This is a genomic window from Klebsiella sp. KE9456 (assembly GCF_043832615.1).
Taxonomy (GTDB): Bacteria; Pseudomonadota; Gammaproteobacteria; order Enterobacterales; family Enterobacteriaceae; genus Klebsiella; species Klebsiella indica.
The window spans coordinates 1-57,671 of sequence record NZ_JBDYQK010000004.1; the positions used below are offsets into that span (position 1 = coordinate 1).

General features: G+C 55.5%; 51 protein-coding genes and 1 pseudogene (1 of these 52 running past the window's edge). 28 read left to right on the plus strand and 24 right to left on the minus strand.

The features are described from left to right. Positions 1-305: 305 nt before the first annotated feature. The 3 genes and pseudogenes from ABK821_RS05035 to ABK821_RS05045 all read right to left on the minus strand — a co-directional run. Positions 306-497: pseudogene (locus ABK821_RS05035) on the minus strand (hypothetical protein); the annotation flags it as partial. A 15-nt stretch (positions 498-512) separates the two neighbouring features. Beyond that, positions 513-935 carry a type III secretion system chaperone gene (locus ABK821_RS05040; RefSeq protein WP_138362291.1) on the minus strand — a complete coding sequence of 141 codons (423 nt, stop codon included), beginning with the start codon at positions 933-935 and terminating at the stop codon, positions 513-515. A gap of 48 nt (positions 936-983) precedes the next feature. After that, positions 984-6,506 carry an AvrE-family type 3 secretion system effector gene (locus ABK821_RS05045; protein ID WP_138362292.1) on the minus strand — a complete coding sequence of 1,841 codons (5,523 nt, stop codon included), beginning with the start codon at positions 6,504-6,506 and terminating at the stop codon, positions 984-986. A 193-nt stretch (positions 6,507-6,699) separates the two neighbouring features. Here ABK821_RS05045 and ABK821_RS05050 point away from each other — a divergent pair, with 193 nt between their 5' ends. Together ABK821_RS05050 and ABK821_RS05055 are read left to right on the plus strand one after the other, a co-directional pair. Further along, positions 6,700-7,962, plus strand: a complete 1,263-nt coding sequence (locus ABK821_RS05050) for a pectate lyase (RefSeq protein ID WP_138362293.1) — start codon at positions 6,700-6,702, stop codon at positions 7,960-7,962. After that, positions 7,959-8,282, plus strand: coding sequence for a DNA-binding protein (locus tag ABK821_RS05055; protein WP_138362294.1), 324 nt, complete (start codon positions 7,959-7,961; stop codon positions 8,280-8,282). Before ABK821_RS05050 ends, ABK821_RS05055 begins: the two co-directional genes overlap by 4 nt. Before the next feature lie 61 nt (positions 8,283-8,343). On the opposite strand, the gene ABK821_RS05060 is transcribed toward ABK821_RS05055, so the two are convergent. From ABK821_RS05060 to ABK821_RS05135, 16 genes are all read right to left on the minus strand, one after another. Then, positions 8,344-9,771: a membrane-targeted effector domain-containing toxin gene (locus ABK821_RS05060; protein WP_343178735.1), complete on the minus strand. Its 1,428-nt coding sequence runs from the start codon at positions 9,769-9,771 to the stop codon at positions 8,344-8,346. Positions 9,772-9,849: 78 nt separating this feature from the next. After that, the gene (locus ABK821_RS05065) at positions 9,850-11,064 is read right to left on the minus strand and encodes a harpin HrpZ family protein (RefSeq protein WP_138362296.1); all 1,215 of its coding nucleotides are present in this window, start codon (positions 11,062-11,064) and stop codon (positions 9,850-9,852) included. A 153-nt stretch (positions 11,065-11,217) separates the two neighbouring features. Then, positions 11,218-11,571: an HrpV family type III secretion system protein gene (gene hrpV, locus ABK821_RS05070; protein ID WP_138362297.1), complete on the minus strand. Its 354-nt coding sequence runs from the start codon at positions 11,569-11,571 to the stop codon at positions 11,218-11,220. Continuing rightward, positions 11,564-11,761 carry an HrpT family type III secretion system protein gene (hrpT, locus tag ABK821_RS05075; RefSeq protein WP_138362298.1) on the minus strand — a complete coding sequence of 66 codons (198 nt, stop codon included), beginning with the start codon at positions 11,759-11,761 and terminating at the stop codon, positions 11,564-11,566. Before hrpT ends, hrpV begins: the two co-directional genes overlap by 8 nt. A gap of 16 nt (positions 11,762-11,777) precedes the next feature. Further along, complete coding sequence (gene sctC, locus ABK821_RS05080; RefSeq protein ID WP_343178734.1) at positions 11,778-13,802, minus strand: type III secretion system outer membrane ring subunit SctC; 2,025 nt, start codon at positions 13,800-13,802, stop codon at positions 11,778-11,780. Then, positions 13,795-14,226, minus strand: coding sequence for a type III secretion system chaperone (locus tag ABK821_RS05085; RefSeq protein ID WP_138362300.1), 432 nt, complete (start codon positions 14,224-14,226; stop codon positions 13,795-13,797). The genes sctC and ABK821_RS05085 overlap by 8 nt, the downstream gene beginning before the upstream one ends. Then, the gene (locus ABK821_RS05090; protein WP_343178733.1) at positions 14,213-14,437 is read right to left on the minus strand and encodes a serine kinase; all 225 of its coding nucleotides are present in this window, start codon (positions 14,435-14,437) and stop codon (positions 14,213-14,215) included. Before ABK821_RS05090 ends, ABK821_RS05085 begins: the two co-directional genes overlap by 14 nt. A gap of 77 nt (positions 14,438-14,514) precedes the next feature. Next, the gene (sctL, locus tag ABK821_RS05095) at positions 14,515-15,123 is read right to left on the minus strand and encodes a type III secretion system stator protein SctL (RefSeq protein ID WP_138362302.1); all 609 of its coding nucleotides are present in this window, start codon (positions 15,121-15,123) and stop codon (positions 14,515-14,517) included. Then, positions 15,117-15,713, minus strand: coding sequence for a type III secretion system protein (locus tag ABK821_RS05100; protein ID WP_171034915.1), 597 nt, complete (start codon positions 15,711-15,713; stop codon positions 15,117-15,119). The genes sctL and ABK821_RS05100 overlap by 7 nt, the downstream gene beginning before the upstream one ends. Next, entirely contained in the window at positions 15,706-16,485 is a 780-nt protein-coding gene (sctJ, locus tag ABK821_RS05105) for a type III secretion system inner membrane ring lipoprotein SctJ (protein ID WP_138362303.1), read from the minus strand. The genes ABK821_RS05100 and sctJ overlap by 8 nt, the downstream gene beginning before the upstream one ends. Before the next feature lie 6 nt (positions 16,486-16,491). After that, a complete protein-coding gene (locus ABK821_RS05110) occupies positions 16,492-16,851 on the minus strand; it encodes an EscI/YscI/HrpB family type III secretion system inner rod protein (RefSeq protein WP_343178732.1) in 360 nt (119 codons plus the stop codon). A gap of 60 nt (positions 16,852-16,911) precedes the next feature. After that, entirely contained in the window at positions 16,912-17,124 is a 213-nt protein-coding gene (locus tag ABK821_RS05115; protein WP_138362305.1) for a hypothetical protein, read from the minus strand. A 111-nt stretch (positions 17,125-17,235) separates the two neighbouring features. After that, positions 17,236-18,138, minus strand: a complete 903-nt coding sequence (locus ABK821_RS05120) for a sigma 54-interacting transcriptional regulator (RefSeq protein WP_241675649.1) — start codon at positions 18,136-18,138, stop codon at positions 17,236-17,238. Positions 18,139-18,556: 418 nt separating this feature from the next. Beyond that, positions 18,557-19,198 carry a response regulator transcription factor gene (locus ABK821_RS05125; RefSeq protein ID WP_138362307.1) on the minus strand — a complete coding sequence of 214 codons (642 nt, stop codon included), beginning with the start codon at positions 19,196-19,198 and terminating at the stop codon, positions 18,557-18,559. Positions 19,199-19,202: 4 nt separating this feature from the next. After that, positions 19,203-20,675, minus strand: a complete 1,473-nt coding sequence (locus ABK821_RS05130; RefSeq protein ID WP_343178731.1) for a PAS domain S-box protein — start codon at positions 20,673-20,675, stop codon at positions 19,203-19,205. A gap of 261 nt (positions 20,676-20,936) precedes the next feature. Further along, positions 20,937-21,479, minus strand: a complete 543-nt coding sequence (locus ABK821_RS05135) for an RNA polymerase sigma factor (RefSeq protein WP_138362309.1) — start codon at positions 21,477-21,479, stop codon at positions 20,937-20,939. Between the two features lie 259 nt (positions 21,480-21,738). Between ABK821_RS05135 and sctW the strand changes: the two genes are divergently transcribed. From sctW to ABK821_RS05195, 12 genes are all read left to right on the plus strand, one after another. Next, positions 21,739-22,926, plus strand: coding sequence for a type III secretion system gatekeeper subunit SctW (gene sctW, locus ABK821_RS05140; RefSeq protein ID WP_343178730.1), 1,188 nt, complete (start codon positions 21,739-21,741; stop codon positions 22,924-22,926). Next, positions 22,927-25,059 (plus strand): type III secretion system export apparatus subunit SctV, encoded by a 2,133-nt coding sequence (gene sctV / locus ABK821_RS05145; RefSeq protein WP_308562923.1) that lies wholly within the window; start codon positions 22,927-22,929, stop codon positions 25,057-25,059. Further along, complete coding sequence (sctD, locus tag ABK821_RS05150) at positions 25,038-25,964, plus strand: type III secretion system inner membrane ring subunit SctD (RefSeq protein WP_308562926.1); 927 nt, start codon at positions 25,038-25,040, stop codon at positions 25,962-25,964. Before sctV ends, sctD begins: the two co-directional genes overlap by 22 nt. Further along, positions 25,964-27,325, plus strand: coding sequence for a type III secretion system ATPase SctN (gene sctN, locus ABK821_RS05155; RefSeq protein WP_395033833.1), 1,362 nt, complete (start codon positions 25,964-25,966; stop codon positions 27,323-27,325). Before sctD ends, sctN begins: the two co-directional genes overlap by 1 nt. Further along, positions 27,312-27,761: a type III secretion system protein gene (locus tag ABK821_RS05160; RefSeq protein ID WP_343178729.1), complete on the plus strand. Its 450-nt coding sequence runs from the start codon at positions 27,312-27,314 to the stop codon at positions 27,759-27,761. The genes sctN and ABK821_RS05160 overlap by 14 nt, the downstream gene beginning before the upstream one ends. After that, positions 27,758-28,240: a type III secretion system HrpP C-terminal domain-containing protein gene (locus tag ABK821_RS05165; RefSeq protein WP_138362314.1), complete on the plus strand. Its 483-nt coding sequence runs from the start codon at positions 27,758-27,760 to the stop codon at positions 28,238-28,240. The genes ABK821_RS05160 and ABK821_RS05165 overlap by 4 nt, the downstream gene beginning before the upstream one ends. Further along, complete coding sequence (locus tag ABK821_RS05170; RefSeq protein WP_138362315.1) at positions 28,237-29,253, plus strand: FliM/FliN family flagellar motor switch protein; 1,017 nt, start codon at positions 28,237-28,239, stop codon at positions 29,251-29,253. Before ABK821_RS05165 ends, ABK821_RS05170 begins: the two co-directional genes overlap by 4 nt. Next, positions 29,250-29,903, plus strand: coding sequence for a type III secretion system export apparatus subunit SctR (gene sctR / locus ABK821_RS05175; RefSeq protein ID WP_308562934.1), 654 nt, complete (start codon positions 29,250-29,252; stop codon positions 29,901-29,903). The genes ABK821_RS05170 and sctR overlap by 4 nt, the downstream gene beginning before the upstream one ends. A 7-nt stretch (positions 29,904-29,910) precedes the next feature. Beyond that, the gene (sctS, locus tag ABK821_RS05180) at positions 29,911-30,171 is read left to right on the plus strand and encodes a type III secretion system export apparatus subunit SctS (RefSeq protein WP_138362317.1); all 261 of its coding nucleotides are present in this window, start codon (positions 29,911-29,913) and stop codon (positions 30,169-30,171) included. A gap of 1 nt (position 30,172) precedes the next feature. Continuing rightward, positions 30,173-30,970 carry a type III secretion system export apparatus subunit SctT gene (gene sctT, locus ABK821_RS05185; protein WP_138362318.1) on the plus strand — a complete coding sequence of 266 codons (798 nt, stop codon included), beginning with the start codon at positions 30,173-30,175 and terminating at the stop codon, positions 30,968-30,970. Positions 30,971-30,972: 2 nt separating this feature from the next. Then, positions 30,973-32,055 carry a type III secretion system export apparatus subunit SctU gene (gene sctU, locus ABK821_RS05190; RefSeq protein ID WP_138362319.1) on the plus strand — a complete coding sequence of 361 codons (1,083 nt, stop codon included), beginning with the start codon at positions 30,973-30,975 and terminating at the stop codon, positions 32,053-32,055. Positions 32,056-32,119: 64 nt separating this feature from the next. Beyond that, positions 32,120-32,542, plus strand: coding sequence for a GNAT family N-acetyltransferase (locus ABK821_RS05195; RefSeq protein ID WP_308562942.1), 423 nt, complete (start codon positions 32,120-32,122; stop codon positions 32,540-32,542). Between the two features lie 198 nt (positions 32,543-32,740). On the opposite strand, the gene yjjJ is transcribed toward ABK821_RS05195, so the two are convergent. Beyond that, entirely contained in the window at positions 32,741-34,045 is a 1,305-nt protein-coding gene (yjjJ, locus tag ABK821_RS05200) for a type II toxin-antitoxin system HipA family toxin YjjJ (protein WP_308562945.1), read from the minus strand. Positions 34,046-34,338: 293 nt separating this feature from the next. Here yjjJ and ABK821_RS05205 point away from each other — a divergent pair, with 293 nt between their 5' ends. Further along, positions 34,339-35,007, plus strand: coding sequence for an epoxyqueuosine reductase QueH (locus ABK821_RS05205; protein WP_138362322.1), 669 nt, complete (start codon positions 34,339-34,341; stop codon positions 35,005-35,007). A 76-nt stretch (positions 35,008-35,083) separates the two neighbouring features. Here ABK821_RS05205 and ABK821_RS05210 read toward each other — a convergent pair whose 3' ends face one another. From ABK821_RS05210 to ABK821_RS05220, 3 genes are all read right to left on the minus strand, one after another. After that, positions 35,084-36,049, minus strand: coding sequence for an ornithine cyclodeaminase family protein (locus ABK821_RS05210; protein ID WP_142501962.1), 966 nt, complete (start codon positions 36,047-36,049; stop codon positions 35,084-35,086). Between the two features lie 37 nt (positions 36,050-36,086). Continuing rightward, complete coding sequence (locus ABK821_RS05215; protein WP_142501963.1) at positions 36,087-37,604, minus strand: amino acid ABC transporter permease/ATP-binding protein; 1,518 nt, start codon at positions 37,602-37,604, stop codon at positions 36,087-36,089. Between the two features lie 87 nt (positions 37,605-37,691). Beyond that, positions 37,692-38,483, minus strand: a complete 792-nt coding sequence (locus tag ABK821_RS05220) for an ABC transporter substrate-binding protein (protein ID WP_138362325.1) — start codon at positions 38,481-38,483, stop codon at positions 37,692-37,694. Positions 38,484-38,872: 389 nt separating this feature from the next. On the opposite strand from ABK821_RS05220, the gene ABK821_RS05225 reads away from it, so the two are divergent. The 13 genes from ABK821_RS05225 to ABK821_RS05285 all read left to right on the plus strand — a co-directional run bounded on the left by ABK821_RS05225 (position 38,873) and on the right by ABK821_RS05285 (position 57,250). Next, positions 38,873-40,213, plus strand: coding sequence for an alanine racemase (locus ABK821_RS05225; RefSeq protein ID WP_142501965.1), 1,341 nt, complete (start codon positions 38,873-38,875; stop codon positions 40,211-40,213). 16 nt (positions 40,214-40,229) lie between these two features. After that, positions 40,230-41,024, plus strand: coding sequence for an Asp/Glu racemase (locus ABK821_RS05230; RefSeq protein WP_171034916.1), 795 nt, complete (start codon positions 40,230-40,232; stop codon positions 41,022-41,024). Beyond that, positions 41,017-42,150, plus strand: coding sequence for a M20 family metallopeptidase (locus tag ABK821_RS05235; protein ID WP_343178728.1), 1,134 nt, complete (start codon positions 41,017-41,019; stop codon positions 42,148-42,150). The genes ABK821_RS05230 and ABK821_RS05235 overlap by 8 nt, the downstream gene beginning before the upstream one ends. Before the next feature lie 106 nt (positions 42,151-42,256). Beyond that, positions 42,257-43,138: a LysR family transcriptional regulator gene (locus tag ABK821_RS05240; protein WP_343178727.1), complete on the plus strand. Its 882-nt coding sequence runs from the start codon at positions 42,257-42,259 to the stop codon at positions 43,136-43,138. A 391-nt stretch (positions 43,139-43,529) separates the two neighbouring features. Next, a complete protein-coding gene (locus ABK821_RS05245) occupies positions 43,530-44,747 on the plus strand; it encodes an efflux RND transporter periplasmic adaptor subunit (RefSeq protein ID WP_138362329.1) in 1,218 nt (405 codons plus the stop codon). Next, positions 44,744-47,965, plus strand: coding sequence for an efflux RND transporter permease subunit (locus tag ABK821_RS05250; protein WP_343178726.1), 3,222 nt, complete (start codon positions 44,744-44,746; stop codon positions 47,963-47,965). Before ABK821_RS05245 ends, ABK821_RS05250 begins: the two co-directional genes overlap by 4 nt. Then, the gene (locus ABK821_RS05255) at positions 47,962-51,063 is read left to right on the plus strand and encodes a multidrug efflux RND transporter permease subunit (RefSeq protein WP_343178725.1); all 3,102 of its coding nucleotides are present in this window, start codon (positions 47,962-47,964) and stop codon (positions 51,061-51,063) included. Before ABK821_RS05250 ends, ABK821_RS05255 begins: the two co-directional genes overlap by 4 nt. 3 nt (positions 51,064-51,066) lie before the next feature. Further along, positions 51,067-52,467: an efflux transporter outer membrane subunit gene (locus ABK821_RS05260; protein ID WP_395033836.1), complete on the plus strand. Its 1,401-nt coding sequence runs from the start codon at positions 51,067-51,069 to the stop codon at positions 52,465-52,467. Between the two features lie 199 nt (positions 52,468-52,666). After that, the gene (locus ABK821_RS05265; protein WP_374043510.1) at positions 52,667-53,992 is read left to right on the plus strand and encodes a glycoside hydrolase family 10 protein; all 1,326 of its coding nucleotides are present in this window, start codon (positions 52,667-52,669) and stop codon (positions 53,990-53,992) included. A 250-nt stretch (positions 53,993-54,242) separates the two neighbouring features. Then, a complete protein-coding gene (locus ABK821_RS05270) occupies positions 54,243-54,809 on the plus strand; it encodes a peroxiredoxin (RefSeq protein WP_138362333.1) in 567 nt (188 codons plus the stop codon). A gap of 15 nt (positions 54,810-54,824) precedes the next feature. Continuing rightward, positions 54,825-56,048, plus strand: coding sequence for a thioredoxin family protein (locus ABK821_RS05275; RefSeq protein WP_343178724.1), 1,224 nt, complete (start codon positions 54,825-54,827; stop codon positions 56,046-56,048). A gap of 13 nt (positions 56,049-56,061) precedes the next feature. Then, positions 56,062-56,622, plus strand: a complete 561-nt coding sequence (locus tag ABK821_RS05280; RefSeq protein WP_138362335.1) for an RNA polymerase sigma factor — start codon at positions 56,062-56,064, stop codon at positions 56,620-56,622. Continuing rightward, positions 56,609-57,250: an NrsF family protein gene (locus ABK821_RS05285; RefSeq protein ID WP_138362336.1), complete on the plus strand. Its 642-nt coding sequence runs from the start codon at positions 56,609-56,611 to the stop codon at positions 57,248-57,250. The genes ABK821_RS05280 and ABK821_RS05285 overlap by 14 nt, the downstream gene beginning before the upstream one ends. A 73-nt stretch (positions 57,251-57,323) precedes the next feature. Here the strand turns inward: ABK821_RS05285 and ABK821_RS05290 are convergent, their stop codons facing one another. After that, positions 57,324-57,671 carry the 3' end of an N-acetyltransferase gene (locus tag ABK821_RS05290; RefSeq protein ID WP_138362337.1) on the minus strand. 777 nt of this gene lie beyond the right edge of the window, so only the last 348 of its 1,125 coding nucleotides appear in the window; its start codon lies off the right edge, out of view; it ends in the stop codon at positions 57,324-57,326.

The following is a 57,671-nucleotide window of genomic DNA, read 5'->3' on the forward strand; positions in this document are numbered from 1 at the left end:
CGGACGCCAATAGAAACGTTACTTGATGGAAAACGCATCTGGGCTGAGAAAAATTTAAGCCAGATGTAATCTGACAGATACCTGTATAAATAACCGGTAACTGTCAGATCAGGTCTGAGCTAATACAACTTACTGCTGACAGACATTTGATTCTGATTCGTTTGGAGAAACGGATGATTTTGAATCATTGTCGATAGTAGCCAGTTGACGCCGCCCAGTGTCAACGATTCCAGCCAGATTCTGCCATCCTTACCATTGGTGCGCATAATGTATATTATGTTAAATTAACCATTTTAGTGTTTATCTCATACATCAGATAAGATCATCAGATTGCCCCTTCCCTTGGCCTTATGTGGAAACCTGAGAAACAGTGTCCGTTCATGGGTCTGCGATGCTTGAAAGCCATGACGAATATAGAAAGCGTTGGCTTCCTCAGCGAGTGCGTGAACCATGAACGCCCGGACACCGATTTCTCTGGCTACCTGATAACAGCGCAATGCCGTTTGCGTAAATCACGCTTCTGCTTTCAGGGTCGCATGTCGATTTAACAAATCACTGATAAACTCTCGTACTTCCACCGTCTGCGTAATAAAACCGTTCAGCATATGACTGAAGACAGATTCGTCCAATTGACGTAACGGCTGCTGATAACAGAGCCGTATCGCATTATGTTCATCCAACGCCAGCCAGCAGCCGCGCATCGCGCCCATCTCAAAATTCAATTGCAGCAGCAACGGATAAATCTGCTCGTCTGCCTCAAACAGATGACAATGCAGCAACAGACTATCGCTGTGTTCCGGCACCTCCAGCACCGCCGCCTCTTGCCCCTGTTCATGACACAAGGCGCAGACGCCCTCTTTCAGATGCAGCGGCTCCGTGCTGCCGGCTGCAAAATGTTGCAGCAGTTTTTCCACCTGCAGTTGTGATTCGGTCATTATCTCGTTCCTTTACCTGTAATGATGTGACAGAAGCGTCAGCCCGCCTTAGCTCTTCATCTCCATACCTTCTTTTTTCAACTCATACAAAGCCGACGCAATGTCAGGGTTGGCTTTGGCGATTTCCCCTTCCAGCGAGAAACGGCGTGGAATAGTCTGATCCTGACCATACTTAAAATTAATGGTGCCAATATTCCGCTCCATGCTAACGCCAGCGCTGTTATTGGCGCCCAACAGCAGGCTCGGCATAGAAAAACCTTCACTTTTGCTGACGCTCTGGCTGACGCTGACGGACTGAATACGCAGGTTGTTGCGGTCCTGAAACAAGATCCCCACTTCTTCGCGTCCCACCTTGCCATCATGCATTGCCCGTTCGGTCTGCTCGCGCAAATCGTCCTTCAGTTCTAGCGACACCCTGGCGCTGCTGAACGGCGTGGCCTGCAGTTGTTTGATTAACCCCTTCAGTACCGGGTCGCTCTCCATAAAACTGCTCAACCGCTGGGCGTTGCTCGGTGGCAAAGCGGCATTAAAATGCTGGCGCAGCAAATGCAAGATGCCGTCGCTATCCAGTTTACTCAGATTGTTATAGGCAGTGGTATGGCTGGCAGAGCTCAGCTCCATGCCGTTGCCTTCCGCTATCTGTTGGCGCAGTACCATTTTGTTCAGGCTGCGCAGCGCTTCATAACGTTCATCGCCGCTTACTGTCTGCCCAGAGAAATGGCGATGCAAAATGCCCAATTGTTCCGGCAGATTGTCATCCCCTTGCTCTTTGAGCGCCGCCAGCAACTGACTGCTGGCAGTATCAGTGAAATGTTTTCCCAGCGTTGACATCAGTTCGCTGATATCGTTACCCGTTACCGGCTCTGCTCTCTTCAGCTCCACGCTGATACTCTGTGAAGTCCGGTTATCCAGTGCCAGCGCGACCGAGACGTTGGTGGAAGCAAATGCCGGGAAAGTACCGATCGATTTCCCATCATTTGTGGACGCATGCGCCACCCCCATGGTGGCAGTCAGGTTAGCCCCGACGCTGGCAGAATTAAGGAAGGTCGGACGGTTGTCGCTGGAGGAGTGCGCGTTGCCAAACTGGCTGGCTGTGGTGCTGCGCTCACGCGTCGCCGACAGCAGGTTCATTGATGCGCTCAGCCCGGTGGAAACGCGCGCTGTCACGGTATTGGGCTTGCTGCCGTCTTCCGTCAGGTTAATACCGGCACGCAGATCCAGCGCTGCGCTGGTATCGACGTTAAATACCAGTTTGCTTCCCTGCTTCGTCTGATGTTCGATCCCTTTTCTGATCAGTTCGACCGGCGTCAGCGTCCCCTGCATCAGTCCACGCAGAAAGTCGGGCAGTTCATCCTCGGTCAGTTTGAATTTCAGACTGTTTTGCAGCGTGCCCTGCACGCTGCCGCTAACGCCGCCGCCAATGCGAAAATCCGGGCTGATTTTGTGTTTTTTGCTCAACCAGTCGCTGGCATTATCGGCGGTGGCTTTTTTACCGGTCATATACGGCATCAGATCGTAGCCGGTGGACACCGAGATGTTTCCGCTCATTCCGCCGTCGCGGCCAAAACTGACGTTCAGCCCCCGCGACGCACGACTAAAGCTGAGGTTATAGGCGCGATCCAGAGTCACCCCGGCTCCCGGCACAATCGGTACCGGCACTTTCTTCAGCGTCGGAACAAAAGCGGTGCTGACCCCGCCGCTATAGGAGCGACTGAAACTGATGCTTTCGCCGTTATCAAGCGATAACAGCGTCTGTTTCAACTTCTGTTCCAGCTCCGCGTTGCCATGCGTTTCCAGTACGGTACGAGCGGCCAGATTAACGCCGTGGTGCTCTTTCTTAAAGGCATTGATAAAAGCCTTCACCGCATCATAATCCGCCTCCAGCGCACTGTGATGGCTAAAGCCCATATCGCTATATTCTTTGACTGGGTTAGCGCCATACTGTTTTTCGCGCAGCGTATCGAACTGCTGGCGTAATTGCTGCAGCTGTTCGGCATCAGGCTTATGGCCTGAAAGCAGTGACGCCTTATCAACCAGTTGATGCAGTTCACCCAGCGTCACGGTATCCAGAATCAGCCGCGATTTGGTGATGGCGGTCTTATCATTCGGGTCCCGTTGCCGCCCTAGCGGAACATCCCCCTTCTGGTGGCTCATATTGACCCCGGCACTAATAAAATGCGCCAGCAGTTTTTCCAGCTTGCTGTCCGCCGACGGCGGCGCTGCGCGCACTGCAGTCAACAGCGACGCGCTGAGATCGCGCCCGGAGCGGTTTATATTGAAGCTCTGCACCAATGCTTTGCTGCGCGAAGGCTGGTATTTCGGGTTAATTTCACCATTGCTCTTCACCACCCCTTGATGCTGCCCAAGCTGGGTCGCCGCACGAGTCGCACTGCGTTCCAGTTCATCGCAAAAACGCTGTAAATCTTCATGTAGCGTTTTGCCGTGTTCACCCAGATCCAGCACCGCCAGTTTACTGCCGAGGTTTGGTTGCGTGTCCTTATGGCGAACATTATGCGCTTCCAGTTGTTTAATCAGCGCTCCCTGCATCTCGTACAGCGGTTTCAGCCCCTGTCGCCCCTGCCATTGATGCTGAGTCGCATAGGCGGCGTTTTTCAGCGGACGCGGCGTCGCCATCGTCGGATTGAAAATATAGGCCCGCACCCGATCGGCAAATTTGCTGCTGACTTTGCGGTTTTCCATACCGCTCTGTCCCGCCACCTGCGCCGTCATTTTCACCGTGACGCCGGTGCCGGGAAGCACGCGCCCCTTTACGCCCTGATTCAGTCGGTTGAACACGGTTTGCGCCTCGCGTCCGGCCTGATGCAACGGCGAGATCTCAGAGGTCTGATGCGCCTGCCAGCCACGGGCAGTCAGCAGGTGCTGGCTACCGTCCTCTAAAGTGGCCACCGGCTGATGCGTCGCATTCATATCCAGCCGTTTCAGCGCGCATTCTCCCTGCGGCGCCGACACTTTCTGCCAACCGCTTCCAGCGCCATTGTTTTGCCAGTCGGCTCGGGGTTGATAAAACAGCTCGCCACGGTGATTTAACGCATACAGATTCTGCTGATGGTCGACGTGAATATCTTTCAGCGTGCCTTCAATCCCTTCATGACTCAGCGTCTGCGGTAAACGCGCCAGTTGCTGCGTCCCAGGGACCAGCTGGAAGGCGCGAATGTCGCCTTTTTCCGTCAGCGCCAGATAATGATTCATACCGATCACCGCCATCGCCTGCGCTTTATCCGCTTTATCCAGCCCCGGCAGCGCACTGCCCGGTTCCGGCTTGTTACGGACATGCGGCAGGGTAAACAGGTTATCCGCTCCTTGCTTGATCGACGCGCTGCTCTGGTTAATATCCAGTCGTTTAACTTCACCGTCTTTCAGTATATAGGCCGCGCCGTCCAGCCCTTTCTTCAACTGCTGACAGTCCGCCTCTGCTCCGGTCCATGATTTGGTTAATTGATCGAAATAATGAACTTTGCCTTCCTGTAACGTCAGGCTACCCTGGTGCCGCATATCCAGTATCTCGTGCGGCTCAGGGTTGAGCTGATGTAACCCCAGTTGATTATCAATCACCAGGGAATCGCTCAGATTCCAGCCAGGATGGAACTGATGATCGTTCGCCAGTGGGCAGGCATGCTGCTGTTTAAAATTATCCTTTACCACGGCGTTAAGCTGTCCGTGATCGTCGGTAAAGAAACTGGCTATTTTATGATCCTCGCCAAAATGGCGCGTAAGCGCTTCCTGCGGCATCGCTTTCATCGCCAGTTCCGTTTCACCCTGTTGCGGCAAGGGGCCAGTGAACAATTTCCCTTCGCTGTCAGCGACAAATAGCCGTCCGTGGCTGATGGCGACGGATTGCGCCTCCAGATGGGCCTGCCCGTGCTGTAACGCCAGTTTGCTGTCAGCAAACTGCAGCCTGACCGAAATACGGCTCTCTGGCGCGGCATTCAGCGCAGGCAGCAAACTCATTTGATGACGACTGGGGGTATCGGTCAGGATCGCTACCTGCCCCTTCTCGCTGACGGCAAAGGATTTAATCTTGTCGACAAATTTTTCTGAACCAACGTTGTCGGAGAGATTACGCAGCGTGCGGCTGTCCTGCAGGGTATACAGCTTGCCGTCTGCCTGGCGCGATAGTTGACTATGTGGCGTGTTATCCGCCGCCTGCCAAACATCCAGTTCTGGATGCAGAAGATGAAGCTTGCCATCGTGCAAACGGAACTGTTCCGTTTGCGGGCGATCGGCGGTCGGTGGCCGGGAGTAGATACCAGTCATCAGCGCACGGTGCATTTCCCCCGGCTGTCGTAGCAATGCGTGACGCTCCGTACCGATATTGAGCGTCACTCTTCCGCTGCCTTTCTCCATCGCCAGCGCGATTTCCTGCGTTCCCGCCTGTGCCAGGCGAGCTTTCAGATCAACAGGCTGACTGTTGTGCAGTACGCTGTAGCTGGTGCCGTTGCTATTGATATCAAACAGCCGTCCCTTATTATCAAGTAGCAGATGCTGGTTGCCGTCACTGCTGGCATGGTGCGCCAGATAGCGTTGTTCTTCTTTGCCCAGCGTTTGCTGCAACAGGGTATTGATCGCAGGGGGATTACTGGCGGCCAGATGCAGCTTACCGTTGTCCAGCGTCATCGCCAGCGGTACGGTAGCCCTCCCCTGGGTCTGCAATGCCGGCTGTCCGCGCAGCGGAAGCGGCAGCGAACTTTCACCTTCCAGCGGGCTTTCCGTGATGGTCGCCAGCTTAGGCTGGAATTTCGCGGTTAGCGGGGTTTCTACACCCAGCGCCGGGGCTTTATACGGATTAGCCCGTTCACGCGCCAGCATCTGCTGATGCAATTGCTGAAACTCGCTATCATCATCGTCGCTCTCCACCGCCGCGCTCTCGTCATGGCTGGCCGCGGCACGCCCGACGGTTGAAGAAGACTCCGTATCTTCTTTAATTTCATGGTGGCTGCCGGGAATATTTACCGTGTTCACCGCCTGAAACGGGCTGGATGACGTTGACGCCAGTTTGTTCAGTGTCGCCAGACGCATCTGGCTGAAATTATTCAGTTGCTGTTGCCGCTGATGGCCGCTGACCGGGGCTTCCTGCTGGTCGTCATCGACTTTCGTCATCGGCCGACCCGCCATATCGCCAAGACTTTCGCGTCTCACCGCGCCGGAGCGGGTCAGACGGGCTGACTCTTTCACCGTCGGTGATGATGATTCGGCACTTTCCTGTGCCAGTAAATCACGTAACGAAACCTTGGGGCTGGACGCCTTCGTCGTCCGGTTCGAGGCAGACATGGCAGGGGTTGGGGGGGCTGATTTCTTCAGCCCAAGCAGGCTTTTCAGACTGAATGATTTTTTTTGCTGACGGGCTGGCGTCCCCCCATCCGTCGCCGTCGATTGTTGGCGTATCTGCGGCTTAGCGCCGCTACGCTTGCCTTCCTCCGCCAGCGACAACGCCATATTTTGCGGGCTGCTGCTATTGCTGCCCTGTTGCAGGGTCATCCCGGACGCGGCATGGCTGGTCGACGCGACGTGCTGTATTGCCGCCTTCTGTTCTGTTCCATGGATCCTGAGCATGGTGCTTCTCCCGTCTCGGCTATAAATCGTGAGTTGCTGTTATGTGTCCATTGCGACGTTCAGGTTCCATCCGGCCGAAAATATTATCGTCCTCGCCGTTGTCGGCAGGGAACCGCCCGTGCACAAAACACACTCACTTCAGGTAACACCCCCCCCCACTTCCGGGACAATTCAACTATGCGAGGGCTCAGCCATGTCAGCACTGACATTTACCATCTCCCTTCCTCCTCTGTCAGAAGGGGTAGCGCAAACGGGCAATATGCCCGAGCAATCCCAATCCACTGCGGGACAATCGAACCCAGAAACCATTGAACAACTGGCGCAAATGCTGGGGCAACTGCTACAGCCGTTAGCCGGGTCACAGGCAAACAATGGCTCATCTGCGCCATTCGGCAACAACAGCGATCCGCTGGGCGGCATTGGCTCGCAGGGGCAAAACGGCGTCTCGCCGCAAAATGCCAGCAGTAATCAGCTTGGCACGATGGGCAGCAACGGTCTGGATCAAAGCCTGATGTCCGACGACCAGGGCGGTGGTCACATCAGCGATAATCAGTTGTTGAAGGCCTTGCTGAAACTGATCGCACAAATGATGGATGGGCAAAACGGGCAGTTCGGCCAGCCGAATACCGCCAGCCAGAACGCTGGCGGAGGAAGCAATAATTCGACGACAGACGGTGGCTCACCAACGAATGCCCTGTCGTCACCCTCCTCCACCGGATTACCTGCCTCCGGATCAGTTCTTCCCTCTTCTCCTGTCGGGGGGACAGCTGAACCTTCACTGATGAGCAATCTGTCCGATCCGCTGGGTAGCAGCGGCACAGGCGCCTCGTCGGCCGTGGGCTTTCCTGACGCCAGCGACAATCCAACGGTGCTGAATAACACCATTATCGTAAAGGCAGGCCAGGAGTTTGATGGTAAAGGGCAAACCTTCACAGCCGGACCTGCCCTGGGCGATGGCGGTCAGTCGGAAAGCCAGAAACCACTGTTCAAACTGGAGGATGGCGCCAGCCTGAAAAACGTCATCATTGGCAATAATGGCGCAGATGGCATCCATCTTTACGGTGACGCTAAGATAGATAACGTGCATTTCACCGATGTAGGAGAAGATGCCATCACCGTGAAGCCGAACAGCGATGGCAAGAAATCTAACGTTGAAATCACCAACAGTAGTTTCGCCAACGCCACCGATAAAATCCTGCAACTGAACGCAGATACCAGCCTGACCGTTGACAACGTGAAGGCCAAAGATTTCGGTACCTTTCTCCGCACCAATGGCGGTCAACAGGGCGACTGGGATCTGAACCTGAATAATATCAGCGCACAAAACGGCAAGTACTCATTTGTCAAAAGCGACAGTGAAGGATTGAACGTCAATGCCAGCAATATCTCGCTGGATAACGTCAACAATCACTATAAGGTGCCGGATTCAGCCAGGCTACAGGTAGCTGAATCATGATCGGTTCACCCGTTACTCTGGTATCAGAAAGTTGGGTGGATGTCGTCGAGCGAGGAGAACGCCTTTCACCACAGCAGTATCAGGCATTTCAGTTGGCGATCGCTCAGGTCAAGCAGCATTTACAACAGGTGCTGTGCAACCCGATGTCGCAACGGCAGGGTCAGTTTGAGCTGGATGGTTTTGTCGATAGCCTGCATGAGGATTTTCTGGCTGTAGACGCCGCGACAGGGAGTCGCGCAGGCCAGACGGCTTTTCTGATCACCCGCCTGCTGGCCGATAATCTATTGGAATTGCAGCGGTTGCAGAAGCGCTCCGTCTAAAAAGCAACAGGCATCGGGAAGGATACCGATGCCTGCACTGTCAGCAATCTGAAAAATATATTCATCCGCCTGGTTTTTTATAAGACAGTACGATATCCGGGTTCAGTTGACCATCGGCGTAACCTTTTACATTGATATCAATATATGGTCGTGATTTGCGGCCATGATCATCGATAATCATCGAACGCACGCCTTTTAGTTCGGCCAGTCCGGGAACGCCATTATAAGTGCTGGCATGAGCCGAGCCCACAAAGACCAGCCACTTACCCGGCGGTTCGCTAAGACGTATTTTTTCTGCGGCATAATAATTCATCAATTTGATACGGCTGTTATCCGGTGATTTTGAGGCCGAGTAAGTTTCGGCAGTGTCTATCGGGATGACAGCGATCCCGGCTTCTTTCGCTGCGCGGATGATCTGCTTAAAATTGTATTTTGGCGAGGGTCCACTAAGACCTGATTGCCCTCGATCCTGCATATCCAGGTAGGCTGACAGACGGGTCGGCATCGCGCTGTTTTTTGGTGCGCTTAAATATTCGGCCAGTGCCTTACCGTGCGAATCTGCGCACAAGTGCTCCATAAACAACGTGCTGACCCCCGCTGCCTTCAGCCCTGCCATGTTCTTGATCAGCTCACGCTTGCTGCTCACCGTATGATGCGCCTCACCAATTACCAGACCGGGGGAATCATGTAAGAGTTCGCGCATCACGCTGATACTGTCCTTGCCGCGCGGCGCAGTCAGAGGTGCCAGAGGGCGATTACCCTGGGCGTGGAAGTGGGCGAAATAATTGTCAGCCTTTTTCACCAGCTCATTTGCCATATGCCCGCCGCTATTATCTCCCCACACCCCTTTTGACGTGAGAAATGATTTTATTTCCAGGTAATTGAGATTGATCCCCAACGATTTTTTGCCCTGATGCGTCAAAACCGCCTCCAGTGGAATGCCGGCTCTGACCATATCTTTCGCCAGCATCGCCAGCTCACGCTTCAGCATCTCTTCAACCAGGTTGGGGGCGATTCCGCTCATGCCAAACATATGTTGCGGTGCCAATGACGCCGTCGCCTTTTTCTCGCTCCACTGGGCCAGTTCCTGCAGGCTGTCAGCAAAACCATGTGCGTCGCGGTGACGTGTAAAAACAGTACGCGACGTTGAGGATGATGCCTCAGCGCTGGATGATGCCGTATGGGCAGCAGAGCGCCCCCCGTCGCCGCTGACTTTTTCACCGAGCGCCTGGTCGATTTTCATCCTGGCGACAATATCCCCAAGATGTTCATAATGCCCGGCTGGAAGCGGTTTAAGTTTACTCGAATCCGGAGACGCATTTGATTCTGCGGGATGAGGCTGCGCAACATCGTCGTACTGGTATCTTTTCGCCAGTGAACGCTCAAGACGTTTTGTCGGCGCAGCGCGGGAAGAAGACTCCGGCTGTGCGGCCTCGTCGTCTGTTGTCGGAGGATGAGAGGAATGAAAAGACAAGCCGACGGGGCGCATAGTGACTCCTTAGAACAAGAGATGCTTACCGGATTGCAAAAAAGGCGGGCAAGTCTGGCTTACCCGCCACACAACGCCTTAGGCCGCCAGTTTGCCGAGCGCCATATTGCTGATAGCGTCGCCTGTCAGGGCGGCGTCAATGCCCAATGATGAACCGCCCGCACCGTGAGCCTGGAGATTGCTGTTACTGAAATCGCCAGCCATAGCGCTTTTGATCATCCCTTTGGCCTTGTTGAACTGATCCATGCTGCCCGGCGTCATGCCGTCATCATCTGGATCGCTCAACGCAGTTGCCCATGACTTGTCATCGGTTTTCGCCGTTGTCCAGTCATCTTTCTGATATTGGGGTTTACCGAACACTTCCGGATATTGATCCATAAACTGACCAATCTCTTTCGCCATCGGCCGATCTTCCTTGTTGATAAACGAACGCGTCGCACTGTCGCTGTGAGTACCGATGGCGTTCAACGCCTCAATCCCGGCCTTCTGTCCAATACCCAGACCAACCGCATTACCCAGTTGACCGAAATCCCCTGCGCCGCTCAGACCTTGCAGACCGCCATTACCCAATTGCAACGGCGCCCCGCCCAGTCCGCCTTTGCCAAGACTCTGGCTCAGGCCATTGCTCAACAGGGCGCTCAGCGCATCGCTGACACCCTGAGTGTAGGCCTGCTGCTCGCCTGCCGTCGGTTGTCTCCCTGTACCGCTGTTGCCCTGTGCACCGCTATCCTGTCCGCCGCCCAGAATATCTTTCAACACCTCGCTGAACAGCATGGACAATTGCTGTAGAGGATCGCTGGCCGCGGAGTCTGTACCGCCACCAGAGCCAGAGTTGGGCAGATAGCTGGAAGTCGGTTTGGAACCCAGGGCCTGATCCAGCGATGAACCTACGCCAGATCCCATGGCATCACCCAGGCTGGAGCCCAGTGAGTTGCCCAGCGCCGCACCTAACGGACCACCCAGCGCACCGCCTAATGCGCCACCCGCTCCGCCTCCCAGCGAACTCCCCAGCCCGCTGCCAAAGCCCCCCAGGCCGCCTCCACCGAACAAGTTGCCCAAACCACCGCCGCCCAGCAATCCGCCTCCGAGCAAACCGCCGCCCATCATGCTCATCATCATCATGCTAGTAAGCATACCAGCCAGTTTATTGATGGCATCCGTGCCTCCCTGAGCACCGAGGCCATTATATTGATTGCCTGCGCCAAATCCCCCTGCACCGCGCGAGCCAGCGGTGATTGTAATATTGAGTGTTGTCGGCTGCGTTGCCGACCCGATGATTGATCCCAGACTCATAGGCTGTTCCTTAATAGTGGAAGTAAGAATGTAAGCTTGGGCCACCCGCACTGAACGCTGTCCGATGAATACGCCAAGCCTTTATTGAGTGCCCGGGAAAAGGTTCCGGTTCCACCACATGGGGAAAAAACCGTGCCGCCCGGCACCACTAACTCAGAGACCGGGATAAGTGATGCCAGCCAGGGAGAGCAGACGCGCGATCTGCTGCGCGTCATCTTCGTGTTCATCTGGCAACTGGCACCAGATCGACAGACGGCGCGCACCGTCGAGAAAAAGGTAACAACCGTCATAGCGATCCAGTTGTTGCGCGCGCTTGCGCAATATATGACGGTAAAAACCGGTCGGCAGGCTGTCGGGCTGCAAATTGATCATCAACTCTCGCCCGCGCTCGCCGCTCAAGGCCAGCAGTTCCACGCCCGGTTGTACTGACCAGCGACAACGCTGCCGCGCTTGCAGCAGATGCAACAGCGCCTCCAGGGAAGTTACCTGCGGACAAGACTTATTCATTTACCGTCACCCGGGTATAATCCGCCGGGCCATTGCGCAGCTCGGGCTGCCACCAGATCACTAACTGATGAGGCGCAGACTGCGGGCGGCACGCCGCCGAAGTGCACTCCAGGCTGTTATCATGCTGACCGGCACAGGCCGTGAGCAGCATGGATGCGCCCAGCAACCACCCTAATTGCCCCCTTTTCATCTTTTCTCCTCGCCTGTTACGGGTTTAATAACGATACGCGGGATGCCTGTAGTGCCCGATTTGAATCCAGCGCCAGATACACCTCGGCCGACTCACCCGGCGCCAGCATGGCATGCGGCCAGGCGGCCACCGCCAGCGTGCGTTTGCTTGCACAACTGGCTTCATCAAAACGCAGCGGTTTAGTGCCGGTATTGCGTACCACGCCAATGATCAATTGCACACTGCCATTGCTGTACCACTGTCCCCGGTTGCCGTCGAAACGCAGCCACGGCGTATTTCGGCATACTTCACTCAGACGTGAACCTGATGTCTGCATTCGGAAACCAGCGGGCAGTTCTCCTTCAGCCAGATCTCGCAGCGCGTTTTCCACCACATCATGCTGGTTGACATTGCTGTGCCGTCGGTTCACCCGTCCCATCGCATCATTCAGTTGCTGGCGGTTGTCTGCCGCAACGTAGCGGGTTGGGTCGGTTTGATCGCCAATCAAACGAGGTGTGAGGATAAACAGTCGTTGCCGCTGCGAAATCTCATGACGCGTTGAGGTGAACAGTTTGCCAATCCACGGAATATCGCCCAGCAAAGGGATACGTCGATCGCGATCGCCGCTCTCTTCCACATGGAAACCTCCCAGCACCAACGCCCTGTTTTCGCCGATCAACGCCTGGGTACTGACCGTGCCACGTTTGACGCCAGTCGCCTGACCGTCGCTGTCCGTCTGGACATGACCATCTTCAATATCAATGGTTAACTGAATACTGGTATGGCCTTGATAGCCTACTGCGCGCGGCGTTACCTGCAGGCTGGTACCTGCGGTTATCGGTTGAATATCCGCAACGCGTTCGCCGGTCGCGGTAATAAAGGCTGTCTGGCTAAAGTCGATCACCGCTGGCTGATTCTCCAGCGTCAACACCGAGGGGTTGGCAATAATCGAGGCGGTCCCCTCGCCTTCCAGCGCCTGAATATCAGCGAAAAAGCGTTTGAAATCACTAACAAACAACGTGCCACTACCGGACATCAGCGAACTGCCGCCGCTGACTCCGCCCAGCGTCGCCTGCCAGTTGGCCTCCAGACGACTGAGTGCCGTACGATCGATATCAAGGATCACCGCATCGATCTCCACCAGGTTCTGCGGTACATCAATTTTGGCAATCAACTGGCGGTACTCTTCCCGTCGTTTTTCGTCATCGCGGATCAGTAGCGCATTGTTGCGCACATCAGCGGAGATACGTCCCCCTGGCTCGCCCATATCGTCGTTGTTGCCACCACCGTGAGCAGCGGTTTTATCGCGATGACTCAACCGTGCCAGCAGCGTCTCGGTATTCTGTTGCATCGCGGTCATGTCAGGGCCGCCCACTGTGTCGGTGCCACCGTTGGCGCTCAGCGGCGCCGGACGTTTACCGTTCAACAGCTCGTTGAGCATCGTTGCTACGCCGGGGATAACCAGTGTCTGATCGCGATAATGGATGGTACGATCGGCCACCGAGGCATAGCGTAGCGGAAAAATCATTACTTTGCGCCGATCGTCTTTTTCCTCTCGTTGCTGGCTGAAGCGCTTGATCAGCGCGACGTACTCCGGCGGCCCGGTCACCAGTACCACGCCGTCATCCGGCAGTTCGCCCCAGCCAAAACGCGGGTCCAGCAAACCGATACCGCTCAGCGCCTGTTTAATGTCCGGCGCAGCATCAGGCGAGATCTCCAGCCGTTCGGAAGTTTGCTCATCCTGTGGGCTGACATACAGCGTGTTGTTGTAAACAAACCACTGAAAATGGTGCTCCAGCGCCAGCCGATCCAGAAACGCGCTGGCGCTGTCTGCGCGTATCTTCGCGTTCACCTCTCCGTCCTCAATGTTGCCCAGTCGGAGTTCGACCCCGTGACCGTCGGCAAAATCCTGCAGCACGGTAGACAACGGCGTATGATCCGCGGAATAGGCGTATGACTGCTCTTTCCAGTCGGATGGCGTCTGCCCCAACACCGCAGGCGCGGCACACAACATCAATAACGCGCAGAGTAAACGACCGCAGGAATAACGTTTCTCAGCCATGATTTCCCCCTGGTAAAAATGCCAGGCTGTGTAAAGGCATTGCGGACTGAGCGCCCGCTTTTTTGATCGGCTGCTGTAACAAGGATTGCCAGACGTCACGCTGATTGAGCAAGGAGGTCAATTGGTCGCAAATGGCGTCCACGTCCTCCTGATGCAAACGCAGCGCCAAACGCAGGGTATCGCCTTCCAGCAACAACGCGCCGGTATCGCGCCCAAAATGACGCAAAGCCGGCGCGCTTAGCTGTAATGCCCGACCTAATAACTGTTCGTCTGGTACGACAGCGAGCGTCAGCGACGCCAGCGCAAAAAACTGTCCGCCACGGCGTTGTAAAGAGAGCGCGCCGCCATCCACCAGCAATTGCAGGTCTTCGGCGCTGTTGTCCAGCCAGCGCGCTACCCAGGTCTGCAATTCAGTTGATCGCATTAATAATGGCTTTCGCCAGCCCATGCTTTACCGTCAGTTCCTGGTTGGCGGCCCAACTGGCGCTAGATAACCCTATGCTGGCCTCAAAAAACGCGAAGCTGTCGGCCTGGCTGTAACCTTCACTGGCATTTAATGTGGCATCGTCCAACTGTTCTTGTGCACGGTTGAATTGCGTGTCGAGGCGACGCTGGAGCGCGCTGAGTGATGACATAATCAAGTCCTCTGCTGAATGGAATACTATGAAGTAAGTGGTTATCAGCCGGACACAGTTCCGCCGCGAGTGGAATTTTACGTCGGTGGATCGGCGGTTTCATCGCCACAGACTGGCAACAGCCGTTGCACCGCCTGCCGCCAGTCAAGATGCAATTCGCCCTGAGTAGTGGTGAGCTTTAGTTTGTCGATCGGCAGCGCGTTATCCGTCTGTAATCGCCAGCACAAATGCGGCTGACTGGCTAACCAGTCAGCAACCACCTGTCTCTGATCGGGGTGACAATACAGTTCCCCCTGTGCGTCAACGGTTTGCGCCCGTAATAATTGGCGTAACAGCGCCGTCATGCGCGCATGCTCCGGAACCTGCTCCAGCAACTGGCCGATCGCCTGAGAGACCACCACCTCCATTACTACCAATGCCTGACTTTCCAGTTGCTGATACTGTTGTTGCAAAGCATGCAGCATCGCATCTGCCTGCTGCCAGAAATCCCGTTCGACCTGTTGACGTACCGCCTCCCGCTGCTGTTCGCGCTCCTGTTCAGCCGTCATCAGTAACGCCTGAGCCTGCTGCTGCGCCTGCACCAGAAGCGTCTGCCCTTGTTGCTGTAGCCGTAACTGCGCCCTGGTTATGATCGGCGCCAGATCGGTGTCGCCATTGAGTAACGTAATACGTTTTTGCGTCAACATAACGGCTCCTGCGCAGCCTGCCAGATCGCCGCTTGCCAAAGAGGCAGCAAGCGTGAGGGAAAATCACTCAGCGGGGGTAGCCGCTCCACTGCCTGGACCCGGTCAGGAGAGAAATGTAGCCGGACGCGCGGCCAACATAATGGCCCACAGCGCAGGTTTAACAGCCATAACCCGTCGATTGCGCCATCACCCGTTGGTATTCCCGGTGGCGGCGTTAGCCATAATCCCGGACGCATCGCCTGAGCGATACGTCGGCACCAGCGTTGCTGATCTGCCGTCAGAGTGTGTCTGCTGCTGTCACGCCAGCACACTTCCGCCACCAACCGTAATACCCGTAACCGCAAAGGAGATGACAACTGCATCAGTTGCAACAGGGTATCGTCAACCGCCGCGATCGACGCGGGTAACTGAAGCCGGGCGCATAACTGCTGATGATGCGTACGCGCCAGTTGTCGTAATGTCGCCTCGTCAAGCTGGTAGAAGTCGGCCTGCCGCCAGGCGGGCTCCGCCGTCAACCAGCAGTCGATACACCACCAGCGAAGCCAGCTTAGCGCCAAATCCACCTGCGCGTCGGCCGTTAACTCATTCACTCTTCTGCTCCGCCACGGGTACTGCCTGACGATGATAGCGCTGCCAGTACATCCAACTTATCGCGCCGCCCACCACCAGCAGAATCAGCAAACCGATTAGCCCGCACCACCAGTTCAACTGCTGCGCGCGCTGCTGTGTCACCACCCAGGGGCCGAAATTAACCATCGTCGGTTTGTCCTGGTAGCTTTCCGCCGGAACGAACACAATCGCCAGATCCTTGTCTGAACGACCTGCCAGCCCAGGCAGGCTACTGGCCACCATGCGGCGAATACGCGGTTCAATGGCGTCCGGATCCAGATCGGGGCGATATTTGATAAAGACCGCCGCGCTGGCAGGTTGGACCGGCTCCCCGGGCGCAACCCGTTCAGGCAGTACAACATGGACCCGAGCGACGATAACCCCGTCTATCTGGCTCAGCGTGGATTCTACTTCCTGGGAGAGGGCATAAATGTAGCGCGCCCGCTCCTCCAGCGGCGTTGAGATCACACCGTTCTTCTGAAACACTTCTCCCAGATTGGTGCGGGCCGGGCGTGGCAAACCCGCCGCATCGAGAATATGTACGGCCCGATTCAGGTTCGGAGCATCAATCAGTACGGTGATCCCTTCTTTGTCATAACGTTTTTCCGTTTGGATATGATAGCGTCCCAGCTCCGCCGACACTTCATTGGCATCGTTTTCCGACAGGCCATGATTGAGCTCTATCTGATCATTACAGCCAGCGAGTAGCATGATGATCAATGCCAACAGCGCCTTTAACGATAATTTATCCATAGTGGGCTACTGCAAGTTAGTGAGTTTTTCCAGACTTTGTACGCCTTTCGCCACCAGTTTGGCGTTGAGCAGACTTTCCAGATAATACGAGGATAGCGTGCGGTTGGCGTCCATAACGCTTTGCGGATCGAGGCTACGCGATGCTTTCACCAGGGCTCTGTCCGCCTGGTTTGACTGGCTGCTGCCCGCAGCGGACAGGCTGGATAATTTGTCAATCCATGACTGATTGTCGATACTGGCCGTTCTGGTCTGGGAACGCAGCGCGGCGCTGAACCAGACCGCATCACCGCTGCTGGATGCGATACTTCCGGTATCAGTAATGTCCATACTGGTCAGCGAGGGAGCATTTGCAGCATTGATTTTCATGATTGCCCCTTACAGCAAGGTAAAATCCGGGCGCCGAACGGCCGCACGCCCGGTCATCACTTAGAACTGAATCGCTTTCGCCGCGTTGTGGCCGGAGTTCAGCGCTTTGGAAGCTGAATCCATTTTTCCATCGAGGATGGAGTTCTGCGTGTCCAGCTTTATTTTATCTGCCTGCGCACCGGCAGACATCGTCAATGCATCCCCCATTGCTGATTCCAGGGTTTTGGACGCAGTTTGGCTCGCGCCTGAAAGACTTGACATAAAACCGCTCATAGTTATCTCTCCAGTGGTTGAGGTTGTGTTTTCTGAACATCACATAATGTTCGTAGATTAAGTGGCTGGCTCTCCGCCCCGGTTCCCGGCTACAGCAACTTTTTTATTGCACTAACAAACGGCGCTCTCGCCTTTGCTCAACACTTTTATGCGGTGATACAGCGTACGAGCGGGAATGCCCAGCTCCCGTGCCGCGTTATCAATTTTGTGTCCATGGCGTCTCAGACAGTCGTGGATCAGGATATTTTCAATACGTCGCATTCGCTCCTTTAACTGCGACGGCTCTTGTTCGCAACGAAAAGGAATGCTTAACGGTGGCAGACCTAACGCAAAACGTTCGGCTGCGGTCTTGAGTTCGCGAATATTTCCCGGCCAATTGTAGCTCAGCAGACATTCACAGTGTTCCTGGGTAAGTTCGGGCGCGGTACGCTGTAAACGCAACGTGGCTTGCTGGGTAAAATAGTGGAATAGCGGGATGATCATCTCCAGCCGGGCGCGTAAGGGCTGAAGCTGAAGGCTGATGGTATTCAGGCGAAAATAGAGATCTCGCCTGAAGCTACCGCGTTCAACCAGTGTCAACAATGGCGTTTGCGTTGCCACAATCACGCGCATATCTACCGGCGTAAAGCGGGTGCTACCCAGTCGTTTCACCCCACGATTTTCCAGCACACGCAGCATTTTTGCCTGTAATGTTAAAGGCATACTGTCAATTTCATCCAGGAACAGTATGCCTTTATGTGCTTCTTCCACATAGCCAGCGCGCGACTCACTCGCCCCGGTATACGCGCCACGATTAATGCCGAATAACTCGCTTTCAGCCAGCGTTTCCGGGATCGCCGCACAGTTAACCGCTACCAGCTTCCCCTGGCATCCAGAAAGCTGATGAATGCGTCGCGCCAGCGTGTCTTTGCCTGTGCCCGTTTCACCTTCCAGAACCAAATCGATATTTAAGGGTGCGACGGTATTGATCATATCCACCAATGTGTCGTGGAAATCCAGGCACACAGATGCCATATTGGCCGTCGAAATCGTATTACTGTATTGATATAGCTTGATATTATTTTCCCCAGCAATCATAAAACCCCCCTCTTACTGTCTGTTATTATGAAGCTGCTATTTGCTATACACGGCAATGTTATTGCTGCGCCAAAAGACACAATTGGTTACACTTATTCAATAAAACTCCCGTTTATCTCCATTTTTTCTAACAAATACACATATTTATATGAATAAACTATCGTCATCTGCTGAATATTCAGTCAGGAAAAGCAGGGGGTGAGGGGTAAGGAAAGGCTTACAACAAACGCGTGAATTGTAAGCGGTTACATCAAAACCGTTTATATATCCACTTCTTGTATCAAAAGAATTAACAGATTGCGGTAAGGAAAGGTGCAAGGCAGCCGGTCAGCTGCCTTCAGATATAAGAATATTCTTAGGTTATCAGTTGGTGGCCGATGGCGTATTTCACGATATCGGCATTCGTGGAGAACATCATTTTTTCCATTAAACGGGATTTATGGGTGCTCACGGTTTTGTTGCTGATGGCCAGCGCCTGCGCAATGTTGTTGATGCCATCGCCACGCGCCAGCATCAGCATAATTTGCATTTCCCTTGCGCTGAGTCGCTCATGCAACAATTCGCCATCAGTGCCGCATTCGGAAAATACAATTTTCTCTGCCAGCGCATGGTCAATAAAACGTTGCCCCTGAGCAACACGATGAATCGCCGCCAGCAACGCCTCAGGCTCATTGTCTTTAGTAATATAGCCCAGCGCGCCGCACTTCAGCGCCCGTCTCGCAATCTGTGGTTCACTGAACATGGTAAGAATCAGAATCGGTAGTTTGGGGTACTGCAGCCTGATACGCATGATCAGATCTTCGCCACTGACCCCCGGCATACACATGTCCAGCAACAGCAGATCGATATCTTCCACCCGAAGACCTTCCATGACCTGGGCACCATTGCCCGCCTCCGCCACAACAACCAACCGCTCATCCAGCGAAAAAATCTGCTTTAAGCCTTCACGCATAATCACATGATCGTCTGCAATCATCAGGCGAATATTCTTTTCCATGTGTTTATTTATTCTCCTCAATATTTTCCAATGGAATGGTTAGTGACACACAGGTGCCAATAGTCGGTTTACTTTCTATTTCTACGCTCCCGCCCAGCATGCGACCGCGCTCGCGCATCCCCATCAGACCAAACGCATTGTCGCTACGCTGTCGACTATCAAAACCCTTGCCATTGTCTTTCACACTTAGTACCACCACCCCAGGACGACGCTGAAGAGTGATGATGACCTCCGTGGCATCAGCATGTCGTGTGACATTGGTTAATGATTCCTGCACGACACGAAACGCCGCCGTGGACTGTTCATCATCCAGAAGAATCTCATTCACAGGCGTTATCAGCTGGCAGCAACAATCGGGATGACGGCTGGTAAACTCATCGCGCAGCCATTCCAGCGCGGTACTCAGCCCCATATCCAGTACATTGGGGCGCAGGCGGGTCGCGACATTACGTACCACCTGTATGGTTTTGTCAGCCAGACTCATCAGGTTCAGGACGCGTTCATGCAATAGCGGGTTATCCTTGCTAAATTGCAATCGCAACAATGAAATGCCCATCCGCAGAGACGTCAGATGCTGCCCCAGTTCATCATGCACCTCACGCGCAATTCGCTTTCTCTCTGCTTCGCGTGACGCCTCCCGTTGACGCGCCAGCAGCCGCAAGCGCATATGGGAATCTTCCAGTTTTTTTTCCGCATACCGAATGGCGGTAATATCACGGCCTATTGTCAGTACCGAAACCAGCGCGCCATAGCGGTCAAACTCCGGCACACAACGGAGATGGTGAATAATGATTCCCTGTGAAGAGAGATTGTCCGACTCGACCAGTTCGCCTTCAGCCTCACGCAGATGGGCAATCACCTCACTTACCCGTTGCTCCACGTAACTCACACAGGTCAGATTCCCCAGCAAATCCCGCAACCGTCGTCCACGCAATTGTTCCGCAGAGACGTTCAGGTGGCGTAAGGCAGCCTGGTTCGCATACAGACACTGCAGTCGGATATTAAAACGCACCACAACATCCGGAGAATTTCCTGCTAACGCCTGAAATTCCTGTTCACGGGCGTAAGCAAGCTGTTCCAGAGACTGGCGTTCTCTCAGATCTCTGACCACACACATACTGTAGTTTTCCCCTTTATAGACAAACGGGTTTGAGCTGACATCAACCGGGATCATCAGGCCATACTTACTTTTATGTTGCGTTTCAAACGATGAAGAACCGCTCAGTTTTTCCTTGATAAGGCGGTTCCAGTGCGCATTGATATTTTCCTTGCTCCAGTCGGGATCGATATCCGACACGCACATGGTGAGAAATTCTTCGTTACTGTAGTCCAACATGCGGCAAGCCTCATTGTTGACATAAAAGAAACGCGTCTCGTAGTCGATCAGATAGACAGCATCTTTCATGTTACTCAAGGCAAATTCGACCAGCCGTAGCGGTTCGCTATCGGCGGCATTCTGTGGACTGGAAAAATGCATTTCTTCTCCTCGGTAAACATCCTTTGCTTGCCTGATACCAACCATCCTCTGTTCTGACCTATTCCCGGAAATAAAAATCAGGCCGACTATCCCCTCTTCCCACAGTAAGAAAAAAAGTAGTCCTCCATGGTTTTTATTACATAACAATGTATTAGAATTTTTAAAACAAAATAATTTCCTGAATGTTCCTCAGTGGCATCTCTGCCGACGCCCCAACCTGCTCCGGGGCGCCGCAATTTACAGACATTGCGTCGTGGAGCGCTAAAACACCGACTGTTTTAACGCTCCACGGGCCCGAGACAAACGCGAGCGCACCGTACCGATGGGAATGTTCAAATGCAGCGCAATGGCCTGATAGCTGCCATCCTGCTCTATCAAAATACGCAACAGATGGCGCGTCTCTTCTGGCAGGGAGGCAATAGAACTCAGCGTCGACGTCAACAAACGCTGATGTTCAATAATATGGCTGGGGTCGTCGCCGGTCAGCGCGATATCCTCCTCCAGTTCATCGCAGCGAGGCCGGCCAGATTGCAGGCGAAAATGATTACGAACCAGATTCAGGGCAATGCCGAATACCCAGGTTTCTGGGCGCGAAGCGCCGGAAAACTTGTCACGATTACGCAACACTTCAACCCAGGTCATCTGCTCCAGATCTTCTGCATCCTCCCGGTTACTGACACGCTTGCGGATAAAATGGTGTAACCGACGCCCATGCTCACGGAAAATGCGTTCCCAATCGACATTGCGGTGTATTGCTTCCGGCATTGCGGAAGATGCGGTGGTCTGCAACTGCGTTATTGTCATGATTCCCTCTTTGCTCAACACATAAATGCCCCATCGGCATTCAGGCGTATAGCAAAGGAGGTGCCAGCCAGTTACAATAAGTTAACTAATTGATAAATAATTAGTTATTTTATTTTTTCATTAATGTCAGCGCAAATTATTGCCAGACGAAACACGCGAATTTGCAATAAGCTGCAAAGCGTTCCCCGCCGCTGGCGGGGTAAAGCAAATCATCAGGGAACCATTGCGCTTACCACGCCACACAGTGACAACAGCGCGTATGAATAAAGGTTCTTCGACGATGAAAATTACCCCGGTTATACCCTCAATTCCGTCCTCGCATTTGTCCGGCACGCCCGCTGACGAAGAGACATTGCCGCCGCTCAGCCTGACGCCCGCTGCTGTCGGCGCCGCCTCCAGACATATGCCCGCTTCACCGCTTGAAGACTCAATGGAAGAAGTTTCTATGACTTTTGCCGAGCAGGTGGAACGCAAGAGTAAATCGCTCAACCAGCGCCGGGTGACCGCCCAGCCAGATCATCACGCACAGCAGCAGGTCGAGCGTATTGAAAAACTCAATGAGCTGCTGCAACTGCTGGAGCACCCCCAGCATGCGCGACTGGAAACACAAACCCGGCAGATGCAAACGCTGCTGCTCAATAACGCGTCTCCACATCTGGCCGACCTGCTCCATGCCGCCGGGGACGATCCAGCACGCTGCGATGTGCTGCTGCGCCATACTCTGCAGCATGCGCAACAGACACAGGACAGCGCGCTGGCCGGCAACGCGCTGAGCAGCCTTGAGCGGCTACATCAGGCCAAGGGCGCGGAAGTACATGCCGGGCTGAATACTGCCAGCGCGATCGCCAGTTTCAGTACCGATCCCGGACAGAAGCAGGCAATGCGCCAGCTTTATTACCGGACTATTGTGCATCTGCAATCGGGCAACGCCATGCTGGACGCTATGCTGGGCCAGTTTGGTAGTGCGCATATTACCCAGGGGTTACGCACGCTGCAGCGCGCGCTGGCCGATGATATCGCCGCACGCAATTCATCTATTCCCAGGCGCGCCCTGCAAACGATTCGCAACAGCCTGCAGGATGCTGGCAACATTAGTCAGACTCTGAGCGCCAGCAAACAACTGCTTGAACGGCTGTCTGGCAAACTGCCGACCGTTAATATCAGCGCACTGGATCTGACCCGCCGCCTGTTGAACCTGAGCGGTAACGGCACCTATTTACGCGATCTGCAAAATCTCGCCCACGATACCGCCGGTTCTGAGCCCCAGCATCAGGTGCTGTTTCTCAGCGGGCTGGTGCCGCTGGTTTATCACCTGCCGCAGGGATTGTGGCGCGATGACAAAACCAAGAATCGGCAGATGGCCCTGAACCTGCTGCGTTCCATTATCGGCGACTATTCCGGACAGGAACCGCGTGCCTCGCTGACACCACCACGGACCGCCCGATAAATGGCTGCGCTGTTCTCCTGGCTGAATCGTATCGCCCTCAGCGCCATGCAGCGCTCGGAGGTGGTAGGGGCCGTCATCGTAATGTCGATCGTCTTTATGATGATCATTCCGCTGCCCACCGGGCTGATCGATGTGTTGATTGCGCTCAATATCTGTATTTCATCGTTATTGATCGTACTGGCGATGTATTTGCCGAAACCGTTGGCCTTTTCAACCTTTCCGTCGGTGCTGCTGCTGACTACCATGTTCCGACTGGCGCTGTCGATCTCCACCACCCGACAGATTCTGCTACAACAGGATGCCGGACATATCGTTGAGGCCTTCGGCAACTTTGTCGTCGGCGGTAATCTGGCCGTCGGGCTGGTCATCTTTTTGATCCTCACCGTGGTCAACTTCCTGGTAATCACCAAAGGTTCGGAACGTGTGGCTGAAGTGGCCGCCCGCTTCACCCTCGACGCCATGCCGGGCAAGCAGATGTCAATCGACAGCGATCTGCGAGCCGGCCTGATCGAAACCCATCAGGCGCGACAACGGCGGGAAAATCTGGCTAAGGAGAGCCAGTTGTTCGGCGCAATGGACGGGGCGATGAAGTTCGTGAAGGGGGATGCCATCGCCGGGCTGGTAATCGTCTTTATCAATATGATCGGTGGTTTCGCCATCGGCGTTCTGCAACATGACATGGAGGCCAGCGCCGCCATGCATATTTATTCGGTGCTAACCATCGGCGATGGCCTGATCGCGCAGATCCCGGCGCTGCTGATCTCGTTAACGGCCGGCATGATCATCACTCGTGTCTCCGCCGACGGCCAGCAGGTGGATGCCAACATTGGCCGCGAAATCGCCGAACAGCTCACCAGCCAGCCCAAAGCATGGATCATATCCGCCGTCGGTATGGTGGGATTCGCTCTGCTGCCCGGTATGCCGACAGCGGTGTTTATCATCATCAGCGTTATCACACTTGGTAGCGGCCTTCTTCAGCTCTGGCGCGTTAAAAAGCAGGGCCAGTTGCAGGACAGTGAACGACAAGCGGAACAACTGCCGCCGGAACAGAATGGCTATCAGGATCTGCGTCGTTTCAACCCGACCCGCGCCTACCTGCTGCAATTCAGCCTTGCGCATCAAAACAGCGACGCAGCCGCCTCGCTGATCCAGCATATCCGTCGCTTGCGCAACCGTCTGGTCTATCACTTCGGCTTTACCCTACCGTCATTCGATATTGAATACTCGCCTGCGCTCGCCAGCGATGAATTCCGCTTCTGCGTCTACGAAATCCCACAGGTCACCGCCACGTTTGGCGTCGACTATCTGGCGGTAAGGAAAAGCAGCCTTGGCGACCATGACATTGAACCTCCTGTTCTGCCGGGTCCGGCAGAGCGTGATGAAACGCACTGGTGCTGGCTGCCACCCCAACACCCTTTGCTGCAACAGCCGGAACTGGCGAGCTGGAGCCCGGAACAGCTAATCGTGCTACGTATGGAGCAGGCAATCCACCGAAGCGGCGCACAGTTTATTGGCCTGCAGGAAAGCAAATCAATCCTCAACTGGCTGGAAAGCGAACAGCCAGAACTGGCGCAGGAACTGCAGCGCATCATGCCGCTGTCGCGCTTTGCCGCCGTGCTGCAGCGGCTGGCCTCCGAACGCATTCCGCTGCGTTCGGTGCGCAGCATCGCTGAAACGCTGATCGAGTACGGTCAGCACGAACGAGACAGCTCCGCACTGGCCGACTTTGTACGCATCACGCTGAAGGATCATATCTGTCATCAGTATCAGCAGCCGGACGGACTCCATGTCTGGCTGCTGACGCCGGAAAGTGAAGAGCTGCTGCGCGACTCATTGCGCCAGGCGCAGAGCGAAACGTTCTTTGCGCTGACTCAGGAGTACGGCATCAATCTTCTGACGCAGATGCGCCAGGCCTTTCCCCCCTTTGCCGATGCAAAAGCGGTGATCCTGGTGGCGCAGGATTTACGCAGTCCGTTGCGTAGCTTACTGAAAGACGAATTCCACGCCGTACCGGTACTCTCCTTTGCCGAGTTGAACAGCAATGTCGCCATTAACGTACTGGGGCGGCTGGATCTCCAGCAATATCAGCCCGAACCGCAGGAAATTGACTCATGTACGAATTACGCGTTTTGACCGGGCTGCATCGCGGTGCGGCGCTGCCCTTGAGCGGACAACAATGGTGCATTGGCGCCGCGCAGGATGCCGATCTGGCGCTTTACGATCCCGGTGTGAAAGATCGCCATTGTCAGCTAAGTAAGACCGAACAAGGCTGGCAGGCGCTCGCGCTGGAAGGGACGCTGAACGACAACGAAGGACAGCACTGCGAAGCGCTCGACTTGCAGCCCGGAACACCGTTTGCTCTGGGTCATATCTGGCTGTGCATTGTCAGCGCCTCAATGCCGTGGCCAGGCGAACAGGAGGCCGACGTGGAACATGTTGAGGCTGAAGAGAAGGCTCTGCCGACACCAGCGATCGGTGAACCGCTGGAAGTCACCCCGTCAGTCGTGATGGGCAAACGTCGCCTGCCGGGCTGGGCTAAGGTGCTCTATCTGCTGCTCGGCCTGCTGCTGACCATGATGCTCGGCAGTTGGCTGTTGCAGGACAGTATTGCCTCTCCTTCAGCGCCGCTGCCGCCAGAAAAACCACGCCTGGCCAGCGAGGCCAACGCGCGCCAGGTTATCGCCTCCATGCTGAGCGACCGGGGTCTGGGAAAAAGCGTGACGCTGTCCGTCGGCAACAACAGCCTGACCCTCTCCGGGAAACTCGACAACGATGACAGCCAGCGGCTGGATCGCATGTTGCGCACGCTTTATCAGCGCTTTAACGTCACCCTGCAAATCCATAACCGTACCAGCACCGTCAGCAATCGGTTGCCATTCAATATTGTGCAGATCAGCACCGGCCCACGCGCCAATATCGTCACCGCCGACGGACAACGAATTTTTATCGGCGATGAAGTGGATCGGCTAAGGCTGGTGGCGATCAACCATGACAGCATCGAGTTCGCCGGACGTGAAAACATCAAGGTGAAATGGTAATGGATACTTTGCAACAGCGTATGCACCACTGGGCGCAGCGGCAACAACGCCATCTGGAACGCTATTCGCCGGTGACAATCTATGGCCGGGTGACCGGCATCAGCGGTATTCTGATCGCGTGCGCATTGCCCGGCGCTCGCATCGGGGATTTATGCCGCATTATGCGCAGTGACGGCGACGACGGCGTACTGGCGGAGATTGTAGGGTTTAGCCCGGAAAAAATCCTGCTGTCGGCGCTGGGTGCGCTGGATGGCATTTCGCAAGGCGCGCTAATCATACCGCTGTATTTACCGCACTGTATTTGCATCAGCGAGCGATTACTGGGGAGTGTGCTTGATGGTTTTGGCCGCGCACTGGAACCGGGTGGCCACAGCGCATTTGCCGAACCTGGCAGTGAGCATCAGGCGGTGCCGGTGCTCAATGACGCCCCGGCCCCCACCGAGCGGCCGCGTATAGATACTCCCTTACCCACCGGCCTACGGGCGATTGACGGCCTGCTCACCATCGGCAACGGACAACGTGTCGGCGTGTTTGCCGGCGCTGGCTGCGGCAAAACGACGCTGCTGGCGGAGCTGGCGCGTAACACCCCTTGCGATGTCATTGTGTTTGGCCTGATTGGTGAACGTGGTCGTGAACTGCGCGAGTTTCTCGATCATGAACTGGACGATAAGCTGCGCAGCCGGACGGTGCTACTGTGTGCCACTTCCGATCGCAGCAGCATGGAGCGCGCCCGCGCCGCTTTTACCGCCACCGCCATCGCCGAAGCGTTTCGCGCAGACGGTAAAAAGGTGTTGCTGATCGTCGATTCCCTGACCCGTTTCGCCCGCGCCCAGCGTGAGATCGGTCTGGCGCTGGGAGAACCGCCGGGGCGCGGAGGCCTGCCGCCCTCAGTCTATACCCTGCTGCCCCGGCTGGTTGAACGCGCGGGGCAAACCCAGCAGGGCGCAATCACCGCACTGTACTCGGTGCTGATCGAACAGGATTCGATGAACGATCCGGTCGCCGACGAAGTGCGCTCACTGATCGATGGCCATATCGTGCTCAGCCGCCGACTGGCCGAACGCAATCACTACCCCGCCATCGATATTCTCGCCAGTCTTAGCCGCACCATGAGCAACGTCGTCGAACGCGCGCACATTATGCAGGCCGGAAAATTACGCAGCCTGATGGCGGCGTATCAGCAGGTAGAAATGCTGATTCGGCTGGGAGAATACCAGCCTGGCAACGATCCGCTGACCGACGCCGCAGTCAACGCCAACAATTTGATTAACCAGTTCCTGCGCCAGCCAATGCGCGCGCCCGATTCTTTTGAACATATCCAATATCAACTCGCGGAGGTTAGCAGCCATGCCCCTGAATGACAGTGAATTCGAACGGCAGCCCGACCCGCATCGGCAGACGCTGCAACAAACGCTAACCACGCTACTGCCGATCCGCCGTCAGCGCCTGAATCGCGCGCAGCGCCAGTTGCGTCACCAGCAAACACAGTTGGAGGAAACCCTTCAGCATATGAGCGCCCAGCAACAACGGCTGTTGCAGCAGCAACAGCACTATCAGCAACAGTGCGCCGCTTTCCAATACCGGCATCAACAACTGGAGACGCTGAACCGCCTCCTTGCCAGTGAACAGGCGGCTTTACAGGCCGTGGAACAGCAACAACAACAGTGTCAGCAGGCCCGGCAACTGCACCAGGCCGCCACGGAGCAACTGGAGCAGGCGGCCAGCGCGGCGCGAGAACAGCAAAAGGCGCTGGAAAAACTGGAATATTTGTCCGGGCACTTACAGGGGGCCCTATGAACGCCGCAGGATCTGCCACCAACCGGCCGCCGGTTTCCCCGCGTCAGCCCGACGCGGAGCCGCAGCCTCATAGCAAGCCCCCCTCAACGCCGCCGCAGCGGCGGTGGGATGCGCGCGAAAATGCGCCGGATGTGCTGGGCGCACTGTTTTTTGCCGTCGGCGGCGTATTTATCCCCGACGAAGAACCGCTCCAGCAATCCCCGCCCTCCCCCGACTGGCAACCATTGCAGCAGGAATTATGCCGTCGCGCCGCAGACAGCGCGGGGGAGACATGCGCTTTTACGTTTCTGTTGCCGGAATCCGGCGAAGTGGATGTCACCCTGGCGACGCGTCAGCCGACTGGCTGGGAGGTCTCGCTACGCTTTTCCCCTGCCGCCTACCGTCGCTGGCAACGGCAGGCCAGCCTGTGCCAGCGACTGTTACGCCAGGCACTCGATGGCCCGGTGCACCTGTCAATTGAGCAAGAGGTCGCAGTATGAGCAGTACGCTACCGTTACGTCTGCGTACTCTCAGCCGGGATCAGGCGCAAACGCAAAATCAACTGGCGGCCGGTTACCATTATCCGTTTACCCTGGGCGATACGTCCGGCGAACTGTGGTTGCTGCCGTGTACGCCGCAGCCAACGCAGGAAATCAGCCACTGGCGCTGCGAGCTGGGCGACTTCTCGCTGTCGGCGGCCACACCGCTACTGAATCTGCTGTCGCTCAGCCCCTGCCCGCCGCCAGCCAACGTCCTGGATACGGATAGCTGGCAGTGGTCGCTATTTAATCAGTACATTAGTCCGGAGCTGGCCCGCCTGTTTGGCGAACTGCGCCCTGGCACGCCCCCTGCCGCCGCCGATGCGGTCGCCCGTTTACACCTGACGCTGGGCGATCGCCACGCCGACGCCCGGTTATATCTTGATCATGCGCAACTGCGACGCTGGCTATGCCAGTCCGGCTGGCGTACCGCCGTTGCTCCGCTGCCCGCCACGCTGGCGATCGCCCGGCCTTTACGGCTGGCGCGCATCACGTTACTGCCGACGCAACTGGCAGCCCTGGCCATTGGCGATCTGCTGATCCCACCACTGTACGACTTCACCCCCGATGGCCAGGGTAGCCTGCTCCTCGCTGGCCTGCGTCTGAGCGGCGTCTTGCAATCCTGTCGCCATTTTTTGATCAACGCTCTGGAGACTACCCCGTTGAATACCGCTGCTGAAGAGCCATTACCCTACAATATGCCGATGGAACAGACCGCTGTCGAAACCGGCGTTGCGCTGACCGCGTTGCCCCTGACGCTGGAAATCCGCTGCGGCCGGACACTGCTCACGCTCGGCGAACTACAACAGTTGCAGGTGGGCAGCGTGTTGACGCTTGATAACGTCACCCCCGGCGAGGCCGGTCTGTACCACGGCGATATGCCAGTCGCCCACGGCGAGCTGGTAGAGGTCGAAGGTCGGCTGGGTCTGCAACTCACACGGCTGCTGCTGACGTCGGCCCAGGAGGCGTCATGAGTCCCGATCGTTTCGATCCGATGACCTTCGCCCTGTTCCTCGGGGCATTGTCATTGATCCCGATGCTGATGATCGTCTGCACCTGCTTTTTGAAAATTTCTATGGTGCTGTTAATCACCCGCAACGCCATCGGCGTACAGCAGGTTCCGCCAAATATGGCGCTCTACGGTATCGCGCTGGCGGTAACGCTGTTTGTGATGGCTCCCGTGTTTAACCAGATGCAACAGCAGTTTCAACAGCAGCAGCCCGATCTGTCCAGCATTGATAGCCTGAAGAGCAGCATCAGTAACGGCATTGCGCCGCTACAAACGTTTATGACCCGCAACACCGACCCGGACATTCTGGTTCACCTGCAGGAAAACAGCGTGCGTATGTGGCCCAGGGAAATGTCGGACAGCGTCAGCAAAGATAACCTGCTGCTGGTGATCCCGGCCTTTGTGCTATCAGAGCTGCAGGGTGGCTTCAAGATCGGTTTTTTAATCTATATCCCGTTTATCGTTATCGATCTGATCGTCTCCAACGTCCTGCTGGCGCTGGGTATGCAGATGGTGGCGCCGATGACGCTGTCATTGCCGCTGAAGATGCTGCTGTTTGTACTGGTGAGCGGCTGGACCCGGCTGCTCGATGGCTTATTTTACAGTTACCTGTGAGGCGAGAATGGACATACTGAACCTGTTCAGGCAGGCGATGATGCTGGTGGTGCTGCTTTCCGCGCCGCCGTTGCTGGTCGCGGTAATCGTTGGCGTGCTGGTGTCGTTACTGCAGGCGGTGATGCAGTTGCAGGATCAAACCCTGCCCTTTGCCATCAAACTGGTAGCGGTCGGCATCGCCCTGGCGCTCAGCGGTCGCTGGATAGGTATTGAGCTTATCGAACTGACCCAACAAGCCTTTACCCTGATCCAGCAGACCCGGGCCTGATATGATTAACGACAACATCCATTCCCTGTATCAGTTTTTGTTCGCCCTGACACTGGGCGCTGCGCGTATCTACCCGTGTCTGATTCTGGTGCCGGTGTTTTCATTCAATATCCTCAAAGGCATGCTGCGTACCGGAGTCGTTCTGGCGCTGGCGCTCGTACCCGCCCTCGGCCTGCAAGCGCAATTTACGCAACACATGCCCGATTGGCCGCAGCTCACCGGCCTGATCCTCAAAGAAGTCATCATCGGCATCTTGCTGGGACTGGTGCTGGCGATGCCATTCTGGCTGTATCAGTCAGTCGGGGCGTTATTTGACAACCAGCGAGGCGCGCTGATTGGCGGGCAGCTCAACCCGGCTCTTGGCGTCGATGTCACCCCTCTCGGTCTGCTGCTGCAACAAACATTGATTCTGCTGTTAGTACTCGGCATTGGCCTGAGCGGCATTATGCAAATTCTGTGGGACAGTTACCGCATCTGGCCAGTGTTGCAGTGGCTACCGTTGCCGCACCAGCAAGGGTTCCGGCAGTATTTGACGCTGCTGGCGGATACCTTCACCCATATCATTATTTACGCAGGTCCACTGGTCGCTCTGCTGCTGTTGCTGGATTTCAGTATTGCTATTCTCAGCCTCTACAGCCCGCAGTTGCAGGTATTTGTATTATCAGTGCCAGCCAAGTGTCTCGCCGGACTGGCTTTTTTCCTTATTTATCTGCCGACTCTGAACGCGCTGGGCGAAGATCGCCTGCTACAGCTACGCGACCTCAGCAAACTGCTGCCGCTGATATTGGGAGGAAGGTAACCGTGGCGGAGAAAACCGAAAAACCCAGCGCCAAAAAACTGCAGGACGCACGGCGCAAAGGCCAGGTCAGCCAGAGCCAGGACGTTCCCAAGCTACTGATTTGTGCCGGGATAGTGGAGACAGTGCTGGCGCTGGACGATACCGGTATGCAGAAACTTCAGGCGCTGATGCGGCTGCCGCTGGCGCGTATCAATCTGCCATTCGAACTGGCGTTAAGCGAAGTGGTCAGTAGCGCACTGGTGATGGTGGTCTCATTCTGCGGCCTCACCGTGGCGCTGGCGATCCTGTTGCGTATTGTTGGCGGCTGGGTCCAGTACGGCCCGTTATTTGCCACGGAAGCCCTAAAGCTGGATTTCAACCGCTTAAACCCGCTTCCCCAGTTCCAGCAGATGTTTTCCGCCAGAAAACTCAGCGAACTACTCAACAACGTGCTGAAAGCCCTGGCCATCAGCATCATTTTTTATCTGGTACTGACGCCGGATCTCGACTCCCTCGCCCGGCTGGCGTATGGCGATCTGGACAGTTTCTGGCCCGCAGTGGAACTGCTGCTGACCCATATATCCCGCCAGACGCTGCTGACATTGCTGGTGCTGACGTTGCTGGATTTCGGGCTGCAAAAATACTTTTTCCTCAAGCAGCAACGAATGAGTCACCAGGATATTCGTGACGAACACAAACAATCCGAAGGCGACCCTCATATGAAAGGTCACCGAAAAGCGATGGCGCATGAGCTGCTCAACAAACCGGCCGTACCGGTACAGAAAAAGCCGCTGGAAGAGGCCGATCTGCTGCTGGTCAATCCGACGCACTATGCGGTGGCGCTGTTTTATCGCCCGGAGCTAACGCCGTTACCGCGGATTATTTGCAAAGGACAAGATAGCGAGGCACGGGAGCTAATTGCCCGAGCACAGCGGGCCAACATTCCGGTGATCCGTTTTATCTGGCTAGCCCGCACGCTGTACCGTTCTCAGGAAGGGCAGTTGATCCCCCGTCACACTCTCCAGGCGGTCGCGCAGGTTTACCGGGTATTGCGCCAGCTGGAAGGGCAGCCAGTCGATGAGATGATCGAACTGGAAGCGGAGTAGCGGGAACCTTTGGTAGCCAGATAACCACCTATAAATAATTACACCAGCACAGGGAGAACAAGAGATGAACATGATATTGACTGCGTCGCCGCATCCGGACGATGTCAACCATATCCGCCAGCAATTAACGGCGTTTAACCAGACGCATGTCGATCTTGATGCCATTAAAACATTGGCAGTGTTTATTCATGATGAACGCGGGCATAAAACAGCCGGACTTCTGGCCATCACCTGGGGTAACTGGATGCAGATCCAGTTTCTCTGGGTGAACGAATCCCTGCGCGGCACCGGTCTCGGCGCGAGGATGTTGCAGGCCGCCGAAGCGGAAGCCCGCAGCCGAGGGTGCCACAGCGCCCTCGTCGATACTTTCAGCTTTCAGGCCCGGGGCTTTTATGAAAGGCAGGGCTACCTGCTGCAAATGACCCTGGAACAGATGCCCTATCACCATCGGCAACATTATTTGGTTAAGGCTCTCATCCCTGAATAATTCAAAGCGATCTCTTTATCCGGTTGCGGGTGCATCAGTCTGGTACTGTCACCCGGAATAAACAGTTCTCTCTCTCCGACGCGTCCTTCATATTCGAGCCGGGTTAGCGGACTGGCGCTGTAGCATAGCGCTATAATGAAAACATCGCGCGTTTCGTCAATACGGCTCTCCCTGGACCTGCTTCGCAATGACAGCGCATTATCCCAGACGCGCTATACGCGATCGGGCCTCGTCAAGGTGGTTACGTAACGCCGCAAGGCATGGGTCAAAATGGGTGGAAAAGCGACGGCAACCACTGGCTAAAGCAAAAAAGTCTTCCGCCAGCGCCAGCGCTTCCTGCCAGATTTCCTCGCCGATCGTCTCAAGGAGTGTCGCTGGCCGAAGCACATTCACTATTTCGCCGCCGGACTTAGGGGCAAACCCCATTGGCAGAATGTCATAAGCTGGCGCAAGGTGGTATGGACGACCATGACTACTGATAAACGACAGATTACCGTGGTGCATATCGGTATTGCCGATCAGCATCCCAAACGCCCACAGCCGCGCCGTGCCGCTGGCGGCATCAGGATGAACATGCCCCTGTCTGATCAGTTCATTAACCAGAATGGGCCACGGGGCCCTGGCCCGACCGACAAACTCCGCCTCCAGCGCCCGTAGAGAAAAAAGACCTATCCGGCCTAGCGGGCCTACGCGGTCGAATCGGGGGATCTCAAGGAAACGCTGCCCGGCAAAATCAAACACCTCGGTCTCGACGCCAAGTACCTTTAATGCAAGATGTTCAGCCTGTAACAGATCGCGCCAACGTTCACTGACAGGGTTATCATCCAGTGCCGTAAATTTCACCAGCACATGGCCACGTTCGGTATAAGTACAAAATTTGGGTTGCTCACCGCCAGCAGAGGAACCCGGCACTGCCCCGGCGCTGACTGCTAACGCTAGCGCGGGGAATGTTGTCGCGCGATCCACGGCAGTGGGCAACGGCATCTCCAGGAATTGGTTTCGTGCCTGTTCCCCTATTAAGAGATTCCCCACCGCGTCATGACCGTGTGCTAACAACGCCCGGATAACATCAGTGTCTGTCCAGTCTTCGGGATCAGGAGACAGGCCAAGCCTGGTTGAATATGTTGATGCGTAGGCGCGCCCCAGATATCCCTGTGGTCGCATGTCAAATAACCACCATGGCAGCCCGTCACTATGGAGGCACACGTCATCCGTCTGCTCAATGACAAAACCGTCTGGATGAACGGGGATAAGTTTACCCAGTGGTTTTACTTTCCCCTCTTCGGTTATGCGGTAAATGGGGGCGGAATGAAACCCGCGAAAAGTATCGCGCAAAGCATATTGAATAGATGGCCCAGAGCCAATCCTGACAACCTCATCACCAAGCGCCTTTAAAGCTCTGGAAATGGTTGGCTGACTAATATCCATTATATCAATAAGTTGTCTTACTGTTGTTGGCCCATGACGTAGCGTCTGGCGTATCGTGTCAAACCGGTTTTTCATAGGGTGAATCACTTAATGAATAGATAGATGAATAGCTTTATGAATAGATAATCTATCAGTTTTTTGCTCACCCGTCATCCTGGCGAGAGGCTCTTCTCCGTGACCGCGCCAGAATGTGCCTCGCGGTTACGGCACGTTGCTCTGCCGCATCAGTCAGATTAACAGCGCCGGTAGCCAGTAAGTAAAAACTGACGATTTATATCCTGACAAGGAGTGATGATTTTTGATTTTTCAATATCGGACGTTTTCAATGCTATAATTTCCGCAAATAGCACTATTCCTGAAAAAGACAGATGACTTTCACCGAATTTAAACGACCCAAACTTGAACTCCCTGACGGCGCAGATAAATTACTGCTGCACTCCTGCTGTGCGCCCTGCTCCGGTGAAGTAATGGAAGCCATACAGGCATCGGGTATCAATTACACGATTTTTTTCTACAATCCGAATATTCATCCACAAAAAGAGTATCTCATCCGCAAAGAGGAAAATATTCGTTTCGCGGAAAAACATGGCGTGCCGTTTGTCGATGCCGATTATGACACGGACAACTGGTTTGAGCGTGCAAAAGGCATGGAATGGGAGCCTGAGCGCGGTATTCGCTGCACAATGTGCTTCGATATGCGCTTCGAGCGAACGGCTCTGTATGCGGCTGAGCATGGCTTCAGCGTAATAAGCAGCTCACTGGGTATTTCCCGCTGGAAAAATATGCAGCAGATTAATGATTGCGGCCAGCGCGCAGCCGCATCTTACCCCGGCATCGTTTACTGGGACTATAACTGGCGTAAACAGGGCGGTTCTGCGCGCATGATTGAAATTAGTAAACGGGAACAATTTTACCAACAGGAATACTGTGGTTGCGTATACTCATTACGCGATACGAACATGCATCGAAAATCAAAGGGAAGACCGCTCATTAAGATCGGTAAGCTTTTTTACGGCAAAGAAGACAGCAAAGATTAAGCGGCAGGGGCTCACGCCCCCACAGCTTACACCAGCCGATCTGACGCCATATGCGCGCCAGCCTGCCTGGGCGCTATCATTTACCTGTTCGTTCCATGGCAAGCAAGGCAATAGCCGTATCCTGAACCCCGAGTCCCGTCAGATCGGCGATGGTGATATCCTCTGCGCTTACCCGTCCTTGCTGACGCCCGGTAATGACATCGCCAAGCTCAACGACCGTATAATCTTCCGTTACCACGCCCGCGCGCAGCGCCATGTGTAATTCCGAGAGTGCGCGGCACTGCCGGGCGCTGTCGGCAACATAGCGGGTCGCGCGCAGCAGAACGTCGGGATGGAGCTCTGATTTACCCGGCGCATCAGCGCCCATAGCGGTGATATGCTGGCCCGGGCTTAACCATTCCGCGCGAATAATGGGCGTCCGGGCCGGTGTTGCGGTCACAATAATGTCTGCACCATACACGGCCTGTTCAGGAGCGCTGACCGGCTGTACATCAATGTGTAGCTGTTGTGACATTTTCTGGCAAAAGGCTGTCGTTTGCTGCAGGTCCGGAGACCATACCCGCGCGTTGTCGATAGGCCGTACGGCCAGCAATGCCGCGAGCTGTAATCCGGCCTGCCGGCCCGCGCCAATAATTGCCGCACGGCGACTCTCTGGCCGTGAAAGCGTTCGCGCCGCCACCGCGCCAGCCGCCTGTGTCCGTAAGGCTGTCAGATACCCATTATCCAGCAGTATGGCATCGACAAATCCCGTCTCACTGCGGCATACCAGCATCAAGCCGCTGCTGTTCGGCAAACCAGACAAATGATTGTCGTGCCATGTACTGGCCAGCTTTACCACAAAGTAAGCTGAACCAGCCACATAGGCTGATTTGACGCAGGTCTGCCCATGAAACGCATCGACGTTAATTTGCATAACCGGCGGCATAACCACAGCGCTGGCGCCGGAAAGCGACGCAAACGCGTGCGCAATCGCGTCGATAGCGCTGTCATCAAAGCTGACGGCATCGATAATCTGTTGGGTGGGAATCACCGTAGGTTGCATAACTTTTTTCTCCGGTCGCGGAATTTAACGGATAAAACTACTCAGCCGACTGACGCAGAAAGCCCGTAATTCGCGGATTGGTGTTATTGAACAGCGTTTCAGGCGGCGCATCGGCGACAATGCTGCCCTCCTCCATAAAAATAATCCGGTCAGAGATTCGGCGAGCAAAACGCATTTCGTGCGTGACGATGATCATTGTCATCCCTTCTCCCGCCAGCTCTTCAATGGTGCGAAGCACCTCGTTAACCATCTCAGGATCGAGCGCTGAAGTTGGCTCATCAAACAGCATGACCCGGGGTTCCATGACGACCGCCCGGGCAATGGCCACCCGCTGCTGTTGTCCACCTGAAAGCTGATGGGGATATTTATGCGCGTGCTGCTGCATCCCGACTTTTTGCAATGCCTTCATTGCCCGCGCCTTTGCCTGTTTACCGCTGGCTTTACCGTGATAGCTCAGGGCAAGGGTGACGTTTTTCAGTACGCTCATATGGGGAAACAGGTTAAAACTCTGGAATACCATGCCGATATCCGTAATTCTTTTCTCAAAATCCGGCGCCAGACGATAATGGTTATTATGTGCGCCAATCCATTCCCGGTTATCAAAAAGAATGACGCCATCATCAATATCCTGTAGTGCATTAATAGTACGAATTAAGGTTGTTTTACCTGAACCGGACGGGCCAATAATTGACAGCACCTCCCCCTGACGAATACGAAAGCTCACCGCTTTTAATACCGTCTTCCCGGTAAAGCTTTTACTTATTTTTTCAATCGCGATGACCACCGGATTTTTATCCGAAGGCGGCTGGCGAGTTCGCCCAGAAATAGCGGGGAGGCTGTCTCCATCGGCCACGCTATGCTCGCTGGAAACGGAACGGATTCTGGTCACATCCAGCCAGCGTTCCAGTTGATTAACTAAGAGCGTAAAAACACTGACAATCATGACATAGAAAACCGCCACCACGATCAGGGTATCGATGACTTTAAAATTCTGGGTATAAAGTCGTTGTCCCACGAGCAGAATTTCATTCAGGGAAATAACTGACACCAGAGATGTTAATTTTACAATGGTAATAAACTCATTGGATAAACTGGGTAAAGCGATGCGAAATGCCTGCGGCACCACGATCAGGCGAAGACGCCCCCAAAAGCTGAAACCCAGCGCCTTACCTGCTTCATGCTGACCGCGCGGCACGCCGAGTAAGCCTCCGCGATGGATCTCGGCAATATAGGCAGACTCACTGGCAATAAGCGCCACCAGCCCGGCAATAAAGGGATTAGATAAAAAGCTGTTTGTCGAGGGAAATAACTGCGGCAAGTTATAAACAAAAATAAGTAACACCAGCAGCGGCAAACTGCGAAATAACCAGATATATCCAACCGCCGTATGGCGCAGATAACCTTTAGACGATTCTTTGCACAGGGCTATCCCTAGCCCTAAAACCAGGCCCGTCACCCAGGTCAGAACAGAGAGCACCACAACCGTGACGCTGGCCTTCCAGAAATCGGCATCAGCAAACAAATTAATTACATAATGCCAGTCAAAATCAGTCATTACCTTTTCTCATACCAGTGAGTGGGAAAATAAGTGCATGCCATGCCCGGTTTCGCATACACTTTTTAATGCAGAAACCACCAGAGGTTATTCGCCAGTCGCTATCCGGAATTGTTCCGGCGTTGGGCTTACAAGGTTATATTTATTCAGCAGAGACTGATACACGCCGTTATTTTTAATAATGGTAAAGGCCGACTCCAGTTCCTTCTTAATTTCCGGATGATTTTTCGCCACACCGATCCCGAGCACCACCGGAAATAAAACCTCTTTCGAACTGATCGCCAGTTTTCCTTGCGTTTTATCGACCGCCACCTTCAGCACGGCCACATCATCAGCCTGAGCGTCTACATTACCGGATATCACTGCCTGACTGGCCTCAGCGGATGTTGGATACTCTCTTATATCAATCGTTTTCCCGGCATCGGCGCAGACTTTATTAAGGGTAGAAATGTAAGCCGCACCTTTAATAATCCCGACTCGTTTACCGCACAGTTCAAGCGGTTGCTGCGGTTTAAACGCGCTGGTGCTTTTCACCAGAAAACCGAGCCCGGCATTGGCATAAGGGATAAAATCAATGACCTTTGCCCGCTCTGGTTTGATAAACATTGATGAGGCAATCACGTCAAATTTACCGGCGTTGAGGCCGAGGATCAGGTTTTCGAAACGCGTATCATTAAACTGCAGCTTAAATTTACCGGCAGTCGCCAGCGCCTGCATAAATTCGGCATCAAATCCCGCCGGTTTTTTATTGGCATCATAGTAAATATAGGGCGGTGAAGTGATATCGCTGCCAACCCTTAATGTATGTTCATCCTGAGCCTGAGCGATGCAACCGATAAATAACAGAGAAGTTACTGCACTTTTCAAAAACGTCTTCATTGCTGCGTTACCTCATTTTTGTTCTGCATTTTGCTTACTCTCCCGCTAAGGACAGCCAACAGTTCAGAGATTAATGACGGCGCTCCTTGCGATGCGTGATGAGGCCGATATACCTGAACGCCCCTCTCCCCTCTTCCTTCCACACTTACTATTGATGACTGTTTAGCCGGAAACAAACCATAAATTCTCGCAAACACGTTAATAAATCTAACATGTTTTTGTTATACTTATTTAAAAAACAATAAAATCAATGAATTAATAAAAATCACAATTTCTGGTGTTAAAAAAACTAATAATTCACATAGAAAAAGCTGCTGGAAGAGAAAGGCGGAGGCTCATTACACTTTGCCCGCACAGAGCCACATATTCAGTGGTCAAAGGAGCCAGTCATGAAACCTTTTCCCGACCCGATGGCATGCGATCGGCAGCAACTCGCGAAAAATCTCGCGGCACTGGGGGACGAATCCCCGGGCCTTATCCACAAAGGCGTCCCGGTGGATCACCAGGGCAACTTTGCCGAGATTGGCAATCGGGGCTATGCGCTGGGCGATCCTCGCCTGCCGCTTCCCGTCGCCTTTTTACGCGATGCCGTGATGCAGCAAAATCGTCGCTGGATGACGGAATATCTTGCAAAAAGCGGTGTCAGCCTTGCGCCTCATGGCAAAACGACCCTCGCACCAGAACTGTTTCACATGCAGCTGGAAGACGGCGTCTGGGGAATTACCGCCGCCACCGCCCAACAGGTCGCCTTCTTCGCCCGACTGGGATTAAGACGAGTTATTCTGGCCAATCAACTGGTAGGGAACGGCAATATCCATACCCTCCTCAACACGCTGCATCGTTATCCGACGCTACAGCTCTGGCTGATTGCCGATAGCCGACAAAATATCGATCAGCTCGTCCAGGCGGCAACGGAGTATGGCCAGCCGGTGACTTTCCGCGTGCTGGTCGAAATGGGTGTACAGGAGGGGCGTACCGGCGTACGGACGCTGGCGGACGCGATGACGCTGGCCCGCTATATCCGCCAGCAGCCGCATATGCAACTGGCAGGGATTGAGGGATATGAAGGTATTGTCGGCGGAGCGGACCAAAAGGCCCGCGAAGACGCCGTGCGACAAATGGTTGCGGCGATGAGTGAATGCGCCCGGCGCTGCGACGACGAAGCGTTATGGGAAAGTGATGAGATCCTGCTCACCGCCGGTGGAACCGAGTTTTTTGATTTATGCAGCCCGTTGCAACAGTTTAGCGGCCGCCTTCCTCACCGGGTGGTTATCCGTTCAGGCTGCTATATCACCAGCGACAGCATCGCCTATAAACGTGCATTTCAGCGTATTACGCAACGTACCCCGCTGACCCGGGAGATCGACGCCCCGCCTCCGGAGGGGGCGCTGGAAGTCTGGGCCGCGCTGCAGTCCATGCCTGAACCTGGTCTGGGCTTCGCCACGCTTGGTAAACGGGACATCTCCCATGACTGGGAGCTGCCCGTGCCCTGCTTGTGGTACAGACCCGGCGTTATGGCGCGCCCGCAACCGCTGCCTGCGGGCCACACGGTAACAAAATTAAACGATCAGCACGCCTACCTTCATCTGCCGGAAAACACGCCGCTGCAGATAGGCGATCTTATCGGATTTGGTATTTCTCACGCCTGCACCACCTTCGACAAATGGCGTTGCCTGCTCAGGGTTGATGAGCAGTATCGCGTCACCGGTGCGGTGAGAACATTTTTCTGAGATCAGGAACGCAGTCATGATAACGCAGACATCTTCGGTTATCCCCGTTGTCCACCCGACCACCGCTGGTCTGGAAGAACCTTACGGGCACACGGCCAGAATTGGCCTTATTGTACTCTCCACCGATCCTGTGATTGAGCGGGATTTTCATCACATGGTGCCAGACGACAGCCTGGGCGTCTTTTCCACGCGTATTTATCTGGAAACGCCGAACAGCGACAAAACCTTTCTGGCGCTGAAAGAGGAACTGGCCCCGGCGGCGGCATTATTGTTGCCGGATTCCCGGCTGGACGCGGTTGTTTTTGGCTGTACCTCCGCATCCACGCTCATTGGCCCGGAGACGATCCAGGCGAATATTCAGCAGGGACGTCCGGGCGTGGCGGTGACCAACCCGGCGACCGCCGCGCTGGCGGCGTTGCGCTATTTTAACGCCCGCCGCATTGCCCTCGTCACCCCCTATACGCCGCAGATGACGGAAAATGTGATGGCATTTTTGCAACAGGAAGGCATCACATTCAGCTCTGTCCGCGTCGCGGGTTACGATACCGATCACGCTATCGGCAGTATTCCGGCCGATTTTTTTGTTGATGCGGTGCTGGCTTCTGACCTGTCCGACGTCGACGCCATCTTTATTTCCTGCACCGGCACCAAAGCGCTCAACGTTATTGAGCGGATTGAAGAAAAAACCGGCTTACCGGTCGTGGTCAGTAACCAGGCGGCATTCTGGCATGCGCTGAAACTGTCCGGCTGGCGACAAAACATTCCGGGTTACGGACGGTTACTGAACTCCCTGGGGGACGAAAATGAGTGAAACTCTCGCACTGACGCAGGCATTAATTGCCCAGAATACCATCGATCCGCCAGGTAATGAGCGGCTGGCGGCAATGGTTATCGCCCAGACATTGCGTAAAGAAGGTATTGAGCCGCTGGTCTATGAGATCGCCCCCGGACGGACGAATCTGGTGGCGCGCATCAAAGGCAGCGGAGAAGGCCCCGCCCTCGCTTTTTCCGCGCATTTTGACACGATCGGCGTTGAGCCAGAAAAGTGGCAGGTGGATCCCTTTGCCGGAGAGGTTCGTGAGGGTCGCTTGTACGGACGCGGCGCGACAGATATGAAAGGGGGGATGGCGGCGATGACCGTTGCCGCAATTAATCTTGTACGGTCGGGTACGCCCCTGAAGGGCGACCTGTTGTTGACTTTTTCCGCCGCCGAAAATTCAAACTGTCTGGGCGCGCGTCGACTGCTTGAAGACGGACACTTTGACGGTGTCGGCGCTCTGCTGGTTTCGGAGCCAACCGGTAATCGCGCGTTTGTCGCAGAGAAAGGCGCCCTCTGGCTACGCGCCACCGCCAGCGGTGAATATGGCCATAACGCATTTTCAGAAAGCCGTAAAGGCGATCGCGGCAACGCTATCGTACGGCTTGCCCGATATCTGGACAAAGCCCACGACCTGCAACTGGATGCCCCAGCGCATCGCCACATTCGTCCTCCGACAATCAATATCGGCATGATCCGCGGCGGACTTTCGTTCCCACTGATCCCGGATACCGCCTCTGCCGACATTGACGTCAGGCTGGTTCCGGGCCAGAGCGCTGAGTCGGTAATGGACGCGTTTCAGGCCATCGCCGGGCCGCACATTACGCTTGAACTGCTGGATCTCAAATTGCCGGTGGATACGCCTGACGACCACCCCTTTGTCACACACTGCCTCAACGCCTGCCAGGCCGAAGGCGTGGACGATCCGGGGCCTGCTGGGGTTGCCTATTATTCAGATGCCGCAATTATCGCACCGCCTCTAAATCTGCCTATGGTCATTATCGGCCCGGGCGAAGTGGGAATGAGCGGCGCGATAGATGAGTATGTCCAGGTGGCGAAACTTGAGTGCGCGACGCGAATTTTCGAGCGCGTCGCCCGGTCATATCTGGGGGCCGAATAAACGCGACGGTGGCTCCGCCGCTGGAGCCGCCTCATTCTCAGGACCTGGACTTTACGCATTTAAAAACGCTATGCTGCCACTTTCAGTTAATGACGGTGGTATTTCTATGATGCTCCCCCCGCTCAATGCGGCCCGTGCGTTCGAGGCTACCGCCAGGCTGCTCAGTATCTCTAAAGCCGGTGAAGAGCTGTGCGTAACGCATGCGGCGGTCAGTGGGCAGATCAAGAAGCTTGAGTCCTGGCTCGGCAGACGCCTGTTTGAGCGTTCGGGACGCGGCGTAGTGCTGACGCCCGCCGGGCAACAGTATTATCAGTCCATACAGCAGGCGCTGAGCATTATCTCGGTGGCTTCCCAGTCGTTGCGGATCCGCAAAGACCGCAATGCAATCTCCGTCGCCTGCATTCCCTCTATCGCCACCCGGTGGTTAATTCCAGCGTTGCCTGAGTTCACTGAACTCCACCCGCAGATCACCATCGAGGTCGCCTATTCGCGGGCCCATGAAGCCTTTGATCCGGAGAAGCATGATGTCCTGATCACCCATAAAAACAGCAATGCAGAGGGGATTGCCTCCCATAAGCTGTTTTCCCGGATAAATAAACCCGTCGCCAGCCCCCGCTATCTGGAGACCAGCCGTTGTGATGCCCAATTAAATAACGCCATGTTGCTGCATGATGAAGCGATCTCCGCGTGGGAAGAGTGGTTCATCAGAGCGGGATACCGCCCAGAAAACCTGACGCATGGCCCGGTTTATCAGGACTTTAATCTGCTTGCCACGGCGGTGATTGCCGGACACGGCGTCGCGCTGTGCCCTACGGAGGTCTTTCGCCGGGAACTGGCAAGCGGCGACCTGGTGATACTGTCCGATATCTCGACGCTGGACGATGAAGGTTATTACCTGCTCTCAGATCAGGAGTGTAACCATTCCACCCAGGCCTTTTGCCAGTGGTTCGCCGGCGTCTGTAGCAACGTAAAAGCGCCACGGAATTAATGCCTGCGCCTGTCCTGACTCATGTCGCTGAGGACGGCGCGACGCGGCAGGTTTTCGGCGTAATGGCGGGGAATGCGGCGCATTCTCGTGGTGTCAAGTGAACGGAACAGGCCGCGAACTCAGCACGGGAAAAAAATGCGCCATTCCGTACAACCCGCTGAAAAACGCGATTCTCGCGGGCACGCAAAACAGCATAAAAAGCCGCTGACGATCTTAACTGAATCGCACCGGATACTGGACAGTCAGCCAATGCGATCTTATTAATATATCCATATTTTTTCCATTATTTACAGGTAACGTGTTCACAAAATTTCATGCTACTTCGCTTTCCCTTCACTGAATTGTGCATATAAGTGGTTGCTGTTTATTCATCTGACATTTGAAGACCGTAATGAAAAAGAACATTCCGCTGTTCCGAAGCCGCCATTGGTTTAGATGGTTATTGATATTGTGTGTGCTGTTAATTATCGCCGGTGTGATATGGCGCTTATTGCCCATGGGGAAAAAAATGGGCGGCGGCGACTTTCCGCCTGGCGGGCCGATGGGCAAAATGGGCGGCGGTACGACGCTGGTCCATAGCGCGACGGCAACAACGGCAGATGTTCCGGTTTACCTCAATGCACTTGGCACGGTCATTCCCAATGCCACGGTGACCGTCACCAGCCGGGTCGATGGTCAACTGGAAAAGGTCTACTTTACTGAGGGGCAAAAGGTCCAGGCGGGCCAGCTACTGGCGCAAATCGACCCGCGTTCCTACCAGGCAACGCTGAAGCAGTATCAGGGCGAACTGAGCGAAAACAAAGCGCTGCTGCAAAGCGCCGAACTGACGCTGGCGCGCTATAGAAAATTGTATGCCCAGGACTCACTGGCCCGCCAGGATCTGGATTCACAAATTGCCACGGTCGGCCAGTATCGCGGCGCCGTCGCAGCCGATGAGGCGCAGATCGCCAGCGCGCAGTTAAATATCGAATACTCCCGCATCACCGCGCCGGTCAGCGGACGCGTCGGTCTGCGGTTGGTCGATCCCGGCAATATGATATTCAGTTCCAGCTCCACTGGGCTGGTCACCATCACCCAAATGCAGCCTGCAGCGGTTACCTTTAGCGTCCCGCAAAGCTATATTCCCACGCTGGCCAACGTGTTGCACCGTGGTCAGACGTTACCCGCCGCCGCCTTAGATCAGGACGGCAACCGCGTGCTGGCCGAAGGCGCAGTGAAATTTATCAGCAACCAGATCGATACCAGTACCGGCACCGTGACCCTTAAAGCGGAATTTCCTAACGATGATGAAGCGTTATACGCTAACCAGTTCGTTAATCTGCGTTTACAGACCCGTATGTTGCCAAAGGCGACGGTCGTCTCCACTCAGGCACTACAGCTCAGTAGTGATGGCAATTTTGTCTATGTGATTAACAAAGACAATACCGTCACCCGCCGGACCGTCACCCTGGGCCCGACGTGGCAGAATAATCAGCAGGTGATCCTGACGGGGATCGCGCCCGGCGAGCGCGTGGTGACGGAAGGTATTGACCGACTGAGCAACGGCAGTAAAGTCTCAATTGTGGGCGACACTCAGCAACCCACATCTGCGACGGCTGGCGCCAAATGAACCCATCTCGTCTCTTTATTCAACGTCCGGTCGCCACTATCCTGCTGATGCTGGGGGTGCTGATTAGCGGAATTTTCGCCTACCGCTTTCTGTCAACCTCGGCCCTGCCGCAGGTTGACTATCCAACCATCCAGGTTACCACCCTTTACCCCGGCGCCAGCCCTGATGTAATGGCGTCAGCGGTAACATCACCGCTGGAGCGCCAGTTAGGGCAGATGTCCGGTCTGAGCCAGATGACCTCCACCAGTTCCAGCGGTTCATCGATCATCACCCTGAAATTCTCGCTCGATCTGTCGCTGGATGTCGCCGAGCAGGAAGTGCAGGCAGCCATTAACGCCGCCAATAACCTGTTGCCGGATGACCTGCCAAATCCGCCGACCTATAAAAAAGTGAATCCGGCGGATAACGCGGTGATCACCCTGGCGGCAAGTTCCGATACCCTCTCCTTGCTCCGTATTCAGGATCTGGTCAATACCCGGGTTGCGCTGAAGTTGTCACAAATTTCCGGCGTCGGGATGGTGACGCTGGCGGGGGGTCATCAACCGGCAATTCGCGTACAAATGGACCCCAACGCGCTGGCGGCCCACGGGCTGACGCTGGAAGACGTCAACACCCTGATCAACAACAGCAACGTTAATGGTTCGAAAGGCGGTTTTGATGGCCAGTACCATTCGGTCACTATTGATGCCAACGATCAGCTTCACACCGCGCAGGAATATGGCAACCTGATCCTGACTTACCAGAACGGCGCGGCGTTGCGCCTGAAGGATATCGCCCATATTGAACAGGGGCCGGAAAACAGCTTCCAGTCAGCCTGGGCCAATAACAGTCCGGCGATTATCATTAGCGTTCAGCGCCAGCCCGGCGCCAACGTGATTCAGGTTGTGGATGATATTAAAGCGAAACTGCCGCAATTGCAGGCGGCGCTGCCGGACGGCGTTAAGATGACCATTCTTTCCGATCGTACCCAGACAATCCGCGACTCGATCCATGATGTACAGTTTGAACTGATGCTCTCTATCGCCCTCGTGGTGATGGTGACGTTCCTGTTTCTGCGCAACGTGGCGGCAACGCTGATCCCCAGCATTGCCGTACCGCTGTCGCTGGTCGGCACGTTTGGCGTCATGTATCTTGCTGGTTTCAGCCTCAATAACCTGTCGCTGATGGCGCTGACTATCGCCACCGGTTTTGTCATCGATGATGCCATCGTGGTGGTGGAGAATATTTCCCGCCGTCTGGAAGAAGGCGCCCCTCCGATGCAAGCGGCGCTGGAGGGGTCGCGACAGATCGGCTTTACCATTATCTCATTGACCTTTTCGCTAATTGCGGTCCTGATCCCGCTACTGTTTATGGGCGATGTGGTTGGACGCCTGTTTCGCGAGTTCGCCATTACCCTCGCGGTATCGATTCTGGTGTCGATGGTGGTCTCGCTGACGCTGACGCCCATGCTGTGCGCGTATCTGCTGCGCTATATTCCACCAGAAAAACAGTCGCGCTTTGCGCGCAAAGGCGGCGCAGTATTCGACGCGGTGATCCACTATTACGATCGGCTGCTTACCGTGGTGCTTAACCATCGTAAACTGACGCTGCTGGCGGCACTGGCGACCTTTGCCATAACGGCCCTGCTCTATATCATTATCCCCAAAAGCTTCTTCCCGGTGCAGGATACCGGCCTGATTCAGGGAGTGACGATCGCTTCTCAGGATGTCTCATTTAACGAGATGGCCAGACGGCAGCAGGCGCTGGCGAAAGTCATTCTTCAGAATCCGGCTGTGCAGAGCGTCTCCTCGACCATTGGTATCGACGGCAGCAATACCAGCCTCAACAGCGGTCGAATTCAGATCAATCTGCGCGCTTTTGATCAGCGTGATGAAAAAGCCGCAGCGATTATCCGCCAACTGGAGCAGGCGGCGCAATCGGTGGTCGGGATCCGTTTGTACATGCAGCCAGCGCAGGATTTAACCGTCAATGACCAGGTGACGCCAAGTCAGTACCAGTTCACCCTGGATGATACTGACAGCGAGAATCTCATCACCTGGACGCCGCAACTGGTCGCCGCACTGCAAAAACGCCCCGAATTCAACAACGTGGTGAGTAATCTGCAGTCCCAGGGCCAGGTGGCCTATGTCACTCTGGATCGCGATAAAGCCGCCCGCTTCGGCATTACCGCATCCGATGTCGACACCGCGCTGTATAACGCGTTCGGCCAGCGGCTGGTGTCCACCATCTTTACTCAGTCCAATCAGTACCGCGTCGTGCTGGAAGTCGCGCCGAAGTATCAGCAGTCTCCGGCTTCTTTTGACGATATCTGGCTACAGCCGTCATCAACCAGTAGCAGCGACAGCAGTAGCGACAGTGATAGCACATCGACATCATCAACATCGTCAACATCGTCAACATCGTCAACCACATCATCATCCGACACCTCTACAGAGAGCAGCAGCACCGGGTTGGTCAGACTGACCTCGATCGCCACCATCCACCAGCGTACCGGTTCGCTGATGCATATGCGTCTGAATCAGTTCCCGGCGGTGATGATCTCCTTTAACCTCAATCATGGCTACTCCCTGGGGGACGGGCAAAAAGCGATCGCTGAGACGGTCGAACAACTGCGCTTACCCTCCAGTATCACCCTGCGCTACCAGGGCGAAACCGCGGCGTTCCAGAGCGCTACCGCCAACACCTTGTGGCTGATCCTCGCCGCGTTGCTCACCATGTATGTGGTACTGGGTATTTTGTATGAGAGCTTTATTCATCCGGTAACGATCCTGTCCACGCTGCCTTCGGCGGCGGTCGGCGGGCTGCTGTCGCTGATGCTTGCAGGTTCCGATTTCAGCCTGATAGCCCTGATTGGCGTCATTTTGCTGATTGGCATTGTGAAAAAAAACGCCATCATGATGATCGACTTTGCGCTGGAGGCGGAATACAAGCAGCACCTCAGTCCGCGGGAAGCCATACATCAGGCCTGTCTGCTGCGCTTTCGCCCGATCATGATGACCACCATGGCGGCACTGCTGGGCGCGTTACCGCTGATGCTGGCCTCCGGCTCTGGCGCCGAGCTGCGCCAGCCGTTGGGCCTGGTGATTGTCGGCGGCCTGGTGGTCAGCCAGATACTCACCCTGTTTACCACGCCGGTTATTTACCTGTGGTTTGATGGTCTCGCCGCACACGGCAGACGCTGGGTAAAACGTAAACAGCAGGCGCAAGAGAAACAATGAATCTGACCCGGTTATTTATTTTTCGCCCGGTTGCCACACTGCTGATCACGCTGGGGATCCTGCTGTTAGGGGGATTAGGTTATCGGCTGTTGCCGGTCGCGCCTCTGCCGCAGGTGGATTTCCCGACCATTATGGTCAGCGCCAGCCTCTCTGGCGCCAGCCCGGAAACCATGGCGGCGACCGTTGCCACACCGCTGGAACGCGCCCTTGGACAAATTGCCGGAATCAGCGAAATGACCTCGACCAGTTCGCAGGGCTCGTCGAGCATTATTTTGCAGTTTGATCTCGACCGCGACATTAACGGCGCGGCGCGCGACGTCCAGGCGGCGATCAATGCCGCCCGCAGCCTGCTGCCCAGCAGTATGGAGTCACTGCCGACCTACCGTAAAGCCAACCCGTCCGATGCCCCTATTGTGATGCTGGCGCTGACCTCTTCCTCACGCTCCCCAGGGGAGTTGTACGATCTGGCGGAAAGCCAAATAGAGCAAGCCGTTGGACAGGTAAAAGGCGTCGGCGAAGTCTCATTAATGGGCAGCGCGCTGCCTGCTGTGCGTATCGATCTGCAGCCGAATAAACTCAGCCAATACGGTATTTCACTGGATACCGTACGCAGCGCCATTGCCGACAGCACAACCAATCTGCCGAAAGGAATGTTACAGGGTAACAATCAGTCCTGGGTGGTGGACAGCAATGGTCAGCTCGATAAAGCGGCGCAATACCGCGATCTGGTTATTGCTTATCGCAACGGCAAAACATTACGCCTGAGCGATGTCGCCCGCGTGTACGACTCCGTCGAAGATAAATATCAGGCCGGTTTTCTTAACGGCAGTCCGGCGGTCATGATCGGCATTATCCGCCAGGCCGGCGCAAATATGCTGCAGACGATTGATGCGATTAAGGCGCAACTGCCCGCGCTGGAAAAAAACCTGCCTGCCGATACCCGACTAAAAGTGGTGGTCGATCGCTCCACCACCGTGCGTGAGTCGCTGTATGAGACAGAGGAAACATTGCTGATCGCCGTGCTGCTGGTTATCGCGGTGGTGTTCGTTTTTCTGCGCAATCTACAGGCGGTGGTGATCCCGGCGCTGGCGCTGCCGGTGTCGCTGATCGGCACCTGCGCGGTCATGTATTTACTCGGTTACAGTCTCGACAATCTGTCCCTGATGGCGTTGATCATCTCCACCGGTTTTGTGGTCGATGACGCGATTGTGGTGCTGGAGAATATCGCCCGCCATATTGAAGAGGGCCTCAGTCCGCTGCGCGCGGCGCTGCGTGGTTCCCGTGAAGTCAGTTTCACCGTTTTGTCGATGACCGTCTCGCTGCTGGCGGTATTTATCCCGATTCTGCTGATGGGCAGTATTGTCGGACGACTGTTTCGCGAATTCGCAGTCACGCTTAGCGTCGCGCTGCTGATCTCAATGTTTGTCTCCCTCAGCCTGACCCCGATGCTCTGTTCACGGCTTCTGAAAGCAAAACCGGCGGTCACCCGACGGCCTCACCCACTTTATCAATGGATCGAGAATCAACTTAACCGCCTGCTGGCTGCCTACTCACGGGGATTGCACTGGGTAATGGCGCACCAGAAGCTGGTGATGTTTAGCCTGCTGCTGACGGTGATGCTGAATATTTTTCTTTATAGCGTGGTACAGAAAGGCTTCTTTCCCAACCAGGACACCGGCCTGCTGATGGGGGCGGTACGCGCCGATCAGAATATCTCCTTCCAGGCGATGGAGCCGAAAGTGCAGATGTTCACCAAAATGATTGAGGCCGATCCGGCCGTTGACAGCGTGATGTCATCAATGGGCAGCGGCATGTTCGGCTCGCGCAATACCGCTAACTTCTTTGTCCGGCTGAAGGATTTTAATCAGCGCGACGCAACGGCCACCGAAGTGGCCAACCGCCTGAGTATGAAAACCAATCATGTTCCCGGCGCGCAAATGTTCCTGATGGCCGCTCAGGATTTACACATCGGCGGGCGCAGCGCCAACGCCAGCTATCAATACAGCCTGCAGGCCGACGATCTCGATCTGCTACGCGAATGGACGCCGAAGGTACAGGCGGCGCTGGCGGCTATTCCGCAGTTCAACAGCGTGGATTCGGACTCTGAAACCGGGGGGCAGGAGATGGTTATCCAGATCGATCGCGACCGCGCCACACGGCTCGGCGTTAACGTCAAAATGCTTGATGAGATGTTGAATAACGCCTTCAGCCAGCGGCAAATCGCCACCCTGTATCACACTCTGAACCAGTACCATGTGGTCATGACGTTGTCCGATAAGTACACACGCGATCCTGCGATACTGAGCGAGTTATATGTGATCAATGATGACGGCGACCGGATACCGATTTCCGCCTTTGCCCGGTTTGTCGGCAGCAATGCCCCGCTGTCGGTTGCGCACCAGTCCCAGTCCGCAACCAGCACTATCGCCTTTAACCTTAACGACGGCGTTTCGCTGGAGCAGGCGCAGGTTCTGATCAATAACGCGATGGCGAAAATCGGCCTGCCCTCAAGCGTGCAGGCCGGCTTTCAGGGCACCGCTAAAGCCTATGCCGACCTGGTGACAACCATGCCGTGGCTCATTGTTGCGGCGCTGATCGCCATCTATATCGTGCTGGGCGTGTTGTACGAAAGCTACATCCATCCGCTGACCATTCTCTCCACTCTGCCATCGGCGGGGGTCGGGGCTCTGCTGCTGTTGCTGTTAACCAATACTCAACTGACGGTTATCGCGCTCATTGGCATTATTTTGCTGATCGGGATTGTGAAAAAGAACGCCATTATGATGATCGACTTCGCCCTTGATGCCGAAAGGCGGCTGGGCATGTCGCCGCAGCAGGCAATTGTTCAGGCCTGCCTGATGCGCTTCCGCCCGATTATGATGACCACCCTTGCCGCCTTCTTCGGCGCCCTGCCTTTGGCGTTAGGCAGCGGTGGCGATGCTGATTTACGCAGTCCTTTGGGCCTGGCGATTGCCGGTGGACTGGCTCTGAGCCAGCTACTGACCCTTTTCACCACGCCGGTAGTGTATCTCTGGCTAGATAAGCTTAGTCGCGCGGTCCGACATCACTGGCATCGCGTTCGTCATGCAGGATCCTGATTAATGAAAATGTCATTATCGATGACTTCCGTCATCTGTGTATTACTCCTCACTGGCTGTACCGTCGGCCCGGACTATCAGCGGCCTAAAATGCCCCTGCCTTTACACTATAAAGAAGCCAAAGGATGGCAGCAGGCGGTGCCGCAGGATGATGTCAAAAAGGGAGAGTGGTGGGCCGTCTACCACGATCCGCAGCTTGACAGCCTGTTGCGTCAGGTGAGTCTTTCTAACCAGAATATCGCCAGCTATGCCGCACAGTACAGAGAAGCGCAGGCCCTGGTGGCCCAGTCGCGGGCCGAACTCTTCCCGTCCCTCAGTTATGACGCCAGTTCGACGCGCAGCAGTAGCCACAGTAGCGGGCAACGCACCACCGGCAATTCGCACACCGCCGAGCTTAGCGCCAGTTGGGAACTGGATCTGTGGGGCAAACTACGCCGCACGGTCGAGGAAAACCGCGCCAGCGCCGAAGCCAGTGCCGCGGAACTGGCCAATATCACCCTCAGCGCGCAATCCGAGCTGGCGCAGGACTATTTCCAGTTGCGAGTAATGGACGAAAAAATCGCTCTGTATCAGCGCAGTATCGACGCTTATGAACGCTATCTGACGGTGATAAACAACAAATATCAGGTGGGCAGCGAATCGCGGGCCACCCTGGCGCAGGCGCAGATGCAGTTAGAGAGCGCTCGCGCCTCCGCCCAGGATTATCAGTGGCAGCGCGCGCAGCTGGAACACGCCATTGCCCTGCTGATCGGGAAAGCGCCGGCGGATTTCAGCCTGCCGGTCAGTAACATGCAGGCCACGCTTCCGGCCATTCCGCAAACGCTGCCCGCGCAATTACTACAGCGCCGTCCGGACATTGCCGAAGCAGAGCGTGATGTGGCGGCGGCGAACGCGGCGGTGGGCGTCGCCATCGCCGGTTATTACCCGGACCTGACCTTAAGCGCCAGCGGCGGCGTCAGTTCCTCAGCGATACACAATCTACTATCGCTGCCAAACCGTATCTGGTCGCTCGGCCCGGCATTAAGCGGTACGCTGCTGGACTTCGGCGCGACATCGGCGGAAGTCGCTCAGGCCCGGGCCAACTATGACGCGAAAGTCGCCAGCTACCGGCAAACGGTTCTGCAAGCGCTGCAGGAGGTGGAGGACTATCTGGTTGAGCTACGCGTTCTGCAAGGCGAGATCCTTTCCCAGCAGCGGGCCACCGTGGCGGCGCAGGAATCAGCGAGAGTCACCCGTAATCAGTATGAGGCGGGAATGATTGACTATCTTGACGTTGCCACAACCGAAAACAGCAGTCTGAGCGAACAGCAAAGTCTGCTGTCACTGCAAAGTACGCAGTGGGTCGCCAGCGTTGAGCTGATTGCCGCGCTTGGCGGCGGCTGGCAGCAAAAAGCGGAACAGTAAAAAACCGGGCCGGGGAAGCCGCGTTCCCGGCCCAGATAACCAGGCTGACCCGGGAACGCGGCAAGATCCATGGACTGCCGGGCTGACGGGGTTAAGGCTTCACGGCGTAAACTGCCGCGCCGGTCATCTAAGCGGTTGACTTAACGCCGCATAATACGAAAATAGCCCCCTACGTCACGACCAGAAAAAGTCGGCATATATGATGATCCGCGGTCATAGCTTTCTGTTGAATAAAATAAATATATCCGTCATTGCAATTGCTGCGGGGCTGTTACTGGCCAGTTGCCGCAGTACCCCCCCCGCATCCCTTGTCACCCCGCTCCCGCCAGCCAGCAAACCGTCCATTTTGCCGAAAAGCCATGAGCCGGTACGCGGCGTCTGGTTGACGACCGTATCGCGGCTCGACTGGCCGCCGCTGGCATCGGTTAATGGCAATATCGATGCCAGCCGCCGTATCGCCATGCAGCAGCAATCCCTGATCGCCAAGCTGGATAAATTAAAAAGTCTCGGTATTAATACCGTGTTCTTTCAGGTAAAACCCGACGCGACCGCCCTCTGGCCGTCAAAAATTCTGCCGTGGTCCGATATGCTGACCGGGAAAATTGGTCAGGATCCGGGCTACGATCCGCTGCGTTTTATGCTGGACGAAGCGCACAAACGCGGGATACGCGTTCATGCGTGGTTTAACCCCTATCGCGTTTCGACCAATACTCGCCCGAAAACCGTAGAAGCGCTGAAAGCGACGCTGGCACAGGTTCCCGCCAGCGTCTATGTCCTGCATCCGGAATGGATCCGCACCGCCGGGGATCGCTTCGTTCTCGATCCCGGTATTCCGCAGGTGCGTGACTGGATCACCAGCATTGTGGCGGAAGTGGTACAGCACTATCCGGTGGATGGCGTCCAGTTCGATGACTATTTCTATAGCGAAACGCCGGGATCGCCGCTGAACGACAACCGGACATTTCAGCAGTATGGTCAGGGTTTTGCCACAAAAGCGGACTGGCGGCGACACAACACGCAGCTGCTGATTGAGCAGGTTTCGCGCACCATCAAGCAAATCAATCCCGATGTCGAATTCGGCGTCAGCCCGGCGGGTGTCTGGCGCAATCGCTCGCACGACGCCGCCGGTTCCGACACCCGCGGCGCGGCGGCCTACGACGAGTCTTATGCCGACACCCGCCGCTGGGTGCAACTGGGATTGCTGGACTATATCGCGCCGCAGCTGTACTGGCCTTTTTCCCGTAGCGCCGCCCGTTACGATGTGCTGGCAAAGTGGTGGGCGGATGTGGTGAAACCAACGCATACCCGCCTCTATATTGGCGTGGCGCTGTATAAAGTTGGCGAACCGTCGAAAAATGAGCCGGACTGGATGGTGAACGGCGGCGTGCCGGAACTGAAAAAGCAGCTTGATTTAAACGCGTCGATACCGCAAATTCAGGGCACTATTTTGTTCAGAGAAAATTATCTTAATCAGCCACAAACCCAGCAGGCCGTTAACTATCTGAAGTCCCGCTGGGGAGAGTAATTCACGCCCCTGAGACCCGTAGCCTGATAAACATTGCCGCAACCCGATTCTGGCGATCGTGGCGTACAATATAGTGTCGTAACAGAACACGAGTCAGCCGGGCCCCGTACAATCATCGAACACTGAACACGGTTAGGTTCATGCCGTGTTAAAAAAATTTTCACCCGCGCGCAACTTTTCTCCCTGCTCCTGCGAACTGAATAACTGAGTCTACCCGAACCAGAGCGTTCATACCTCGCAGGAGCTGATAATGAAATCGTTACACACTCTCGTTTCCACCCTGACCCTCGCCGCTGTTATCGCGCTACCTGCGTTCAGCGCCCACGCTGCGTTACCGGTGGGGGCCAAAGCCCCTGACTTCGAGCTACAGGGCGCCCTTGCTGGTAAACCCCTGACCTTCTCGCTCAAAAAGGCACTGCAAAAAGGGCCGGTCGTGCTTTACTTCTTCCCGGCCGCCTTCAGCGCGGGTTGTACCATTGAGGCGCATGACTTTGCCGAAGCCACCGATGATTTCAATAAAATGGGTGCCACGGTGGTGGGCGTCACCGCAGGCAACACCGCGCAGGTGAGTGATTTCTCCAGACTGGAGTGCCGCGACAAATTCGCCGTGGCGGCAGATCCAGGCGCCAAAGTCGCAGCCCGGTATCAGACACTGATAGAAATGAAAGGCAAAACGCTTTCTGACCGTACCTCTTATGTTATTGCGCCTGATGGCGACATCCTGCTGAGCTACACTGACAGAAATCCGGAAACGCACATTGAAAAAACGCTCGCGGCGGTTAAGCAGTACGACGCGTCTCATCCGCAATCCCACTAAACAAAGAGGCCAGCGATGTTAACTGCCATGCTGGCCGCCTTTATCGGCGGCATCATCCTTAACTTTATGCCCTGCGTTTTTCCGGTGATTTCACTGAAAGCGCTTGGTCTGCTACGCCATTCGGATAACGCCGCCCATGCCCGCCGCGAGGGATTGGGATTTTTGTTGGGCGTCGTAATCACTATGGTGGCGCTGGCCGCCATTTTGCTGGCGGTACGCGCAGGGGGCACGGCGGTTGGCTGGGGCTTTCAGCTACAGTCGCCGCTGGTGATCAGCCTGCTTGCGTTGATTATTCTCGCCGCGGCGCTTAACCTGCTGGGCGTGTTTGAGGTCGGGTTAGCAGCGCAGCGTGTCGGCGCGCTGGAGATAGGCCGCGGGGCATTTACTCGCTCCGCGCTAACCGGGGCGCTGGCGATTGTGGTCGCCACGCCGTGCGCCGCCCCGTTTATGGCCAGCGCGATAGGTTATGCTTTGGTACAGCCGCCAGAGGTGGCGCTGATCGTCTTCATTTTCCTGGCGCTGGGCTTTGCGGCCCCCTTTACGCTGATCTCCCTGTTCCCGCCGCTGACAAAGCTGCTGCCGCGGCCCGGCGCCTGGATGGATATTCTTAAACGTATTCTGGCGTTTCCAATGTTCGGCGCTTATGCCTGGCTGGTGTGGGTGCTGGCGCAACAGGCCGGAACCACCGCGCTGGGCGCATTGCTCGCCGCCTCCGTGGTGCTAAGTTTTGCCGCCTGGCTGTATGGCATAGCCCAGCAGCGCCGTTTTCAAGGCAAAGGGCATAAAGCGCTTTTCGTTGTGACGGCGGCGCTGGTGGCCGCCGTTATCGCACCGCTGCCGGGGGTGATGAAATCCTCCGGTGATAGGCAAGTCGCTGAAGTGACGGCGCAGAAGTGGACGCCGCAGTCCGTTGCCGAACAGCGCGGGCATGGCAAAGCGATTTTTGTCAACTTCACGGCCTCCTGGTGCATCACCTGCCAGGTCAACGAGAAAACCTCGCTTTCCACTCAGGCGGTAAAAGCGGCGCTGGCGAAAACCGGTACGCTGTATATGGTCGCCGACTCCACAAAATTTAACCCGGATGTCGATGATGCGCTTAATCACTTCGGCCAGGGCGGTCTGCCGCTGTACGTGGTTTATCCCGCCGATGGCGGCCAACCGCAGGTCCTGCCGCAGGTGCTGACGCCCGGCATCGTGATCAACGCGCTGTACCAGGCCGCGCGTAAAAAAGCGTCATAGCACAAGGCGGATTATGCAAACAAACGACAACGCACGCGAAAACTGGCCTGTGCTCATGGCGCAGGCACAGGCTGGCGATCGCCTCGCCTATACCCGTTTATTAAAAGCGCTGGTATCCGTGATCCGCGCGCAGGTACGTAAACACATCAGCGATGAAGCATTAGTTGAAGATGTCATTCAGGATGTGCTGCTGACGGTACATCGGGTTCGCCATACCTACGATCCGGCATTTCCATTTCTGCCCTGGCTGATGGCCATTATCTCGGCGCGCACCATCGATACCCTGCGTCGGCGCGGTCGTCGTCAGCGCTGGGAAACTAACGACGAAATACTGCCTGACGTCCCTTCTTCTGCGCACGCAGCCCAGCATCTGGACCGCGAGGAAGAGCTGGCAGGCTATTTACGTCAACTCCCGGCACGCCAGCGTGAGATCGTGGAGCATGTTCACCTGCATGAAATGAGCCTGACCGAGGCCGCCGCGCATAACAATCTGAGCGTTGCGGCGGTAAAGTCGCTATTGCATCGGGCGCTGAAGAATCTGCGCCGTTCTGGAGCCCATCATGACCGATCATAATCTGTTGATTGAAAAACTTAGCCGCGACATACAGCCGGTCAGACGCCCGCAGCCGACCGGCTGGCGGGTAGTGAGCTGGATGGGCGTTGCCCTTCCCTGCGCTATCGTCGTGAGTTGCCTGCTGCCGCGCGATCTGACCGACTGGTCACAACCCGGTGCCGCCTGGGCCATCGCCCAGCTCCTGCTGGCATTTTTGCTTGGCACGCTGGCGATTCGCAACGCCTTCGCGATGAGCATTGCCGGGCGGCGAACGCTCAGCGGGAAAGCGCTGCTCCCCATCGGGCTGATGTGGTTTGGATTAAGCCTGCGCGCGATGCACGGCGACGCATCGCCAATCCATGATGACGATAGCATCCACTGCTTTACCTTTCTGCTGGCCGTCAGCACGCCGATGATGGCGCTGATGATTGCCAGTCTGCGACGTACCCGCACGCTGCACCCGGTTCGCAACCTGGCGATGGCCGGGCTGGGGATTGCCAGCCTGGCGGTAAGCCTGCTGGCCTTTTGTCATCCGGTACATCTGGATTCGCTGGACTTTGTTACCCATCTGGCTGCCGTGGTTGCAATAATCGCGCTGACGGTCCTTGTCGGTAAACGTTGGGTTAGCGTCGATTCGTTTTTCCGCTGACGAGGATAAAGCCGATAACATCCGGTCCTCCGCGTACAGGACCGGAAAACACACAGATGCCTTCATCCGCAAATTAAATTGTTTTTTCGTATAAGCGGTAGCGTTTATACGGGACCGCGCCGATTCGCTCTAAAATGGTTCGCATGCCGGTATTGGACTCTAATATCCACGACATTTCCAGCGCATCAATATGATGCCTGGCAAAGGGATCGCGCAGCCTCTCAATCAGCAACAGCGCGATCACCGGCCCGATCCGACTGAACTGATATTCCTGACGAACGCCCATCAAAGGCACTCTTGCCGTGCGCACGCCGCTGACTTTCAGACGCCACAATAATTTAGCCCAGCCAAACGGCATTAAACGTCCCTGCAGATCGGCGATGGCTTCATTAATATTCGGCAGCCCCACGATGAAAGCGCA

Coding starts and splice junctions, on each gene's coding strand:
- ABK821_RS05040 (WP_138362291.1), bottom strand. CDS start 935: ATGACCGAATCACAACTGCAGGTGGAAAAACTGCTGCAACATTTTGCA.
- ABK821_RS05045 (WP_138362292.1), bottom strand. CDS start 6,506: ATGCTCAGGATCCATGGAACAGAACAGAAGGCGGCAATACAGCACGTC.
- ABK821_RS05050 (WP_138362293.1), top strand. CDS start 6,700: ATGTCAGCACTGACATTTACCATCTCCCTTCCTCCTCTGTCAGAAGGG.
- ABK821_RS05055 (WP_138362294.1), top strand. CDS start 7,959: ATGATCGGTTCACCCGTTACTCTGGTATCAGAAAGTTGGGTGGATGTC.
- ABK821_RS05060 (WP_343178735.1), bottom strand. CDS start 9,771: ATGCGCCCCGTCGGCTTGTCTTTTCATTCCTCTCATCCTCCGACAACA.
- ABK821_RS05065 (WP_138362296.1), bottom strand. CDS start 11,064: ATGAGTCTGGGATCAATCATCGGGTCGGCAACGCAGCCGACAACACTC.
- hrpV (WP_138362297.1), bottom strand. CDS start 11,571: ATGAATAAGTCTTGTCCGCAGGTAACTTCCCTGGAGGCGCTGTTGCAT.
- hrpT (WP_138362298.1), bottom strand. CDS start 11,761: ATGAAAAGGGGGCAATTAGGGTGGTTGCTGGGCGCATCCATGCTGCTC.
- sctC (WP_343178734.1), bottom strand. CDS start 13,802: ATGGCTGAGAAACGTTATTCCTGCGGTCGTTTACTCTGCGCGTTATTG.
- ABK821_RS05085 (WP_138362300.1), bottom strand. CDS start 14,226: ATGCGATCAACTGAATTGCAGACCTGGGTAGCGCGCTGGCTGGACAAC.
- ABK821_RS05090 (WP_343178733.1), bottom strand. CDS start 14,437: ATGTCATCACTCAGCGCGCTCCAGCGTCGCCTCGACACGCAATTCAAC.
- sctL (WP_138362302.1), bottom strand. CDS start 15,123: ATGTTGACGCAAAAACGTATTACGTTACTCAATGGCGACACCGATCTG.
- sctJ (WP_138362303.1), bottom strand. CDS start 16,485: ATGGATAAATTATCGTTAAAGGCGCTGTTGGCATTGATCATCATGCTA.
- ABK821_RS05110 (WP_343178732.1), bottom strand. CDS start 16,851: ATGAAAATCAATGCTGCAAATGCTCCCTCGCTGACCAGTATGGACATT.
- ABK821_RS05115 (WP_138362305.1), bottom strand. CDS start 17,124: ATGAGCGGTTTTATGTCAAGTCTTTCAGGCGCGAGCCAAACTGCGTCC.
- ABK821_RS05120 (WP_241675649.1), bottom strand. CDS start 18,138: ATGGCATCTGTGTGCCTGGATTTCCACGACACATTGGTGGATATGATC.
- ABK821_RS05125 (WP_138362307.1), bottom strand. CDS start 19,198: ATGGAAAAGAATATTCGCCTGATGATTGCAGACGATCATGTGATTATG.
- ABK821_RS05130 (WP_343178731.1), bottom strand. CDS start 20,675: ATGCATTTTTCCAGTCCACAGAATGCCGCCGATAGCGAACCGCTACGG.
- ABK821_RS05135 (WP_138362309.1), bottom strand. CDS start 21,479: ATGACAATAACGCAGTTGCAGACCACCGCATCTTCCGCAATGCCGGAA.
- sctW (WP_343178730.1), top strand. CDS start 21,739: ATGAATAAAGGTTCTTCGACGATGAAAATTACCCCGGTTATACCCTCA.
- sctV (WP_308562923.1), top strand. CDS start 22,927: ATGGCTGCGCTGTTCTCCTGGCTGAATCGTATCGCCCTCAGCGCCATG.
- sctD (WP_308562926.1), top strand. CDS start 25,038: ATGTACGAATTACGCGTTTTGACCGGGCTGCATCGCGGTGCGGCGCTG.
- sctN (WP_395033833.1), top strand. CDS start 25,964: ATGGATACTTTGCAACAGCGTATGCACCACTGGGCGCAGCGGCAACAA.
- ABK821_RS05160 (WP_343178729.1), top strand. CDS start 27,312: ATGCCCCTGAATGACAGTGAATTCGAACGGCAGCCCGACCCGCATCGG.
- ABK821_RS05165 (WP_138362314.1), top strand. CDS start 27,758: ATGAACGCCGCAGGATCTGCCACCAACCGGCCGCCGGTTTCCCCGCGT.
- ABK821_RS05170 (WP_138362315.1), top strand. CDS start 28,237: ATGAGCAGTACGCTACCGTTACGTCTGCGTACTCTCAGCCGGGATCAG.
- sctR (WP_308562934.1), top strand. CDS start 29,250: ATGAGTCCCGATCGTTTCGATCCGATGACCTTCGCCCTGTTCCTCGGG.
- sctS (WP_138362317.1), top strand. CDS start 29,911: ATGGACATACTGAACCTGTTCAGGCAGGCGATGATGCTGGTGGTGCTG.
- sctT (WP_138362318.1), top strand. CDS start 30,173: ATGATTAACGACAACATCCATTCCCTGTATCAGTTTTTGTTCGCCCTG.
- ABK821_RS05195 (WP_308562942.1), top strand. CDS start 32,120: ATGAACATGATATTGACTGCGTCGCCGCATCCGGACGATGTCAACCAT.
- yjjJ (WP_308562945.1), bottom strand. CDS start 34,045: ATGAAAAACCGGTTTGACACGATACGCCAGACGCTACGTCATGGGCCA.
- ABK821_RS05205 (WP_138362322.1), top strand. CDS start 34,339: ATGACTTTCACCGAATTTAAACGACCCAAACTTGAACTCCCTGACGGC.
- ABK821_RS05210 (WP_142501962.1), bottom strand. CDS start 36,049: ATGCAACCTACGGTGATTCCCACCCAACAGATTATCGATGCCGTCAGC.
- ABK821_RS05215 (WP_142501963.1), bottom strand. CDS start 37,604: ATGACTGATTTTGACTGGCATTATGTAATTAATTTGTTTGCTGATGCC.
- ABK821_RS05220 (WP_138362325.1), bottom strand. CDS start 38,483: ATGAAGACGTTTTTGAAAAGTGCAGTAACTTCTCTGTTATTTATCGGT.
- ABK821_RS05225 (WP_142501965.1), top strand. CDS start 38,873: ATGAAACCTTTTCCCGACCCGATGGCATGCGATCGGCAGCAACTCGCG.
- ABK821_RS05230 (WP_171034916.1), top strand. CDS start 40,230: ATGATAACGCAGACATCTTCGGTTATCCCCGTTGTCCACCCGACCACC.
- ABK821_RS05235 (WP_343178728.1), top strand. CDS start 41,017: ATGAGTGAAACTCTCGCACTGACGCAGGCATTAATTGCCCAGAATACC.
- ABK821_RS05240 (WP_343178727.1), top strand. CDS start 42,257: ATGATGCTCCCCCCGCTCAATGCGGCCCGTGCGTTCGAGGCTACCGCC.
- ABK821_RS05245 (WP_138362329.1), top strand. CDS start 43,530: ATGAAAAAGAACATTCCGCTGTTCCGAAGCCGCCATTGGTTTAGATGG.
- ABK821_RS05250 (WP_343178726.1), top strand. CDS start 44,744: ATGAACCCATCTCGTCTCTTTATTCAACGTCCGGTCGCCACTATCCTG.
- ABK821_RS05255 (WP_343178725.1), top strand. CDS start 47,962: ATGAATCTGACCCGGTTATTTATTTTTCGCCCGGTTGCCACACTGCTG.
- ABK821_RS05260 (WP_395033836.1), top strand. CDS start 51,067: ATGAAAATGTCATTATCGATGACTTCCGTCATCTGTGTATTACTCCTC.
- ABK821_RS05265 (WP_374043510.1), top strand. CDS start 52,667: ATGATGATCCGCGGTCATAGCTTTCTGTTGAATAAAATAAATATATCC.
- ABK821_RS05270 (WP_138362333.1), top strand. CDS start 54,243: ATGAAATCGTTACACACTCTCGTTTCCACCCTGACCCTCGCCGCTGTT.
- ABK821_RS05275 (WP_343178724.1), top strand. CDS start 54,825: ATGTTAACTGCCATGCTGGCCGCCTTTATCGGCGGCATCATCCTTAAC.
- ABK821_RS05280 (WP_138362335.1), top strand. CDS start 56,062: ATGCAAACAAACGACAACGCACGCGAAAACTGGCCTGTGCTCATGGCG.
- ABK821_RS05285 (WP_138362336.1), top strand. CDS start 56,609: ATGACCGATCATAATCTGTTGATTGAAAAACTTAGCCGCGACATACAG.